The organism is Pedobacter sp. AJM, assembly GCF_002197755.1.
Taxonomy (GTDB): Bacteria; Bacteroidota; Bacteroidia; order Sphingobacteriales; family Sphingobacteriaceae; genus Pedobacter.
This window is the reverse complement of record NZ_NHOT01000003.1, coordinates 865073-922743: the sequence shown is the minus strand read 5'-3', so window position 1 is coordinate 922743 and position 57671 is coordinate 865073. Positions and strand designations below refer to the sequence as shown.

The following is a 57671-nucleotide window of genomic DNA, read 5'->3' as shown; positions in this document are numbered from 1 at the left end:
TTCTGACGGAAGTTACCACCAACATCATTGATTTTTCCGGTAACCACCAGCTGGTTTTTATAAAACATACCATAAGCATTGGCACCTAAGTTGAAGCGGCTGTTTTTGAAACGGTAACCAAGTTCAACATCATTTAAGCGCTCCGGTTTTGGGAAAACACCTGCCGCCGCATCTACATAATCATCACGGTTGGGCTCTTTATTGGCTACGCTGAATGATGCATATAAATTGCTTTCAGTATTGATGAAATACGTGGCACCTAATTTTGGATTGAAGAAATTTAACTGATCATTAATGGCCAGTGTATTTAGTTTATTCTCCGTTCCGGAAATATCATAATAAACCCTGCGGTATTGTAAATCGGCAAATAAGCTTAGCTGTTCAATAGGACTATAATTTACTTTTCCGTAAATATTAAAGTCAGTTTTAAAACCTTCGTTATCATAATAATGCCTGTCTATATTTCCGTTGGATGCATATTGCGCCCAGATAATCTGTCCGAAATGTGCTCCTTTATATTCATTGTATGCACCACCAACTGTAAAGTTTAAGTTTTTTTGTGGTACATAGTTGAAGGCATAGGTAACCCCATAAAAATCATTATCAAGCCAGCGGCGACGGATTAAATCTGTATTGGTTATGGTTGTCTGACCAACGATAACCGGGTTTAAACCATAATCACTTAGCTTATTATCTGTCCTGAATTCCTCATAATATCCTTCTCCCTTTGTATAGTGCAAAGCCCCGTTGAATGAGAATTGATCAGAAAATTGCCTTGCATACAGCAGTTGGTAATGATTTTGCCAGTAATTATCCGTTTGATTATGATAAGTAAAACTGTTATACCGGCGGCCGGAATTTAGTAAGTTCGCAGCATCATCAGCATTCAGACCATTCCTTTCTATATAAGCCTGCATTCCGGCAACATCATTGTTTAATCTTGATTCAGGTATTCCATTCCAGGATTGATAGGTTTTTTCCGATCCCGCAAATACGTTTACCCTTAACAAATCTTTATTGCCATGATAAGCACCTGAAAGAAAGTATGATTTTAAGAGTGAGGCTCCCCTATCAACATAGCCATCAGAACTGATTCTTGACAGGCGGCCATCAAAACTAAAACGATTATTGATTAAACCTGTCCCTACTTTTACCGTGTTTTTCCAGGTATCGAAACTGCCATAGGTATTATTTACCTCGGCGTAAGGCTCCATTTCACTGGCTGTGGTCTGAATATTTAAACTGGCACCAAAAGCACCTGCGCCATTGGTAGAGGTACCTACACCACGCTGAATCTGGATATTATCTACTGAAGAGGCAAAATCGGGCATGTTAACATAAAAAGTTCCCTGGCTTTCACTATCATTAACGGGGATACCATTTACGGTGACATTAATCCGGCTGTTGTCGCTTCCGCGGATGCGAATTCCGGTATAGCCTACACCTGCACCTGCATCCGAATTCACCACCACTCCTGGTGTGTTCTGCAGAATGAAGGGCAAATCCTGTCCGAAATTATTTTCTTCAATCTCGGCTTTGGTTACGTTTTTATAGGTGGTAGCTGATTTTTCATTCGCACGTGTGGCCCGAACAATTACCTCATCTGCCAGGAAATTTTGTTGAAGCAGCGTGAAATTTAATACGTTGTTTCCATTAAGCATGATCGGTTTTTCCTGCGTTTTATAACCCACATAACTGACCAGAATGATATAATTCCCGTTCGATAAATTACTTAAGGTATAATTGCCATCCGCATCGCTTAATACCGCAGTTCGCTGGTTTTTGATTTTGATGGTTGCACCCGGTAGGGTGTTTTGATTGTTATCCGTTACTCGTCCGGTAATGGCATTTTGTGCCGATGCCAGAAAAGGTAACATTGCAACAAGCGCGGTAAAAAGTAAATTCTTCAATGTTTTTTGTTTTAGTTAAACCCATCAGAAATAGGGGTACTCCCGATTTTAGTTAAACTTCCATAACTCCAATCCCTACGCCGGCATTATCCGGATCAGGTGCATCTCAGGTAGAGGGATGGAGGGTTTAAAGGCAGAGGGTTTACCTTCTTCCTTTTCAGCTTTAGCCTTCTACCTAAGAATGGGTATGATCTCAGCCCGTTTTTGTGTTCATAACAAACAAGGCACCCCCAATGATGGCGCAAATGTATAAAAATATGTTAACGATTATTTAATTATTTATAAAATAACCAGGTAAAATTAATCACTTCCGGTATTTTTTGTCAGTTGAAGTTCAAACTGAAAGCAGCACTTTAAATCTAACATTAGCATGGCATAAATTTTTTAGACCCTTTTTAATTTTATGCTTCAACTAATCTCGTGTGATCAATAAGTACGTTTCTCATTTGGGTATATTGCTGTTGGGTGTATTGTCTTTGCTCCCCCTATCCCTTTTATATGTCCTGGCTGATGGTGTTTATTTGCTGCTTTACCATATTATTGGTTATCGCAGAAAAGTTGTCCGAGAGAACCTGCAGAATGCCTTGCCGGAAAGAACACTTGAAGAAATCATCAATATTGAAAAGAAATATTACCGGTATCTGGCTTCATTGATTTTTGAAGTGGTAAAAATGAGCCGCATCTCGCGGTCAGAAATTGAAAAAAGGTTTGTCTTTAAAAATAAGGAACTTGCTCTATCTTATTTAAAGAGGGGAGAAAGTATCCTCATTTGTTCCGCACACTACGGAAACTGGGAATGGGGTACCTTAGGTCTTGGCCTGAATTTCCCCTGTGCGCATTATCCAATTTACAAGCCCCTGAGCAATCCGGTTTTTGACCGATGGTTTAAAGGAGTAAGAAGCCGCTTCGGGAATAAGCTCATCGCTATGCGCCAGACCATGCGGGCTTTGGCTGCTGGCAAAAATAAACCGAGCATGTTTAGTTTTGGGAACGACCAGGCACCATCCAGAGACGAGTCACATTACTGGACCACCTTTTTACACCAACAGGCCTCCATCCAGCTGGGGATTGAAAAGATTGCGAAAAGAACAAACCGGCCTATCTTTTATTTACAGGTAAAGGTTTTAAGACGTGGATATTATGAAGTAGACTGTGTTCCCTTATGCTTAAATCCTGCGGAAACAAATGAATTTGAGATTACTGAAATGCACACCCGTTTTTTAGAAAAAATCATCAGAGAAGAACCCGCTTACTGGTTATGGAGCCACCGCCGGTGGAAGTATAAGCCTGCCGCATAAACAGAAATTTTTTCAGGCAGAACAAAGGAACAGGCACTAATCTTTTATATTTGTTTGCCTAATGGATTATCCATGAAAACTTTTAAACGTACCCTCATTTATGTGTTTGGCTTTCTGCTGCTGTTTTTTGCCTGCCTGTTCATCTGGCAACCGTATCTGCTGAAAGTGCTGTGGTATCGTACCCCTGATGCAAGCACCTATAAAGTTTTTCCTCAGGAAGTGATTCATAAAAGCGATTCAGCCTTTCATTTTATTCGGGCAGAGAGAATGAGAAACGACATCGATACCCTTCAGGTTCGCGACGGCAGCCATCAATCCATTCCCTTTGGTGAATATTTTAAAAAGGGGAAGTTAAATGCTTTTATTGTCATCAGAAATGACAGCATCCTGTATGAAAAATATAGTGAAGGGTATGCTGATACTACCTTAACTACTGTATTTTCTGGTGCCAAAAGTATGGTTTCGGTTCTTGTGGGGCAGGCATTGAAAGATGGTAAGGTTCAGAATTTATCACAAAAGGTAACGGATTATATTCCGGAATTAAAGGCTAATCCGGCTTTTAAAAATATTACCTTGAAAAACCTGCTGGACATGAAATCCGGACTGGAATTTAAAGATGCTTATGGCGGAATAATTAAAGCTTTTTTCTCGGATGAAGCCAAATACTATTATACGAGTGATATGAAAGCGGAGCTGATGAAAGTGAAACTGGTAAATAAACCAGGCACGGTGTGGAAGTATAAAAGTATCGATCCGATTTTGCTGGGCTGGGTAATTGTTCGTGCAACAGGAAAAACACTGGCAAAATATACCGAAGAGAAACTGTGGAAGAAAATGGGGACGGAGCAGGATGCAAGCTGGGGATTGGATCAGAAAAATGGCCTGGTTAATACCGCCAGCAGGTTTCAGGTCTCGGCCATTGACTGGGCAAAGGTGGGCCGTTTATACCTGAACGGCGGAAGATACAAGGAAAATCAGATTGTGCCTCAAGATTGGGTGGAACAATCAATTGATATCGGGAAAGAAGTACCCGCATCTGCAAAAGGCTGGCAAAAATCAGCCCATCATCACTTATGGTGGATTCCGCAAACAGGAGAGAAAGGCGATTTTGCTGCGGAGGGCATGCTGGGACAGCGATTGTATGTAGATGCCAAAACCGGAACCATTATTGTCCAGTTTGCGGAGCATGGTGCCGGTGATTATCCTTACCGGAAAATCAGCAGATACTTAGCCGGTTTGCCATTTCATTATTCGAGAGGGAATTAACCACAGAGCGCACGGTGTTTCACGAAGAGAAAGAGGTAAAATTTACGCTGTTTTCTCTGTGGTAAAAAAAATTAAAATGCTACATTGTCTCTGAATGGAAAACGAAGACGTAAAAATCCTTAAAAAAAAACCAATTTTTCCGGTTACACCAGCTTTACAAAAGTATTTGCGCAAATACCAGCGTGAAGCCAAATTGCCCATTGGCTATCATGATTTAATGCAGTTTAATGAAGCTTTCCCTTTAATGGATAAGTTCGGAAAGGATTCGCTTTGGGAAGGTCCGATTTATGCGCAAGACCTGATTGAAACATTACACAATGGCTTAAAGGAGATTTATGCCAACCTGAAGGCATCAGGAAACCTGCGTATTGTAGAACATAAATACATTGATAAAATTGAATATTGCACTTTTGGAAATACCCATCCCTTCCGGATTAGAATCGTTAACCGCCTGAATGATGTTTACGATTATTTCTACATTAAAAAGGCCGATGCCTCCCGTATTTATGGTTTGGAAATGGAAGAAATTCTATCTCCAAACCAGGTCAATTACCTGGTTGATGGTGATACGCTGGTAGAAGAACATATCGCAGGCATTCCTGGAGATGTGTTTACAAAGGGTCAGTTATATACCCCGGAATTTAATCCAACACGTATTGCCAAAGAATTTGTAAAGTTTAATGAGCGTTGTTTGATTATGCTGCTGGGCGATATGAGGGCTTATAACTTCGTGGTGCAAATCACACCTGATTTTGATGATATTCAGTTTAGAATCCGTGCAATCGATTTTGATCAGCAGTTTTATGAAGGTAACCTGAAGGTATACTTACCGCAGTTTTTTAAAGAGAACCTACCTTATGTAAAAATGAGTATGGAACAGCTTACCGAAAAAACCGTATTGCAATATCAGCAGGAAGAACGGTCTTCTATTGTGCATCGGGTCAGGAGCGAACGACATCGCCTGACAGATCTTCGGGATGTATCTAATAAAGAAGAATTAACCACGCCCGAAAATATTGCCGTTTTGAAACAAGGTATGAGTGATTACTTTAAGGATGCCAATTATCTGAAGTGTACAAACATGACAGATATAATTGAACTGAATATCAAAAATATCATCAGGCAGGTAAAGCTATAAAACTAAAAACGGCTGGTAAAATTACCAACCGCTTTTTGAGTGAATCTAGAAAGAGCGTCTAAAAACGTTTAGGCATGCTGACCTTCATGTACTCCTTCTGCAAATTCCTCTACAATTTTATCGTTAAAAGCTGGTAAATCTTCAGGAGTTCTGCTGGTTACCAGACCCTGGTCTACCACAACCTCTTCGTCACTCCATAACGCGCCTGCATGAATTAAATCTTTAGAAATGTTTTTCACAGAGGTCAATTTTCTACCCTCTACTACTTCTGCATTAATTAATGTTTGCGGGCCATGGCAAATTGCTGCAACTGGCTTCCCATCTGAAAAAAATGATTTCACGAAAGCAATGGCATCTTCATTTACACGTAGCTGGTCAGGATTGATTACTCCTCCAGGCAATAATAATCCATGATAATCTTCAGCATTTGCTTCTGAAATGGTTTTATCTACATCCACTTCTATAGACCAGTGATCCTGATCCCATGCCCTGATTTTTCCACTTTTTGAGGAGATGATGTGAACGGTTGCGCCCTCTTCTTTTAACCTCTTTACTGGCTCGGTTAATTCAACTTCTTCAAATCCGCTTTCTGAAAGTACAGCAATAGTGCGGTTACTTAATTGTCCCATAATCTTTTCTGTTTTAAATAAGTGATGTATTTAAGACAACATTAATGGAATTTTTGTTTTTATAAATTTAAAGTTAGACGCTTTTTTTGTAGTCAGCTACAATGGCCATTACACAAAGTACAAAGGAATTGGATTTAATCTCAGTTATCTGGAAATTATCATTAAAAAACTTAAGAATTAGATATGTTTCAGATGTTAATCATTTGTTCGTCTGTGTTTTATAAAATAAAATGCTAAGTTCCCTGCAATGACAATATGATTTAAAACGTTTGGAATTAATCCATAATATTTCGTGAAAATTTCAAATCTTTCTTTCAGGCTTTCCCGATGCTTTTTCTTGCTCATGCCGCCAACTAAATATTTGGCTACATAACGGTGAACATTCACAATATTATAAGCCTTTTTGGTTGCTTTTATAATCCAGTCGATATCAGCGCTGTATTTGTATTTTAAGTCATAAGGTTCAGTAATGCTTCGTTTAATGTAAATAGCCTGGTGGCTGATATTCATACCAAACTGAAAACTTTTCCAGTTAAAAGTTTCCGGTGCTTCATGACGCCGGCGGCCTAAACTTTCCCAGTTGTCGTTATACATTTCCGTTTCTCCATAGTAGATATCTGCACCGGGTGCAGCGTCAAAAACATCTTCCACCGTTTGCTCATCATAAAGCTCATCGCCGGAATTCATGAATAAAACGTAATCACCGGTAGCGATTGCGAGGCCTTTATTCATGGCATCGTAGATTCCTTTATCTTTTTCTGATATGAGTTTAGCAATATTGATTTTATATTTTTCAATAACTGCTAAAGTGCCGTCAGTTGATTTTCCATCAATTACGATATATTCTATGTTTTTATAGGTTTGATTTAAAACAGAATTAATGGTGCGTTCAATATCCCGAACGTTATTAAATACAATGGTGATGATGGTTAATTTAGGCATACTAATCCATTAATTTTTTTAAGGTTTCCACATCAGGTAAAACACCTTTATATGCCGCAGGTAAAACGGTACTTGTTTTATAGGTTGCAACACCCATGGTTTTACTAAAATCTCTGAAAGAAAACTCTGCTACTTTGTTTTTCTTTTTCTTGCACAGAATAATCCCGATTGATGGCTGTTCATGGGGTTGTTTAATGTACTCATCCAAAGCTGATAAATAAAAATTCATTTTGCCTATATATTCAGGCTTAAACAGTTTTTTATTAACCAGTGCAGCTGCCCTATATTGACGCTGAATAATTGCCGATTTCAAGGCCTTGACATTATTGATATGGCTTTTAGATAGTTCCATAACTTATGATTACTTCGGCTGTAAATCAATTAATGTTTCATACAAATGAATGTGCTCAGCTGCAATTACCTCTTCTGAAAAATGAGTTAAAATGCTCAATCGCGCAGCTTTCTGAATCTCTTCTTTATTCGGGCGATGATACAGCCATTCAATTCCATTGGCTAAATCTTCAGCATTTTCATATTCTGCCAGGTAACCGTTTTGCATGTGCTTCACCATATCCGGGATTCCGCCTGTAGTAAAAGCGATTACAGGTGTGGCGCAAGCCAGGCTTTCCATGACCGTATTGGGTAAATTATCTTCGAGCGAAGGCGTAATAAAAGCATCCGCAGCAGAATAACATTTTGCCAAATGATCGTCATTGCTGATTGTGCCTAAAAAAGTAGTTTTAAAAGGAAATTCCGGCATTTCAGCATGATCTTTATTGCCAAATATCACCAGCTCAAAGTTATCTTTTTCAATTCCGGGGCGCCGGGATAAAATTTCTAAAGCTTCAATTAAATAAGGCGTGCCTTTATGCTTATCATTTTTAGAAGGCATAAAACCACTCATCAGCACAAATTTTTCAGGATCGATTTTTAGAATTTTCTTTGCTTCCGATTTAACATAGGGCTTAAATATCCTGGTTTCAATGGTATTGGGAATTACGGATGCTTTTCTTGTACCAAGTAAACTACTAAACTTAACTGATTTTGCCATCCAATTGCTTGGTGCCACAATATGGAAATTGAGTTTAGTGTAAGCTTTTTGTTTGCGCAACCAGGTTTTATGAGATATATCATCCTTATTGCTGATTTTTAAAACCGGACAATTGCCGCATTGCTGATGAAAGTTTTCGCACCCGTAACGAACATGACAGCCCCCTGTAAAGGCATTGCTGTCATGAAAAGTCCATACAATCGGTTTTTCCAGTTCATCAAGTTCTGTTAAAAACTTAGGTGTTAGAAAACCATGGTTAATCCAGTGTAAATGAATAATATCCGCATTTTTAACTGCCGGATGATTTTTAATTGATCGGCCAAACCACTGCACACTAAATGGTGTTTTTACAGATTTACTTAACCATTTTGCATAATACCTTTCGGATAAAATATTATAAACAGCTTTAGCCTTTTGTATAGGAGATTTAGAAAAAGTATCAATTTGCGGATTTTGGCCAAATTTATAATACACCAGAACTTGTGAGTCAATCCCATTAGCTTTTAAAGCATCGCTCAAACGCAAACAGGCTCTTCCTGCTCCGCCGTTTCCATCGTAGGTATTTAGGTGTAAAACTTTCAAATCAATCAAAAATACATTTTATTGTTTACGAATATAAAATCTGTTGCGTAATTTCAAATTTCTTAAGCCAACAAACAAAAATCATGATCAAAACCGTATTGAAATCACTTGCGGCAATGGCATTTTTGCTGCCCTGCCAAACATTTGCGCAAAATCAAACTTATTTCGCTTCATTTCCTGCTTTAACGCCCGATGCGCAAACAATAGTATTCAGTTACGATGGCGACATCTGGAAAGTTCCGGTAAAGGGTGGTGTAGCCGATCGGATTACAGCCATGCAGGGTGAGGAAATTAACCCCAAAATCTCTCCTGACGGCAAGTGGCTGGCTTTTTCGTCCAATCAGTTTGGTAACCATGATGTTTATGTAATGCCTTTGGCTGGCGGCGATATTAAGCAGCTTACTTTTAATGATGCTGCTGATGAAGTAGACAACTGGAGCTGGGATTCTAAAACCATTTACTTTACTTCAGGAAGGTATAATTCTTTTTCGAGTTATAAGGTAAGCATCAATGGTGGAACAGCAAACAGGTTGTTCGAAAATTATTTTAATACTACCCATCATATTGCCGAAGCTCCGGATGGGGCATTATTTTTTAATGATACCTGGGAGAGTTACCGTTTTCCAAACCGGAAGCATTACAAGGGTGCATATAATCCGGATATTCAATCTTACCATCCGAAAACAAAATCTTATCAGCGATATACGGATTATATCGGTAAAGATTTCTGGACCAGCATTGATCAGAAGGGGAACATCTTTTTTGTGTCTGATGAAGGGAATGACGAATATAACCTGTACACCTTCATCAACGGAAAGAAAACAGGATTAACCAGTTTCGCAACCTCCATTAAGCGGCCATTTGTTTCAGCAAATGGCACTACCGTGGTTTTTGAAAAGGATTACCAGCTATATACCTATGATGTAGCTTCGAAAAAGGTCGAAAAAGTAAATATCAGTACATCAAGAAATCAGGTGCTGAGTAAGGAACAGGAATATGATGTTAAAGGCAATATTTCCAATTTTGATGTTTCAACAGATGGTAAAAAGATTGCTTTTATTTCGCGTGGCGAAGTGTTTGTAAGCGATGTCGACGGAAAATTTATCCGCAAAATTACCAATAGCGGCGAGCGTGCAATGGAATGTAAATGGCTTGCCGATAACAAAACAATCTTGTTTAGTCAAACCTATAATGGTTATCAAAACTGGTTTAGCATGACCGGAGACGGAAAAGGAACAATCAAGCAGCTCACTAAAGATAAAGCAAATAACCGGGATATATGCCTCAATAAATCGAAAACGATGGCAGTGTATCTGAGCGGCAGGAACGAATTGAAATTAATGGACCTGAAAACTTTTGATAGTAGAACTTTGCTTACAGATGAGTTCTGGGCATTTCAAAATTCGGCTCCAAGTTTTTCACCGAATGATGAATATGTATTGTTCACTGTATACAGAAATTTTGAGCAGGACATTCTGGTGCACCACATTAAAAATAATAAAACCATTAACCTTACCAACACTGGTGTAACAGAAACGGCGCCTGCCTGGTCACCTGACGGGAAGTATATCTATTTTACCAGTGCCCGTACCAAACCAAATTATCCGATGGGCATGTTTGATGCGCATATATACCGCATGGCTTTAAACAATTACGACCAGCCTTACCGGTCTGATAAATTTGATGATTTGTTTAATGAAACGAAGCCTGCCGAAGTAAAACCATTGGAAAAAACAATTAAAAATGGAAAAGTTAAATCTGATTCCAGTAAATCTAAGCCAACGCCTAAACCTGCTAATGTAATCAGCATTAATACACAAAATATTTTAGACCGGATTGAACTGGTAGGGCCAGGTTTCGGAGGGCAGTTTGGAACGGATGTTTTTGCAAAAGGAGATAAAAACTATATCTTTTATCGTTCCAACCATGAAGGCGGTGCACCAGGTTTTTACCGCACTACTTTAGCGCCTTTTGAAGCCAATAAAACAGAAAAAATCACAGATGGTGGAGATAATTCAATTATGCAGTCAGGCGATAGTTTTTTTATATTATCACGTGGCGTCATCAATAAATACAATCTGGAATCCAACAAGCTGGATAAAATAGACCAGGCATACAAATTCACCCGCAATTTAAATGCAGAGTTTAACCAGATGTTTTATGAAACCTGGGTGGGTTTGGATGAAAATTTTTATGATGAAAAATTTCATGGTGTAGACTGGGATAAAATGAGAACCCGGTATGCTACATATTTGCCTTATGTAAATAACCGAAGTGATTTACGGATTCTGCTTAATGATATGTTGGGTGAATTAAATTCATCGCATATGGGTTTTAATAGTTCGGGAGCAGAAGAGCGCAAAAACCTGAATTATACCACCAATGAAACAGGAATTATCTTTGATCAGCAAAATCCATTTAAGGTGATGCGTATCGCCGCCAAAAGCAACGCAAACCGCTTTGGTGTGAATATATTACCCGGCGATATTTTAACTGCGGTAAACGGAATTAAAGTTGATGAAAAAATTGATCGTGATTATTATTTCAGTAAACCTTCTTTGGATCAGGAAATGACGCTAACCTTTGATAGAAAAGGCAAGCAGGTTTTTGTCAATCTGCATCCGGAGAGTGCCGGGACTTTAAGGGGAAATCTTTACGATGAATGGATCAGCAATAACCGGAAGAATGTGGATAAATGGGGGAATAACCGGATTGCCTATTCATACATGAAAAATATGAGTGGCGGAGAGTTGGAAAATTTCCTGCTAGATATGGTTGCGGAGGAAGAAAATAAAGAGGCCATTATTCTTGATCTCCGCTACAATACAGGAGGAAACGTGCACGATGAAGTATTAAAATTTCTCGCTCAACGGCCTTACCTGCAATGGAAATACCGTGGTGGAAAACTGGCCCCGCAAAGTAATTTCGGACCTGCAGCCAAACCTATTGTGTTGCTGGTTAATGAGCAGTCATTAAGTGATGCGGAGATGACCGCCGCAGGATTTAAACAATTAAAACTCGGAAAAATTATCGGTACCGAAACCTACCGATGGATTATTTTCACTTCTGCAAAAGGCTTGGTAGATGGTTCTTCTTATCGTTTACCCTCATGGGGCTGTTATACCATGGATGGTAAAAATCTGGAAAGTGAAGGTGTAAAACCTGATATTTTAGTGAGAAATACCTTTGAAGACAGGTTGGCTGATCAGGATCCACAACTGGAACGGGCAGTGGCAGAAATTTTAAAGGATTTGAAATAGATCAATATCGTGCTGCAGGATTGATTTATTGCACACAATAGCCTCATAACAATTGTGCAATAAATCAATTTGGCCATACTACCTTTCAGTTTTACTATTCTTTTCCGTTTCTTTGGAGCGGAATTGAATTATAATATGGCAAATTTATTAACCGACAGGGCTTTTTGGGTAAATTATTGGGAAAGTAAAAAAGGGCTTGCCGTTCAGCTACCTAAAAATTATTTGTTCCATCGCCAGCTTACAGAGATTGTTGAACAAAATCAGGTCAATTCTGCGATTGAACTGGGTGGTTTCCCAGGCTATTATGCTGTATTTTTAAAGAAATATTTAAACCTGGACGTCACACTTTTAGACTATTTTGTTCATCCCCCGGTAGTGAATGAATTACTGAAAAAAAATGAACTGGACGAAAAAGATATTCAGATCATTGAAACAGATTTGTTTAGCTACCAGCCTGCACAACAATATGACCTGGTATTAAGTTGTGGTTTAATTGAACATTTTAATGATACGGCTGATATTATTAACCGCCATATCAATTTTGTAAAGCCTGGTGGGATACTATTTATTACTTTACCAAATTTTAATGCTGTTAACGGCTGGTTTCAAAAGAATTTTGATAGGGAAAACTATGATAAACACAATATCAATAGTATGAATCCGCAATTATTAAAATCCATTTGCGAAAAAGCCGGACTAAAAGATATTGAATCAGGTTATTTCGGTCGTTTTAGCGTTTGGTTAGAAAATGAAAATCAGAAACCTGCTGCTGTAAGGCTGTTTAAAAAAGCAGTGTGGTTAACAGGTAAAGTGCTCACCAAAATCATCCCTTTCGAGAGCAAAAGTTTATCGCCTTATATTGTTGTTCAGGCTAAAAAGCCGCTATAAGGCTTTTTTATAGAAGCCCACTTCGCTTAATGTGATACAAACCGGCGACTTTGTGATATTGATTCTTACTTTATTTGAATGAACGGGTTGCTCAAGTTTAATTAATCGCTTTGCGCCAATACTGGTGCCGGTATAGATTTTTTTCCACGTTTTTTTTTCCAGGATTTCAATGTCATAACCCGCTATTCTCTGGCCTAGCGGAATATATTCCTGTAAACTGATGATATCAAAAGTTTTAGCCGTTTTAAGGTTAACCTCAATCGTAGCCTCATGTATCTGGTCATTGGTTGCCCAATAAGTATTTTTGTTGCCGTCTAATAGCTTTCCTGCAAAGTAATTTTTGCCCCTGCTGTTTGAAGCTTTGATTTGAGCGCCTTTTGCTAAATTATTGGCAAAGGTATTCCTGACCATATCGCCAAAAGTTTTCAAAGCCATTACATCATCATCATGAAGCTGTCCGCGGGGATCAGGAGCCAGGCCTAAATCCAGTCCTGCTCCCCGGCCAACACTTTTCAGGTATAAATCAAAAAGCATTTCGGGCGTTTTTGGTTTTTCTGCAGGATGGTAAAACCAACCCTTGCGTAAAGGTACATCACATTCGGCGGGCATCCAGAATTTCCCGTTTCTGATCCCTTCAGGGCTTTGGGGGTAATTGGCCTGGCCAGGAACGGCTTCACTTTTTCCATCTGGGGCCATAGGTGTAAAAGTTGCCCAGCTGGTTTCTGCGGCATGGCCTTCTTCATTTCCCACCCAGCGAACATCCAAACCTATATCGCTAAAAATATTGGCCATAGGTTGCATTTTCCTGGTGATGCCCCAGGTGTTTTTCCAATCGTAATAAGTGGTGTTGTCAATCGATCGTTTCTCTCTCGCACCTCCATAAAATCCATCTCCGCCATTTGCACCATCATGCCAGCTCATAAAAAGTTCGCCGTAGTTGGAATATAATTCTTTCAGCTGTGACTGATAGAGCGCTAAATATTGATCTGTTCCATAAAGCGCGCTATTTCTATCCCATGGTGAGCAATAAATGCCGAATTTTAAGCCACTTTTACGTACAGCCTGCGCTATTTCCCTAACCAGATCACCTTTGCCGTTTCGGAACGGACTTTTGGTAATGTTGTAAGCTGTTGTTTTGGTTGGCCATAATGCAAAACCATCATGATGCTTCGCGACTAAAACAATACCTTTCAATCCGCCTGCCTTTGCTGCTTTGATAATCTGTGCCGCGTTAAAGTCTGTCGGGTTAAAAATTTTGGGATCAGCATCTCCAAATCCCCATTCCTTATTTTCGAAAGTAGTTGGGGTAAAATGCATGATGCCATAAATTTCTACATCGTGCCAGGCCAGTTGCCTTTTTGATGGTAAGGCTCCGTAAGGTTGCGGTGGAGTTTGAGCCAAAGTATGTAAAGAGAGAAGTAAAAGTATAAAGAAAATAGATCTCATGATTTATCGTTTAACTATTCTAAAATACAAAAAATAGCTTACCGCCGGGGAAAATATTGTGCCAACTTCTCTGTTAAGAAGCGTTTTGCCCTGACTATGATACTTCCTTTACGTGTTGCCAGAAAATTTTTTATCGTTTCATAGGCATCCTGGTTTTCTTCAATTACATCCGGAAACTCAGAAATTGGTTTGGGGTTAATGATCACATTATAAATGTCGTTGATGCCGGAATGTACGCCCGTACCGTCATGGCCGATATTATTAACCAATGATTGTGAGGGGTTTAAGGTTAAGCCATTTCGCAGAAAAATAGAAGCATACCAGCGGATAGCCCAGCTGTTATTTTTGCCTTTCTTGAATTCCTGCATCTGTTTCCAGAAATTCATGGTATGATCAATAGAGAAAGCAGTCTTTTTTTGATGATCGAACTTGCTCATAAGGGTATCAATATCAGGTTCAAAATTTTTCCATGCGCGTTCCCAGGTGGCCCAGCCCCAACTGGTTGCTGCACGAAAGAAAAAAGACTCTGGAAGATGGTTGGTTTTTAAGGGATACATGTATGCCCCGATATGCATCACTTGTTCTTCCTTCCGATAACGATTTAAGGCTTCATTGAAATAAGTAAGGGTATGCGGAGAAGTGACCAGGTCATCTTCAAAAACAATCACCTGACCATACTCGGCGATCAATTTGCTTACACCGGAAATGATGGAGTTGGCGAGGCCAGCGTTTTCTTTTTTTTCAAAAATCTTAACCGATTTAAAACCATCAGTTTTTTTTATCATTGACCGCACTTCTGCTACCTTATCCTCGTCCTGGATGGTTTTCGCGCCATCAGAAAAGATAAATAACCGGCTTTCTGCAGCAAGTTCATTTTGTTGCAAAAACTTTAATGTCCGTTCGGTATGCTGTGGACGATTGTAAACAAAAAGGGCAATTGGGGCAAGATTTTGCATGCGTTGATTTTATCGGTACCTATATTAACACTTCAATGATAACCTTTATCCGATTAAATTTTGAATATCATATTGGTTTGATGCAAAAATATATTAATAAATTGATTCATATGTTTCGTTTACATATGTTTTTTGCCCATCAAAGATAGGTATACAATTGAAGTTTATCATCAGGCCCATTGGGGCGGATAATAGTTTCATTTAAATTAACAGTTGTGCTACTTGAAGTGCCTGAAAAATTTCAGGCTATAAAATAGGTTTCTTTATATTTCTCCCAATGTCTTATAGGGTAGAAAATGCCGATGTTCAGGTTGAATTCTAAAATATATGTAAATTCTGATCTGATTTTTTGGTAAGCACGGTATAAGCATTAGCGAACTGTTCCTGCTTTTTTCTGCCCAGTAAGTTGCCTAATGTTTTTTTGATCTTATATTCCAGTTCAATCTTGAGGTTTTTAGCAAATGTTTTTGGTGCTTTTCTATTAATAAATTCATTGAATTTAACTGTTTCAGGAGCTGTCATAGAGACCTTATCTTCCAGAATTTCCAGCCCCTCACTTTGTAGCAAAAACCTAAGCGATGTTGGTGTGTACATATTGATGTGGCCATAATCCAGAAAGTGTTTCATCCTCATATCTACACCAAAGCGATAGTCTTTCGGTACCTCAACCACAATATATTTAGCCACTCTTTTCAATTCGCGCAAGAGTATTCTTTCATGTTCCACATGTTCTAAAACGTGAGCCAGGATAATCAGATCAAAAGTATCATCTGCATAGGGGATTTTATAACCGTCAAAAGTTTGCGCTTCTTTAAGATGAACAAGTTTCCTGTCCTGAATGATGTCCACGCCACTTTGCGCGATTTCCAGGGCATAAAGTTCTGGGGCAAAGTTCCAGTCGTTCAGGAAATGCAGAATACTTCCATCACCCGCACCAACTTCAAGTACATTTTTTGGCTTGATGCTTTTACAAACCTCCACAATATTCTGTGCCTTATACTTCGCACCTAACATGCGCCAGGCAACATCGCTGTTGGTGTAAAAGTTATCGTATGCTGTTTTGACTTCCTCGCTTAACATATGATGGTGATTAAATACCTAAACAGTTATTGGATTTGTAAAAAACTGAAGTGGCTTTTTCGTAAAAAAGTCCCGGCGAAATTCCACTAAAACTAATTTCTTTAAAACCGTTTTCCTGAAGCAATTCTCGTGCGGGCTGGTAAACTTTACGTTCACTGTCATCGAGGATGATTACACCATCCGTAGATAAAGCGTCAAGGCTATATTTACAGCAATTGACGCGATCACGACCATCCACAATAATGATGTTGAATTTTTTGTCCAGCAACGTCGCTTTTCTGGCATATTCACCATCGCGATGCAACTCGCAAAAAATCATCTCAGCGTTAGCCGGACTGGTGCCTTTAACTTTATCAAACCAACCTTTATCATGTTCTACAGAGGTCACTTCTCCGGCCCTTTCTGCATAAAAAATAGTTGAACTCCCGGAGCCATACTCAAAAATATGCTGGCTTTTCGTTATTCGTCCCTTAATAAAATCGATGAAGGAATAGGTTACCCAGGGTAATGCCCGTCCTTTGCCGTCAACGGCCTGTTTCTGATCAAAAGCCGTAAACCAGCCAATGCTGTTTAGGTAGCCTTTATGTCCGTATGATAGTAATGCTTTCAGCCTGTTCGGCTTCGCCAATAGTACTGCTAATGCTTTTAAAGTGCTCAAGATTTAAATATTTTTTGAAATGCGGTGATCAAAAATAATGATTTTAACATCATTATCCCCTGTTGGCGCGTTTTAGGAATTAATAAAACATAAAAAGTTGAAATAAAACAGGCGATCAGTGTCGCTATTGAGGCTCCTACACCTGCAAATTTAGGGATAAGCCATAAATTTAACAGAATGTTTGCCGTTGCTCCGGCTGCGGTACGGTAAAAAGAGATTTTGGTATACCCTTCTGCAATAAGATATTGAGAGCTTGCCATCCCCAAAAATACAAATATACCTGACCAGATATGAATAGAAAGCATTGGTCCGGCACCATCGTATTTACCGCTATAGGCTATGTGAATAATATCCGCACCAAAAAAGCTGATGAATATTGCTATTGGAATATTGATATAAACTAATAAATCATATAAATTCCCCAGCCGTTTCTGGTAACGTGAAAAATCTGTTTTTCTGGCATTCAGCAGTGCTGGAAATACAGAAGTAACAATTGCACTTGGAATAAAGTACCATGCCTCACTTAGGTTTTGAGCACTACTATAAATCCCTACTGCTTTACTGCCCACACTTTTTAACATCACCACATCTATTTTCATATAAATGGTAACCATTACGGCTGAAAGTATTAATGGAGAAGATTGAATGAGCAATGATTTTGCCCTTTGCTTATTAAATTGCCAGTTTAATATTTTCAACCCGCGTTTCTGATAAGTCATGATTAATCCTATAGCCAAAATCACTGCATCTAAGATATAAGCAGAAACAATGTAAATTAAAGGTAAGCCCATCGTTACAATCAGGATTTTAAAAATTGAAGTCAGGATGAGACTTACATTCTGTACCTGAACTACATACTTGGATTGTACCTGCGATTGAAAATAAGAATCAATTACATTAAACGATTTGAAGAAAGAAGCGAAAGCAAGTAAGGCAATCAGCAAGGTTAAGGGTTCGCCCGGATTTTTAGAAAAATGGTGACTGAATAAATAAATACCAATGGCAACCGGAATTAATACACCATTGGTTATCATGCGTAATCCAAGTGAGGTACCTAAAATTTCATCTCTTCTGGACGGTTCCTGAATAATTTCGCGGATAATAAAGGTGTCTAGCCCTAATCCCCCTATGGCAGCCAGAATAGCAACTAAAGATAAACCGAAACTTAAATCTCCAAATAAAATTGGACCTAAATACCGGGCGATTAATAGATTTACAATCAAACTTAATGCTTTACCAAACATCAACCAACCCGTATTTTTTAAATACTTGTTAAACGCCTCTTCATCAAAACCTTTTATGCTAGGTAATTTCATTAGCGCAAAGATGTAAAAAAAAGCGTTAACTAGGTGAGTGGTGCACCAACGGCGATATCACATCGGTGACCGGGATCGCCATGTTTGGGATTAAGTTTAACATCGCTCTGGCTGGTTTCCATCATTTTACTTTCAGTTGGCTGAACTTCAGAAGTTTTTATTGCCGCCGGAGGCTGAACAACTTTTGAACTTAAAGGCGCACCAACGGCAATGTCACACCTGTGATTGGGCTGACCATGCGGTGGATTCATGCCTTTAGCTACTTTTGTTGGCGCTGACGAGCTTATTGTTGAGGTGGTATTTGTTGTCTTTGCAATTGAAAGCGTTAACTAGGTGAGTGGTGCACCAACGGCGATATCACATCGGTGACCGGGATCGCCATGTTTGGGATTTAATTTCTTTCCGGAAGTATTTACAGCTATAGGCGTCGAAATGGTTACAGGTGATGTATTGTTGATAGATTTTTGAGGCTGTGCCACTGCAGTTTGTTGAAGTGGAGCCCCGACAGCCAGTGTGCAGGTATGGCCGGGTTTGCCATGCGGTGGATTATAGATTAAGTTAGTTTTGGCAGACTGTACAGCAGGTGAAGAAACATTCTTTTGAAGGCCTTCCAGGCCATTAGGCGTTTGAACAATGGTGTGATTACTTTCTTTTTGCTTATTACTGCATGAGCAAAAAATAATAATTACTGATAGGTAAACAAAGTTCTTCATTGTGAGCGTTTTATGGTTAATCAAATATGCTAAAATATCTTAACCTTTAAAACTCTTTTCTATTCGTTCCAGTTGTTTGAGATGATGTTTAAGGTGTATTTCTATAAACCTAAACCATTGTTTTGCATTCAGATAACCTAAACGCGGGTGTTTGGTTTTCAGCTGTAAATCTGCAGTGGCTATTTTAGGGTAGTATTTCTCTAAAGCCGTCTCAAATTCCATAATGAAATCCAGGGCTTCAGTTTTACTGATTTTCCTTACCCTATCTGCCAGTATTTTGGGTGCTTCATATTTCTTCGCCGGTGGCAGTGAACCCAATAACAGAATTAATTTCACCATAAAATGGGTGGCTTGCTTTTTGCCCTTTCCTGTAATGCTATTGTCCATCGCAATTAAAGAAAGTAAGCTGGCATCGAAAATATGCGCATATACTTCGCTGTAACTCCAGCCGCTAATAGGTGGTGTAAGCTGAAAAATATCATCAGTATAGGAAGATAATTTAGATGTATAGGAGGCAATAATGTGATTTAAAGAAACCCTAACTTTTGCTGTATTCATATTTAATGTACTTTAATCGTCCTAAAATAGATGAACCAGGTCCTTTAAGTGCGTAATTTCTTTCTTTACATCTTCAGGTTTTTCCTTTGCCAAGGGATTAAAAAAGATAGCCTCCATACCAAAATTTAAAGCACCATAAATATCTGCTTCTATACTGTCGCCAATCATGATACTTTCTTCTTTTTTTGCTTTTGCCCTTTCTAATGCATATTCGAAAATGCGAGGGTTTGGTTTATTTACCCCAACATCCTCCGAAATAATAACGTTTTCAAAATAAGGATTAAGGTTAGAAAGCTTCATCTTCGTCAGCGTAGTTTCTTTGAACCCGTTTGAGATAATATGTAGCGTATACTTTTCTTTCAGGTAGGTTAAAACATCTGCTGCACCATCAAATAAATTGGTTTTAGTAGGTGAAATACTTACATAATCCTCTTCAAACTGATGCGGAACTACATCCGGACTGATTCCCAGTTGGATAAAAGTTTTACTAAAACGCTCAGCCCTCAGAAAATCTTTAGTGATTTTCCCCAGATGATAATCCGTCCAGAGTTTGTGGTTGTTTTCGGTATAGGTGAGGATGAAATCAGCACAGGAATGAAGGCCTAAACCTTTTAAATCATAAGTCTCGTACAATTCGTTCAGTGTTTCTTCGGCATTGCGGTCAAAATCCCAAATGGTATGGTCAAGGTCGAAGAAGATGTGTTTTTTGTGATGATGCATAATTATTAATAAAGGTAGGACTTATCATCTGGTTTATAAATAATCTGAAACTTTGCTGGTCAGTTCTTCAATTAAATCTTCATCCATATATTGATAGTCATCCGGGATCCTTAAAATGATTATTTCTTTTCCATCTGTTTCTTCGGGAAAACGTTCGCTCATCCTTTGTCGATGCTTTTTTTCCATCATAAAGATCAGATCTGCCCAAATAATCAGTTTTGCATTGATTTTAATTCTGGCTGAAGGTTCAGTTCCGGCAGATTTTATCTGGTGATCAGAATGGTTTTTAAAAATGGTTTCTGCAGTTAAGCTTCTCCATTTATTGCGACTGCAAACAAATAAGATATTCAATAGAATTTATTTAAAGCCGGAAACATTAAAAAATTAAATCTTTTCGCCATAAGCCAGGTCTCCTGCATCGCCCAGCCCCGGCACAATATAAGATTTACTGGTCATTTCTTCATCAATAGCACCGAGCCAGAGTCTGGCTTTCGGGAGGTGGGCACGTACATGCATCACTCCTTCTGCACTGGCAATGGCGGCCACAATATGTAGCTCCGAAATTTTATAGCGGTTGATCAGTTCCTTACAACACATCACCATACTCTGCCCGGTGGCTAACATAGGGTCAGCCATAACGAGTACCCGTCCATCTAAATCCGGAGAGGAAATATAGTCCATCTGGATGACAAAATCACCGCTTTTTTCAACTTTCCTGTAGGCAGATATAAAACAGCATTCTGCCTGGTCGAAGATATTTAACAAGCCCTGTTGCAAAGGTAGTCCAGCCCTTAAAATGGTAGCCAGTACAGGTTGTTGCGCTAAAACGTCGCATTGCGATACGCCTAGTGGGGTGGTCACTTCCCTGCTCACGTAATTCAGCGATTTGCTGATCTCATAAGCAAAAAATTCTCCGACACGCTCCAGGTTTTTCCGGAAACGCATGGAATCTTTCTGGATATTTTCGTCCCTTAGTTCGGCTATAAAGGTGTTGGCTACTGATTTAGTTTTACTGAGGTCAAAAATCATAGAAGGTTGTTTATTTAAGCGTGGGTAATCGCTGTCTAATTTATCAATTTCTCTTTTATAGATACCAACCAGGCGTTTGATTGTTTTTTGGAGTTGATTATTTATGATTTCTGCTGAAATAAAGCAGGAGCCTGATTGCCGGCAAATTCCAATAAATATCTGAAACCCTTGTTCAGTTTCTGATATTTCAGATGATTGGAAAGACTACGTAGCTTCCAGCTGCTTAAAAGTGTTCCTTTAACCAGTTTTACGGATTCGGCAAGGTTTCCGATGATTTCTTTAATCTCATCCGTGTTCAACTGATCAAGGGCCGTATCCGTAATGCAATATGACTTTACGTTTAAGGCGGTTACTTTTTCCAGTTGCAGATCGTACCAGCTAAAGGGTGTGCAGGTACCGGCCCTAAATCCTGGCGTTTCTGCATACCCCATAGAATAATCTGAAATGACGGCACTATTTAAGAGGTTCAGATAACATATCGGAAATTTGAGTACTTCCAGTTGCTGACTACTCAGGTTAATTTGCTCCGGTAGCATTTTTTTGAGCCTGGATACACCTGCCTTAACTTTGCTAACTTTCTGCTGATCATTGCTGCAGGGCCTTAATAAGCCCACTGTGCCTTTGTTCAGGATTTTGGAAAGATCACTTATCCCGATATAATCATCAGGGATATTGGGGAAACTGATAAAGTAAACAGGCGAAATATATTTTGACGCCAAATGCATGTCAATTTCTGGCAATACCTGCTTAATGTTAACATCTAGGCCGGTTAAACGATCAAATCCGGCACTTAGATACGTATTCTCCTTGTTGGAAATGCTATTGATAAAAAATCTGGTTTTGTTAATAAAGCCCCTGGGAATCTTCACTGGAACAGTAAAATTAATAGTGGGCTGTTGTATAAACTGCTTTTCAAAAAATTTAAACTGCGGATACCTGGTCTGGATAATATTTTTTAACATCAGCGACCATTCATCTATCACCGGACGTTCCAGCATTTTCCATTTAAACTGATAACTTTTGTTTGCCCCGAAATCATCTGTGGTTTTCTTTTGATAAAGGTATTCTTCATATCTGCTCAGGATAAAAAAGGAAGCAGCAAATACATCAAAGGGTAAAAGTGAATTTTCTACAGGAAAGGGTACCTGGTATGGACCAAACTGCACTGTCTTCATTTTAAATTCTTCTACTTTATTAGAAAAAAGTAAATGAGAACTACTGAAAAATAATTCGTCAGCAAGTGGTGCCTGGCCATAGCTGATTTTAGCATGGGCACTATCCAGAAAATGCTGACTGTTTCCGGTAAATTCAACCTCGGCCTTGAGGATATCCTTAAATATAAAATTAAAGATATATTTTATCCGGGGCGTCAGCACTGCAGAGAAAACGATTAAATGCATACTTATTTAAACAAATTGAATAATGTGTAATTAAGATTATTAATAGTGTTTCCCACAGTAACAAATCATGTAAACGGGATATTAAAGTTAACGTAATTTAACGTTTATTTAATATTGAATACAAAAAATACCATTAAAAGTTTACCTGAAAAGTCTTATCAGGGTATAATACTCTTGTGCTTTTACGTGTTTTTCCATTGATTATATGGATAATACTCATCTGATCATCAAACTGATCGTATAGGATAGTGTTGTTTACCTCGGCCGTTTTGAAAGATGAGAGATTGTTCACCTCCAGGTAAATATTAGTCGCTTCATGGTCAATTTCAAAACCAATATATTGCAAAGCTGCAAGTTTATTGTTCACCTTGATTTGAAGGTGGCTTAAAAGATATTTCTTCACCACATCATCCATTTTTGTTTTCATGGCAGGAGCGGAAAGATCTGTTTTCTGGTGGTAGAGTTTGGCTAAAACGGATTCAAAATCATCCGTAAAAATGCGGCAGCTAACTTCCAGTGATTTTTCTTTCGGGTTAAAATTCACTTCTGTTGTACTCACATGGAGCGGATGCTTCAACCCCGCCCCCATACTGATGCAAATACAGCATAACATGAACAAGTAGTATTTCAATTTGAGCATGAAAATGATCTTAAATTACAAATGATTAAAGCCAAAGTTACGGTATAATGTGTTTAATCAAATCATCGCTATTGTATTTGATGTGCCAAATCATGTTCGTAACAAATTTGGTATCTAAATTTCTGTATTTAATATGTATTTATGCCGTAAAAAAGATAATTTTATATTTTTAATGATACTGCTCCGATAATTAACCAATTATTCATGCCGTTACAGGATTTTATCTTTTACTTTAAGTTGGGCTGGGCGCATATTATAAGCCTTGATGCACTGGATCATCAGCTTTTTATTTTAGCCCTGGTAGCCATTTACAGTTATACCAATATTAAGCAGGTTTTAATTCTGGTTACGGCCTTTACCATTGGCCATTCTGCAACCCTGCTGTTAAGTGTATTGGATATGATCCGGTTTGAAAGCAAATGGGTAGAGTTTTTAATTCCCTGTACCATTGTGATTACTGCGTTAAGTAATTTATTCCGGAGGAATTTTAAAATGGAAGCGGTAAGGATCAATTATTTTCTGGCATTGGGTTTCGGTCTTGTGCATGGAATGGGTTTTGCCAATTCCATCAGGATGATGCTGGCTAAAGATCAGCAGATTGGCTGGGGTTTATTTGGCTTTAACGTCGGGTTGGAGGCTGGTCAGGTTTTTATGGTATTAATCATACTGGCCGCTACTTTTATCGTTTTTAATTATACCAAAATAAAGAGAATCAGCTGGGTTCTGTTTATATCAGCAGCCGTGTTTAGCCTGGCTTTAAAAATGGCTTTAGAGAGAATTCCCTTTTAACTAAAAAGAATGATTAATAAACTATTCACATTATCTGGCCTGTTGCTTTTTTCAGGAAGCCTGGCTATTGCTCAAAACATTCAGAACAATCCGGGAAGTAATCACGGAAATAAGTTTGAGCAATTGGGTACTATTTTACCCACACCGAATGAGCAGCGTACGGCAAGTGGTGCGCCTGGTGTAAAATACTGGCAACAACGTGCCGATTACAATATTAAATGTGAGTTGGATGAAAAAAACCTGTTGTTAACGGGCGCAGAGACGATTACTTATACGAATAATTCGCCTGATCCCCTCACCTATATCTGGTTGCAGTTGGATGAAAATGAGCATAGCACCAGTAAAAGTGCCAATTATCAGGATGCCACTAAAATGCCGGCTTACGGAACAATACAAACTTTAGACCGGCTGAGTAATCAGGCCGATAACGGCGATGGCATTAACATCACCAAACTGACTGATGCCCTGGGTAAAAATTTAAAATACACGGTCAATAAAACCATGATGCGGGTTGATTTGCCAGTGGCTTTAAAAACCGGACAAAAGTTTATTTTCAACATCAACTGGAATTATAAAATAACAGATAGAATGAGTGTTGGCGGTCGAGGTGGTTATGAATATTTTCCGGCAGATGGCAACTATTTGTTCACCATGACGCAATGGTACCCGCGTTTATGTGTATACAGCGATTTCCAGGGCTGGCAAAACCACCAGTTTACCGGCCGGGGTGAGTTTGCATTAACGTTCGGTGATTTTAAAGTGCAAATGACTGTTCCTGCAGATCACTTAGTAGGAGCTACTGGTGAATGTATCAATTACAGCGCGGTGTTATCTCCTGCGCAATTAAGCAGGTACAATGCCGCTAAAACGGCCACCGCTCCGGTAGAAATTCAAACACTTGCTGAAGCCAAAGCGGCCGAAACCAAAAAATCTACTGCTAAAAAAACCTGGGTGTTTAATGCAAATAATGTCCGTGATTTTGCCTGGACTGCTTCCCGTAAATTCATCTGGGATGCCATGCCGCAAAAAATTCAGGCCAATAATAATACTGTGATGTGTATGAGTTTCTATGGTAAGGAAGCCTACGGTTTATATAGTAAATTTTCAACGCGGGCCGTAGCGCATACCATAAAAACTTATTCTGATTTTACCATTCCATATCCATATCCCGTTGCACAAAGTATTGAAGCTGCAAACGGAATGGAATATCCGATGATTTGTTTTAATTACGGTCGCACAGATGCGGATGGAACCTATAGCGAAAGCACTAAAAATGGTATGCTTGGGGTAATTATCCATGAGGTTGGGCACAACTTCTTTCCAATGATTGTCAATAGTGATGAGCGCCAGTGGACCTGGATGGACGAAGGACTGAACTCTTTTGTGGAATACTTAACAGAAGAACTCTGGGATAACAAATTTCCAAGTAAAAAAGGTCCGGCATATACGATTGTAGATTACATGAAACTGCCTAAGGATGAGCTGGAACCCATTATGACGAATTCAGAGAACATCGCCCGTTTTGGTCCCAATGCTTATTCTAAGCCGGCCACGGGTTTAAATATCCTCCGTGAAACGATTATGGGCAGAGAATTATTTGATTATGCTTTTAAAGAATACGCCAGGAGATGGGCTTTTAAGCATCCTGAACCGGCTGATTTGTTCCGCACGATGGAAGATGCCAGTGGCGAAGACCTGGACTGGTTCTGGAGAGGCTGGTTCTACGGAACCGATCCTTGCGACATCTCACTGGATACGGTAAAATTTGCAAAGGCCGATTTTCCAAATGATGTTCCGGCGGCAAGGTCACGCATGTTGAAGATTGATAAACCTGCTGTAAATGCTTTTGAGGATATTTCCAAAATCAGAAACCGTGAAGAGAAAAAAAATAATTTCTATGTGGATAAAAACCCTGCGGCACAAGATTTTTATTATAAGTATGACAGGGGTTTGGTGAGTATAGATACCACAATTACCAACAAAGTAGAAACCGGAATGCCTTTGGCAACCGTACCGGAAGCCGAGCAGGATCAGTATAAAAACAAGTTTTTATACGAATTGAGTTTTAGTAATAAAGGTGGTTTGGTGATGCCGGTGATTGTAGAGTTTACGTACAAAGACGGTACAAAAGAAATCGATCGGATTCCTGCACAAATCTGGAGGCATAACGAATTGAAAACATCTAAATTTTATGTGAAAAATAAGGAGGTTGAGTCCATCCTCTTAGATCCGTTGCGTGAAACGGCAGATATTGATACCACCAATAATGCCTGGGGTGGAAAAGCAAAAGAAAGCAAATTTAAAACCTTTAAGGCGAAAGCTGGTGGTGCGGTAAGGGGCCAGTCTGTGGGCTTAAACCCAATGAAAGTGGCTGCGGGTAAGTAAATATTAACAGTTATTGCCTCGTAAAAAAAATCCTCGCTGAATAATTTCAGCGAGGATTTTTTGTGTACTGTTTATTTGTGTAGAGAAAGGTCTTTCTAGGATTGCACCTGATATTTACTTCTTCTCTGGTTTACATCATTTGGTTACTTCATCAATGCTCACGATTTCATAAAGAAACATTCCTGACTTTTGCCTGTTTAACTGTTAAGCCCTAAAATCGTACATTTGATTTACACATGAAATTTAAGATCACATCCGAATATCAACCTACAGGAGATCAGCCGGGCGCTATTAAACAGCTGGTTGATGGTGTAAATGCCAACGAACATTATCAAACTTTATTAGGCGTTACCGGTTCCGGAAAAACCTTTACTGTAGCTAATGTCATTGAGCAGACACAGAAGCCAACACTCATTTTAAGTCATAATAAAACCCTGGCTGCACAGCTTTACGGAGAATTTAAAAATTTCTTTCCGGAAAACTCTGTCAATTATTTTGTTTCCTACTATGATTATTACCAGCCTGAAGCTTTTATCGCCTCAAGCAATACTTATATTGAAAAGGATTTAAGTATTAACGAAGAGATTGAAAAACTACGTTTACGTACTACCTCCTCTTTAATGAGTGGTAGGAGAGATATCATCGTTGTTTCTTCCATTTCCTGTATTTATGGTATGGGTAACCCGGAAGATTTTTCCAGAATGGTGTTCCGTTTTGGTGTAGGCTTAAGGATTTCGCGTAATGCATTTTTACATAGCCTGGTCGAAATTTTATATTCCAGAACCACTACTGAATTTAAAAGGGGTACTTTCAGGGTGAAAGGTGATACGGTTGATATTTATCCGGCCTATCTGGATCATGCTTATCGCATTTCCTTTTTTGGCGATGATATTGAGGAGCTTTCAGCCATTGACCCGGTTTCGGGCAAAACGATTGAAAAACTGGAAGATATGGCCATTTATCCGGCAAATCTTTTCGTCACTCCAAAGGATCGTTTCAATCAGTCGATATGGGGCATACAGGAAGAACTGGAAATAAGAAAGAATCAGTTAATTGCTGATCGGCATTTACTGGAAGCAAAGCGTTTAGAGGAACGGACCAACTTCGACATTGAAATGATGAAGGAACTGGGCTATTGTTCAGGGATTGAGAATTACTCCCGTTTCTTCGATGGAAGAACGCCGGGAATGCGTCCGTTCTGCCTGCTTGATTATTTTCCTGATGATTATTTAATGGTAATTGATGAAAGTCATGTAACGGTTCCGCAAATCAGGGCCATGTATGGTGGTGATAGGTCGAGAAAGTTATCATTAGTAGAATACGGCTTTCGTTTACCGGCTGCACTAGATAATCGGCCACTCAACTTTAATGAATTTGAAGCCTTAGCCCCGCAAACGATTTACGTCAGTGCCACGCCGGCAGAATATGAGCTGGAAAAATCAGAAGGTGTGGTGGTAGAACAGGTGATCCGGCCAACAGGTTTATTGGATCCGGTGATTGAAATCAGGCCGGCCATCAACCAGGTGGATGACCTGCTGGATGAAATCGACATTACCATTAAGGATGGCGGACGTATTTTAGTCACTACTTTAACCAAGCGCATGGCTGAAGAACTCACAAAATACCTGGATCGGCTCAATATTAAAACGAGATATATCCACTCTGAAATTAAAACTCTAGAGCGTGTGGAAATTCTGCGTGGATTGCGGTTAGGAGAATTTGATGTATTGGTGGGAATTAACCTGCTTCGTGAAGGACTGGATTTACCGGAGGTTACTTTAGTTGCGATTTTGGATGCTGATAAGGAAGGTTTTCTTCGTTCAGAAAAATCTTTAATTCAAACCATTGGCCGTGCTGCCCGTAATGATCGGGGCAGGGTAATTATGTATGCCGACGGAATAACCGAGAGTATGGAAAAAACGATTTCTGAAACCAATCGTCGCCGGGATATTCAGATTGCCTATAACCTGGAGCATGGCATTACGCCAAAAACCGTAGGAAAATCCCGTGAAGCGATTCTGGAACAAACATCTGTTTTAGATTTCTCGCAAAAGGCCAGTGATAACAAAGCCAGGGCTTATGTGGAAAATGCAGAAATCAGCATTGCTGCCGATCCGATTGTACAATATATGGGTAAAAGCGAATTGCAAAAAGCCATTGATACCACTAAAAAGGACATGCAGAAAGCAGCAAAAGATATGGACTTTTTACAGGCAGCAAAACTTCGTGATGAAATGTTTGCGCTGGAAAAAATGTTTGCTGAGAAATTTGGGAAATAAGTTATATTGTTTGCTTTTCTGCTTTAACAATATAAGTGCTGGTTAAGCCATCATGCCAACCTCTGGAGGTAAAAATAAAGGAAAGCGGTTCAAATGGAACAAGGCGAAGGAAAGTTCGTCCTACCCGCTGACCAAAGCTTGGTTTTCCGGCCGTACTGTTTGTAATTACATTACCCAAAATTGTTTTTCCAATTGAAGTATTAAACAAGCCTTCATTGATCAGGTAATAGAGGGTAATGAATAAGTAAATCAAAACGTAGAGAAAATTTTTCGACTGGAATAACAAGGGTATGGTACTATTTGAACCTTCAAGAAGCTTTATTAAAAATCTTGCGATATAATCAAACGAGGGGCAAACCACTAATGCCACTGCAGATAAATCAAATATTCGGTGTAAAAATCGCTGCCATTTACTTACTTCATCAAAAGTGCTGTTTCCATCACCCAATGGAATGAGTTGAGGTTTAGTTGGAACCAGTTGCTGCAATACATAAACATAAAATGCACTAACCAGGAAGCTTGATATGTATGTGATAAAAAACAGGCTATCAAGCAGTGGTGGCTGATGGAGATCGGTTATAAAAAAACTTTTAATCGTCCATATGGGAAAAAAGATAAAAGAAGAAAACGTGCTGTACAATAAGAAAATTCTTAATAGAACGGTGCGCCTGAACTTACTGGTCACAAATTGAAGTATGGCAATTAAATTAAATATATAAATCAGTGGATTAAAATAGAAGGAAAATGAAAATGACATGTTTGATATGTCATTCCTCTTAATTAAATTATAATATCCATACATATTCCATGCAAACATGCAAAATTCGTATAAGAAAATAATAGAAAGAACCAGTGCGATAATTTTGTTTTTAGACATTGAGGGGTTAATTTTTATCTTTGCAGGATGCAAGATATCTTTTTTCTTGTAATTAATTATCAATACAGTAAATCCAATTAATGATTTATTAAAATGAACGGACAAAACAGAAAAGACATTTACGCAGGCTTAGAAGTAGGAATCATCTTAAAAAAAGATCAACGATCCGGTAATATTACATATGGCATAGTAAAGGATTTACTCACTTCATCCGCATTTCATTCACGCGGCATCAAGGTGAGACTAGATGACGGTCAGGTTGGCCGGGTGGCAGAGATTGTGGCAGAATAAAACTTTATTTAGCCGGTTTGCGTTAATTATTGTAATTGAAATGCAATCAAAGGCCTAAAAAGTAAAAATAAAGCCTTATACGTCTATATTTGTAATAACAGTAAATAAAGAATGGGATTAATAAAGTTCATTTTCATCGCTATATTGGTACTTTGGATCATCAGAATGCTGATCCGGTTGATATTGCCTATGCTCTTTAGTAACCTGGCCAGCAAAATGCAGCAACAAGCCAATGGCCAGGCACATCAGCAACAAAGACGATCGAAGCCTGAAGGATCGATCTCTATAGATTACATGCCGCCAAAGCAGACGGGTAAAACCGATAAACTTGGTGATTTTGTAGATTACGAAGAAGTTAAACAATAACATTAAACCCTGAACCTGCTTCAGGGTTTTTAGTTTAATGCACGTTCAGCCTCCAGGCGGATCATTTTATTTCGCTCCAATAATAATTTCCGCAGGTACTTTTTCAGAAATAGCCAATCGGCCAATCGCCCCCATAAGCCGAAAGGTGAAACAAATTCAAGCCTATCAGTCATTTCTGTTTTACCGCAGGCCGATTGGAAGCGGTGCTGGTGATGGAACTTACTGAAAGGGCCTGTAACCAGCTCATCTGTGAAATGATCAGGGTATTTCATCTCTGTTATTTTAACTTTCATCCGGAATAGGATTCTAAAATGTCTCGCCTTCCAGGTTACCGTTTCATGGAATCCGATTAATCCCGAAGTTCTGCCATCAATTGCCCTTTCATCCGTATGTTGCATCGACTTCAGGTGCAGGTCAATGCTTCGGGAAAGATCAAAGCATTTTTCTATAGGGGCTGCGATCTGTGTTTTAAGAATAATGACAGCCATATTTTATAGCCTTAAACTTAAAATATCGTGTATGGCTTCGTCAATTGTGCCATATTGAAATTCAAATCCATGTTCCAGTAAAATGGCTGGCTTAACCCATCTGCTTTTTAAAATGAGTTCTGTTTCTGTCCCGATAATTGCCGCACCAATAGATAGCAGCCAAGCCGGTGTGGGCAAACCAAATGGAATTCCGTAAGCCTTTCTAATGCTTTGCATCAATACTTCGTTGGTAACGGCATGGGGTGCCGTACAATTTACTATCCCATTGATTTGTTCCTGATTAAATAACCAAGCTATCGCACGGATGGCATCCTGCTCATGTACCCAGTTTACATACTGTTTTCCATCACCCTGTCTTCCGCCTAATCCAAATTTAACCAGGTTTAGTAACCTCGGAAAAGCACCATCAGTTTTGCCAAGTACTATGCCCATTCTTAAAGCTACTCTCCTGGTTTGAGGCAATTCTGTTTCGAAAAAAGAATTTTCCCAGGCTTTGCATACATCAATAGAAAATCCACTGCCGATTTCTCCGGTATATTCATCCTGCGGATGATCTTCAGCATGCCTGTAAATGGTGGAAGATGTCACATTGATCCAGAGTTTAGGAGGCTTTATTAGGTTTTTAATTGTATTTCCCAATAAACGGGTGGGTAGGACTCTTGAATTGATAATCTCCTGCTGGTTTTTTTGTGTGTAACGACAGTTTACGTTTTTTCCGCATAAATTAATCAGTAAGTCGGCTCCCTCCAGTTCTTCAACCCAGCTATCTGTAGTTTTTCCATCCCAAAGTACAGTGGTGATATTTCCATTTTGTGCCTGAGGTTTTCTGGCTAGAATAATTACCTTTTCAGCGATTTCACTGAAGTGTTTGGCGAGTAAACCTCCGAGGTACCCGTTTCCTCCTGCTAAAATAATTTTGTGATCATTCATCATTTCTAAATATAAAAGATTAATCCTAAAATAATCAGGCGATAAATCGCCCAGGTGATGCTCAATAACCAGCCAAGTTTTAACAATTTACTTCTTCTGATGTGTTCCAGAAACATTAGTCCGGCAACAAACAGAAAATAAAGTGTATAGATTACAGGGTGAAGGTCAACGAAATGACTGGCGAGGAGTACAGGGATGAGTAAGATTGATCACGCAAAGGATATCGTCATCATATTTCCGAGGTAGTCCCAAAGTTTAGCTCTCTTATAGAAAAATATTATTATGCCCTGAAAAACCATCTGACCGCCACAAATAAAATATTCCCGGTATTCTCCGCCTATAGGAACATAACCGGTAAGTAAATGCGCATAAGCGGTAAGGATATAAGCGGTAGCTAACCATGTAAACAGCAGGTATGCCATACGGTAAGCTATTTTAAAAGTGGGTTGGATGGTATTGGGCAGTATTGCTGCCGGAATAATCACCTTTCTGTTGTAGGAAATAAAAGCATACAATTTAGTCATCATATAGATGAAAGGTTTAAACGCAAACAGTGGCCTGAATATGGGCAGTGCATTTCCGATAACTTTAAACAAACTTTCTATTCCATAAGTCACTTCACCATTTTCTGTATTCACCATGGCGATTTCATTTGCCGCACGCTGACGGTCTACCAGCGGACAAATTGATTCAGGAATTTGCTGATAAGATGTTCTGCCGTTTTCTGGCAACATGCCGGTTTTAACAAATGCTTTGGTGTAAACCTGACACATGGGACATTCATCGTCAAATAAAATGATATGATTTTGAAGTGTTTTCATTTCTTTTGTATTTAAACTTTCAGTAATAAATGAAAATTATAGTTAAAAAATAAAGCCATATAAGATATAAGGCTTATGCTTTACGCTATAGGGTTTACCATCGGTGGTTTTGATGCTTAAATCTCGTCACTTGGTACTTCCTCCTCCTACTTAAATACTTTCAACACCGATCCCCAGAACCAGCTTTCTTCCGCCTTTAACATGGTCTCCAGCGTTTTATCAACATTACCGGCCAGTTTATTAATATCAGCCACTGATTTCTTAAATGTGATCAGTTCCGGGTCTTTCTCGTTGCCTGTAACAGCAGACAGTTCATTTAATACTTTAAGAACCGGCTCCAGTTCCCTTTTTTTCCTTTCTTTAGCTACCTGTCGGGCAATATTCCAAACATCTTTATCCGCAAAAAAATACTCTTTGCGTTCTCCTGCCTTATGTTGCTTTTCTATTAGTCCCCATCCGATCAGGTCCCTGAGCGTCATGTTGGCGTTTCCCCTGGAAATACTCAGGTTTTCCATAATTTCTTCAGTGGTCAATGCTTCAGGCGAGATCAGCAAAAGCGCGTGCACCTGTGCCATGGTACGGTTAATTCCCCATTCGGAACCCAATTTTCCCCAGGCTTCTATAAATTTTAGTTTTGCTGCTGCTAATTCCATAAACAAAGATAATAATATTATCAAACTTTCAAAAATTATTGAAAGTTTATTTATTTTATATTTCCCGCTTTAATTTTATCAGTTATTTGGTTTATATCCGATTGTCCATTCAATAGCTGATTTAATAAGTCTTGTTGGGCGTGATCAAAGTAAATCACTGATTTTAAAAGTGGTATAGCCAGTTGAGGTGCAAATAATGTTCCGGCTGCAAACCCCGGTTCATTATTTCTGGCTCGATCATGATCAAACTTTACGGTTGTATTCACATATTCCTCATGCTTCTTATCGCCCTTTATATACGGAATAAGCCAGTCTACAGACTTTTTAATGGAAGATCCATTTGGAGACAAATAAGTATAGAAGTTGGTGCCTTCTCCGCGGTTAATCATAATGGCGAGCTTAAGCAAGGGTTCCAGATCATAAAGGTGATAGTGCAGGGCATCCCTTTGCTTAAAATCCAGGCTGCTTCCGTCAGGATATAAATTAATACTAATGTGACTTTTTAACTGATCTATCGTCCAGCTAATGAATTCGTGGTTGTTTAAAGCATATCCAATCTCACCCACTACTTTTAACCGGTGCGCATTCCAGTTATTAATGGCCGTGGCTTTACCAGGTTTCATGCGTTTACTGTTAATTTCTGCACTGGCGGTTTCACTTAACCATTTGTCGATGATTTTTTTATCGCCCCTGGCCATATTGTTTTTGATCAGATCATAGGCTTCAATAGCCTTATCCAGATTGGTGTCATCAATCGGATCGCCACCGGAATGATTGATTTTAGCCCACGCGCTTAAGAATGAAGTACATTGACTCAGGAAAGTCTGATTGCCGGTAAGCCGGTACTGGAGTGCCAATGCATACATTTTAGGCATATCGGCCAGTGCCAGTTTTGACTTCTCCTTTTTTGGATTGCCTTTAAGTAAACCTTCAGTCCTGATGGTATCAATAGGATCAGGTTGTTCGTTTAAATACTGCTTTGCAGATTTCTGAAAGCCGGCATATATTTTCTTTGCCCCAGGCGCATTGGAAATCTGGGTTTTTAGAATGTTGATCTCCTCATTATTTAAACTCGCTATTTGCGCTTTGGTAATCGAATATGTGGCGAATAGCAATACGGTAAACACAAATTTTCTTCTCATAAGGTGGCTTCATTTGCAGTTTTGATTTCACAAAACTAATTTTTTATTCTGCTCACATTTAATTTATTCCTTTTTTATACGGACCAAATTTTTATTTTTGACATTCCTTTAAACATAAACAAACCTTAATGAATAACTGGTTTAACAAAAATGGCATCCATTTAGCCATCATAGCAATTTTTGTAGTCATCACTTTTGCCTACTTCAGTCCTGTTTTACAGGGTAAAGCACCACAGCAAGGTGATGTTTTGCAAGCGAAAGCCATGCAAAAAGAAATTATGGATGTAAAGGCGGCAACAGGTAAAGGGCCGCTATGGACAAACCAGATGTTTGGTGGTATGCCAGCTTATCAAATCTGGGTGCAATATCCATTAAACATTACTACTTATGGTATTGATGTCATTAAAGGTGTATTTCCTGATCCGGTTGGAACAGTCGTGTTATACTTATTGGGCGCTTATCTTCTTTTCTGCGTACTCAAAATCAATCCATGGCTTGCAGCAGCGGGAGCGATAGCTTTTGCTTTTACGTCATACAATTTTATCATTATAGCTGCCGGTCATAGTAATAAAGCATTAGCGATTGGATTCTTCGCTCCTATTTTAGCTGCAATCATTTTAACCTTAAGAGGACGATATTTGGTTGGAGGAAGTTTATTCGCATTGTTTATGGCTTTGGAGATCCGTTCAAACCATATCCAGATGACTTACTATTTATTTATTGCCTTGTTCATTTTGGCTTGTATTGAGTTTTACCATGCCTTTAAAGCGAAGCAATTGGCTACTTTCGGCAAGTCAATAGGTTTTATTGTTGCCGGAATGGTATTGGCCGTTTTAGTTAATGCCGGTACTTTATGGACAACATATGAGTATGGAAAAGAAACCATTCGTGGAAAATCAAACTTAACAACGGATAAGGCAGAGCCGGCAAATGGCCTTGATAAGGAATATGCTTATCAATGGAGCCAGGGTGTAGGAGAAAGCTTCTCCTTCCTGATTCCAAATATTTATGGTGGAGCGAGCAGTATTGATGAGATGATCAAACCTGAAAGCAATACCTATAAAGCAGTAGAGAAAAATCTTCAGGGCGTTGATCCAAAACAAGTAATCGGCTATGTTGCTCAAAATTTGGGCACAAACCAATACTGGGGAAATAAACCGGGTACTTCTGGTCCTTACTATTTTGGTGCCATTATTTGCCTGCTTTTTGTATTTGGCTTATTTATCGTTCAACACCGTTGGAAATGGTGGATTTTAGGCAGTAGTATCTTGTTATTGTTGCTATCATTCGGACAAAATTTCCCACTAGTCTCAGACATTTTCTTCGATTATCTGCCCATGTATAACAAATTCAGAGCAGTTGAATCAATCTTAGCCGTTGTAGGTTTGTTAGTTCCGTTACTGGCTATTTTAGCGATTAAGGAAGCACAGGAAGGTAAATATGATCAAAAGTATTTAGTCAAGCGATTAACATGGTCGGCCGGGATTACGGGCGGTTTATCATTAATCATTGCAATTATTCCAACTGCATTTTTCAGCTTTACCCAGGCAAACCAGCCTCAGGTTTTGGATGCGTTAACACAAGCACTGCAAAATAACAGAGGTGCTGCCATGGAAATTATCAATGGAGTTATTGCTGATCGTGTATCACTTGCCCGTGCTGATGCATGGCGTACATTGTTATTCATCGTGATCGGTTTCGGTTTAACATGGGCTTTCATCACTAAAAAAATGAACATGCAATTGGTTTTTGGCTTATTAGCATTATTTGTTTTAATCGATTTATGGCAAGTTGACCGTCGCTACCTGAATAGCCAGAATTTTGTGAGCAAAACCGATCTGGCAAACCACTATCAGGCGAGGGACGTAGATAATTTTATCTCTGCAGATAAAGATCCGAATTTCAGGGTTTTTGATTTGTCGCTTGGCGATCCGTTCAAAAGTGCCGAAACATCATACTTCCATAAAACGGTTGGTGGTTTCCATTCAGCAAGATTAAAGCGTTTTCAGGAATTGGTTGATCATCAAATGACTAAAAGTATCAATCAGGATGTGCTGGATATGTTGAATACGAAGTATATCATCACACAGGATCCTCAGAACGGATCATATAAAATGCAGCGTAATCCTACCGCTGCGGGCAATGCCTGGTTTGTAGAAAGCGTTCAGTTTGTAAAGAATGCCGATCAAGAAATGAAAGCCATCAGCAGTTTCGATGCGAAGAAAGAGGCTATTGTAGATGAAAGCTTTAAAGCTTTGATCGATAGTAAAATTTTAGGGAACGGGCAGGGAGGTTTTATCAAGCTCACTGATTATCATCCTGATCATCTCACTTATGAATATTCAACAGCTAAAGATGTCGTGGCTGTTTTTTCTGAAATTTATTACAATAAAGGCTGGAAAATGTATATTGATGGTGTAGAAAAACCCTATTTCAGGGCAGATTACGTTTTACGTGCGGCACAGCTGGAAGCAGGTAACCACAAGCTTGAATTCATTTTCCATCCAACTTCATACTATACTGGTGAGAAAATATCCTTGGCAGGATCAATCCTGTTATTGGCTGGCTTATGCTTTGGATTTTACACAGAAGAAAAAAAGAAAAAGAAAGCGGTTAAAGTTTAACATAGGCTCTGATAAAACTATACCCCCGCTTGATTCCAATCTTGCGGGGTTTTTTTATTGGTTTAAGTCTGGATAGCAAGTTGTTCTAACTTATTTCAATTTCCAGCCTGCTACCGCCTTCAGCGCAAAAGGCAAAGCTGTCTTAACTTGTATGGATCAGATCTCTTCCGCTGCTTCAGTTTATGTAGCATAAAAGGTTTAAGCCAGGTTAGCCAACTAATGGTCAAATAACATTGAATCACGCTTGTAATAAAATTTAACAATCACGTAACATTTGGTTGATAGACAGTGTCTTACATTTGTAATGTAAAACCAGATGATATGCTAGAATTATTCTTCGCCGTATGCCTGCTCATAATTGTACTTTATTTCTTTAGCCCTTTCGAGGTAAAGCTTGATGAGGAAGAAGACTGGTAGGGCAGTTTTTTTATATCTGAACTGCTTTTTTAAAGCGGTAATAGCATTTGTCCCCCCAAAATTTAGTTTATGAACAAAAGAAATGTTGATGTAGTCGTAATATCCGATGTGCATTTGGGCACCTATGGCTGCCATGCCAAAGAACTGTTAAAGTACTTAAAGAGTATTAAGCCCAAAACACTTATCTTAAATGGTGATATTATAGATATCTGGCAGTTCAGCAAACGCTACTGGCCGGAATCGCACATGAAAGTCGTTCGTAAATTAATGAAATTCGTTTCTGAAGGCGTGCAGGTTCATTACCTTACCGGAAATCATGATGAAATGCTGCGTAAATTTGACGGTATGGAAATGGGCACATTTCACCTGCAAAACAAACTCATTATGGAGCTGGATGGCAAGAAAGCCTGGTTTTTCCATGGTGATGTTTTTGATGTGACCATGCAGCACTCTAAATGGCTGGCGAAAATGGGCGCAGTTGGTTACGACAGTCTGATCCTGATCAACAGCTTTGTAAATTGGGTACTCACAGCCTTTGGACGAGAGAAAATGAGCTTTTCAAAAAAGATCAAGGCGAGATTTAAGGACGCCGTAAAGTTTATCAATAGCTTTGAACAAACTGCGGCCGAGCTGGCTATTGAAAAGGGTTATGAATATGTGGTTTGCGGTCATATCCATCAGGCTGAAAAGCGTAATATTACAATGGAAAACGGAACGGTAACTTATCTGAATAGTGGAGATTGGGTAGAAAGCCTCACCGCTTTAGAGTATCAGGATCAAAACTGGACGGTTTTTAAGTATGATCATAAAGAGTTTACAAAAGACGAAACAGATGATGGAATCCTCTCAGATTCAGAAGATTTGAAGAGCAAGCTGGATGTAAATATTCTTTTGCAACATATAAAATATGAAATTGCCCAATAATTTTGAGATATTAGGGCTTAAATGAAAATACTTTATGCCATACAGGGAACCGGTAACGGACATATTAGCCGTGCCAGGGAAATTATTCCATTGCTGCAACAATATGGCGAACTTGATATTCTGGTGAGTGGTACACAGGCAGATGTAAAGCTGAGTCAGCCGGTGAAATACCAGCTTCATGGTTTCAGTTTTATCTTTGGCAAAAAAGGTGGTGTAGACCATTTCAAAACCTGGCTGAGTATGAACCTTTTTCGTTTCAGAAAAGACATGAAGCAGCTGCCCTTAAAAGATTATAACCTGATTGTGAATGATTTTGAGCCTGTAAGCGCATGGGCCTGTAAACTTCAGGGAATTGATTGTGTGTCACTAAGCCATCAGGCGGCGTTTAAATCTAAAAAAGTTCCCCGCCCGAAAACATTGGATTGGGGTAAGTTAATTTTAAGCCGGTACGCACCCACAAAATACCACATTGGTTTTCATTTTGATCGGTATGACAGCTTTATTCATACACCGGTGATCCGGTCTGAAATCAGGGCCATGAAAACGGAGAACCTGGGCCATTATACTGTTTACCTGCCTGCTATAGATGATAAACGGCTGGTGAAGCTTTTTATGCAACTGCCAGAGGTAAAATGGGAAGTTTTTTCCAAGCATAGTAAAGTGGCCTATCAGGAAGGAAATGTATGTGTAGAACCGGTGAACAATGAAAAATTCAACAAGAGTCTGGCTACCTGTGAAGGTTTGTTTACCGGGGGCGGATTTGAAGGGCCTTCTGAAGCACTCTATTTAAAGAAAAAATTATTGGTGGCACCCATGCGCTTTCAGTTTGAGCAGCAGTGTAATGCTTATGCATTGAAACAATTTGGTCTGCCTGTAATCTGGGGGAGTTCTGATAACTGGTTGCCCATTATAAAGGATTGGGTGGCAAACCCTCAAAAACATGAATTTGATTTTCCGGATGAAACAGCCCGGATTATTGATGATATGGTAAAAAAATATGCAAGGGTTTAATTCAAATGGGATGTGTGTAAAGTCCTGAGTCTATCAGGTTCTTTTATAGTGAAATGCTGAGGTATTTCAGGTGGTTAAACATTTAGCTACTTAAACACTGCAGTCAATTCCTAATAGATAAATATTTTTTTATTCCAAAGCGAAAAGCTTTGAGCAGTTGTGATTAAGCTATAGTCTTATTTTTTGACCATATAATACACATAAGTTAATGTAAGCCGGAGTGTTATTAAACTGCAAAGCAAAGCTTAAGCTTTCTGCCTGGTCTTTAAGCTTTAGTCTTTTCGCTTTAACCTTTCTTAAATTATTTTCTTTACTTTGCATCTCTTTGAAAAAGGCATGATTAATCAGTTTAGAAAGCTAAATCCCATTAACCTCATCTTATTGCTAGCTTATACGTTTTTTATGCGTATAGCGATATTTTATGAGTTGCCGGGCCAGTTAAATTTTGATTTTCTGGAGCCTTTTGCAAGATTGCTGATTCATGTAGATCTAGATCAGGCACTTTCACCGGCTGCAAATATCTTTTTTGCCACAATGCTTGTTTTTATCCAGGCCTTAATATTTAACCGTGTTACGAATAACCATAACCTGCTTTCAAAGCCCAGTTTTTTGCCTGCTTTAATGTATGTTACAGGTACCAGTTTATTTATGCCATTTATGGTTTTGAGTCCGGCATTAATCACCAATTTTTTGCTGATCTGGCTAATTGATAAATTTCTGAAGCTGAATAAAAGCGCAAATTCAATCACAACCGTTTTTGATATTGGGATGATCATTGGTGTGGGCACCCTGATTTATTTTCCATTTATGGCCATGCTGCTGCTCATTTTTCTGGCACTTTTGCTTTTCAGATCATTTAACTGGCGCGAATGGGTATCCGGTTTGGTGGGCTTTATTACGATCTTTTTTTTCCTGGCCGTATTTTATTACTGGAACAATAACATTGGCTCTTTTTACCAGATCTGGAGGCCATTAGGCAGTAAATTTCCATCCGTGTTTAAAATTAATTATAACGATTACCTGGTGCTTATTCCCGTTACCATTATTATTATTCTGGCATCGTTACAACTTCGTGAAAATTTTTTCAGGAGTTTTATCAGCACCCGGAAGGCCTTCCAGTTATTGTTCTTCATGTTTATTGTTGCCGGGGCGAGTTTTTACCTTAAGCCTCATTTTCGTACCTGGCATTTTTTACTGGCTGTACCTCCAGGCGCAGTACTTTTGGCCTATTATTTTAGTAATGCCAAGGTAAGATGGTTTTATGAAACGCTGTTTGTTTTATTTATCCTTTCTGTACAGTACTTTCTTTTTGTTTAACCTTTTTTAACAAAAAACTAGAACAAAACTTAACAAAGATTAATAGCTTTGTGGCATGAAGTTTCGTATTAAAGCTTTTTTAGGTTTTAATCTGGTTGATAAGGCATGTTTTCAGGTCAGTAGATAAAGCATAATAAAATGACATGCATAGGTTAACTATTGATATCGGGAACTCATCAGCAAAAATAGGCGTTTTTGCCGATCGTGAAATGATTCATCATCTTCGTTTGCTTAAGGTAGGTATTATTGATCTGGCACACCTGATTGATAAGTTTTCACCTCGTAAAGCAATTATCAGTAGTGTAAATCAGGACATCACACCTTTAGAAGAATTTTTAAAAAAACGAACAAGCTATACCCGGTTTTCAACTTTATTAACGAATGGCGTGATCAACCGGTACCAAACACCCAATACCTTAGGTTTAGACAGGTGGGCAGCCATGTTGGGGGCCAATGGTTTATTTCCTGAAACGGCTTGTATGGTAATCGATGCCGGTACCTGCATCACTTATGACCTGCGCACAGGAAGTAACGAATATTTCGGCGGAAGTATAAGTCCGGGGATAAAAATGCGTTTCAAATCCATGCATGAGTATACAGGCCGCTTACCTGTAATTGATTGGGATGCGAATGAAGAGATTCCGCAAGGTGTTGATACCGTTTCTGCAATGAAAAATGGTGTTTTGCAAGGAATTATTAATGAAATTGAAGGTTATATAGCCTTAAATAATATAAAAGAAAGTGCTTTAAAGGTGATTATAACAGGTGGCGACGCTAATTTTTTGTTTAAGCAATTACAAAACAGCATCTTTGCCCCTCAAATTATAAAAGATCCGTACTTGGTATTAAAAGGATTAAATGAAGCTATTGCAGATTAAAATGTACAAAAGAATAAATTATATTGCAGCCATACTCGTTCTCGTTTGTGGTTTAGGTGCCCAGGCGCAGGTTACCACCTCATCACCATATTCAAGATTCGGACTTGGAAATATAAAGGGTTCATTACTCCCTCAGCTTAGGGCCATGGGTGGAATTTCAACTGCGGTAAATAAAGTAACCGGGTTTAATTACATCAACATGCAAAATCCGGCTTCGTATTCCGGCATTACCTTAACCACCATTGATATTGGGATGAGTGCCAGCTTAACAAGCTTATCCAAAAACAATTTAACTGAATCAAGTTTTAACTCTACGTTCAGTCACCTGGCTTTTGCTATTCCGGTAAGCAGAAAATCAGCAATCAGCTTTGGTATCATGCCTTATTCTGATCTCGGATATTCTTACCGAAACAATGTGAAAATAGATACCTTATCTGTTGATCAGCTTTACGAAGGTGAAGGTGGCCTGTCAAAGGCCTATTTTGGCTATGGCCATCGCTTTGGAGACCATTTAAGAATAGGCGGAAATGTTGAGTATATCTTTGGTAACCTACAAACCACCCGGGCTACGGAATACACGGCAACAGGTGCAATTAATGCGAAGCTTCAAAATAAAAATAGTGTTGGCGGCTTAAATTATTCTTACGGTATTCAGTATGATTTCAACCTGGGCAGCAAAACACTGCTTACTTTAGGTTATTCAGGAAGCACATCATCTACCATTAATTCTCAGCAAAATGCCTATGCTATTCAGTACACCAGGGCAGCAGACGGAACTGAAAATCTGGCTACAGATACTTTAAATGTAATTAATGGCGCAAAATCTAATCTGAAACTACCCTTATCACACAATTTCGGAATTTCGATACAGCAAAATGATAAATGGTTAATTGGCGCAGATTTCAGGATGAGTAAATGGGCGGCAACCACTATCAATAATGTTAATTCTGGCTTGCAAGATAGCTGGGGTGCTTCATTGGGGGGGCAGTGGACACCGGATTATACTTCCTATAACAGTTATCTGAAACGTGTTGATTACCGTTTAGGGGTTAGCTATGACAAAACTTACGTTAAAATCGGAAACCAGGACATTAAACAAATGGGTGCATCATTGGGCTTTGGCTTCCCGCTTCCAACGGCCAATGCAGGCTCGGCTTTTTATAAAATCAATTTTACTACAGAAGTAGGCCAGAGAGGGACTATGATGAATAACCTGGTTAAAGAACAATACATTAACTTTCACCTGGGTTTCACGCTTAATGATACCTGGTTCCGCAGATACAGGGTTGATTAATGAGATTGCAAACATTGCTTTATGGTTTGATGCTGGGGTTACCACTTTTTATGGTGGCCTGTGGAGAGGATGACCTGAAAAATGCAAATGCAGTTTCTGCTAAAAAAATAACGTTCACCCGTGACCGTACTTTAGGTGTGGAAATTATTTACAGTGACTCGGCCAGGGTGAAAGCAAGAGGCAAAGCGCCCATCATGGATAAAGTTACGCCCTCAGCCGGTGTGGCCTATGAAGAAATGATCAAAGGGGTGAATATCGATTTTTTTAATCCAAAAGGAACCATTGATGGTAATCTGGTATGTGATTATGCCATCAGAAAAGATGAAATAAAGCAAACCATCTTCAGAAAAAATGTAGTGGTAAAAAATAATAAAGGCGATACCTTTTCTTCTGAAGAATTAATCTGGGATGAAAATAAGAAGATTTTTTATTCTAACCAGAGGGTTTATGTTAAGGGTGCAGACGGCAGTATCGGAGACGGAATTAATTTTAAAGCCCCTCAGGATTTCAGTACATATGAAATGGAAACCGGAAGCGGACAGTTAAATATGCAGGAAGGTATTGCGCCGTAGGTAGCGATAGAATGCATGAATTTTGAATGAAAGAAACCTGTTTTCATTTGGCTTAAATTATGCGCTATTCTATCATTCTACCCCTCCCTCATCCCACTAATTAAAGCGTTCTATTTGCTTAAAGATTAAACACTTGATAAATAAAATTTTGTATTTTCTTTTTTAAGGCAAATTTGTATCTTGCGCCCTCTTAAAAAAAACTAAATAAATTATAATTACAATATGGGATTAATGACATTTTTGCGTAACCGTGCGGGCTATATCCTGGTCTTCGCCATCGGTTTTGCAATTGTTGCATTTTTAGTAGGTGATGCAATTAACGTGGGTAAACCTTTCTGGTCAGCAAATCAGAAGGTAGTGGGTTCTGTCGATGGAAATGATATCAGCATTGATGATTTTCAACCTAAAGTAGATCAAAGCCTGAATCAATTCAAACAACAATACGGCGGAAGCTTAAACCCACAGATGACTGCAATGGCAGTAGATCAGGCCTGGAATGCTGAATTGGGGAAAGTATTATTAACCAAAGAATACGATCGTTTAGGCCTTACCGTTTCTGAAGATGAGTTAGTAGACTTGTTACAGGGTCAAAATCCAAGCCCGCTGATTAAACAATATTTTGCCAATCCGCAGACAGGGCAGTTAGACCGCGCAACCTTAATGAACTTTCTGAAATCAAAAGAACCACAGGCTTTACAGCAGTCTACCCTTTTACAACAGGAAATTACAAATCAGGCTTTGCAGACTAAATATTCAAACCTGATCCGCAATTCTGTTTATGTAACCTCACTGGAAGCAACAGATGAATATACCAACCGGAATAAACTGGCTAACTTTAAATATGTAAGCCTGGATTATTCCAGTATCCCGGATGCCACTGTGAAATTAACGGATGCAGATTATAGTGCTTATTACGATCAAAATAAAGCGCGTTTCAATAATCCACAGGAAAGCCGCTCTTTTGATTATGTTTCTTTTGACATTAAACCTACTTCAGGTGATTCAGCAGCAGTTAAGTCACAAATAGACAAAATCGCAGCCGACTTTAAAACGGCTAAAAACGATTCTCTTTTTGCAGCAATCAATTCAGAAGTAAAAGTTCCGTTTACTTATTTAACAAAAGGTAAATTAGATCCGGCAGTAGATTCAGCAGTTTTTGCGCTTCCGGCAGGAAGTTTTTACGGTCCTGTTTTATCAAATAATTCATATAAACTGGTTAAGGTGGTGGATACCCGTTTCTCTCCTGATTCGGTAAAGGCCAGCCATATCTTAATTGATCCGGCTAAAGTTGGCGGAGAAGATAAAGCCATCAAGTTGGCAGATTCATTAAAAGGCCTGATTCAAAAAGGCGGTAACTTTGCCCAGTTGGCGAAAACCTATAGTGTAGATGGTTCTAAAGATAAAGGCGGCGAGCTGGGTACATTTGCACGTGGCGCTATGGTGCCGGAATTTGAGAATGCTGTATTTGATGGAAAAGCCGGTGATATCAAAGTGGTTAAATCGCAGTTTGGTGTGCATGTTATTAAAATTGAAAAACAAATCGGTTCATCTAAAGTGGCTAAGCTGGCTTATATAGAAAAAGCATTGGCTCCAAGCAGTAAAACTCAGGCGGTAGCATACAAAGCAGCCAGTAGTTTTCTAAACGATGTTAAAGGGAAAGATTTTTCAAAATACGCAAAAGACAAAGGGTTAAAAGTTGCAGTGGCTGATAAGGTTTCGGCCATTCAGGGGTTTGCGCCAGGATTAGATAATCCACGTAAATTAATTCAGGATGCCTATGCCGCCGATCAGGGTGATGTATTACCTGAAATCTACACCATGACCAATGCTTATGTGGTTGCCCACCTGACTGATGTTAAACCAAAAGGTACCTTAACTTTAGCGCAGGTTAAAAAAGAAATTGAACCGATGGTTCGCAATGCCGTGAAGGCCAAAATGCTGACAGATAAATTTAACAGTGCCGGCAAAGCAAGCCTGGCTCAGGTTGCTTCTAAAGTTGGGCGTACAGTTAATCCTGTACAAAACATTGTTTTTGCAAACCCTATTCTTCCGGGCATTGCGCAGGAAAATAAATTAGTGGGAAGTGTATTTGGTGCTCAGCCAGGTAAAGTTTCTGCTCCGGTAGATGGCGAACGCGGTGTTTATGTGTTTTCTGTTGATGGATTTACCAATCCTGCACCCATTGCCAACATGTTTAAGCAAAAGGAAAGCATGCTGTTGAGTTTAGGACAACGTTCTTTACAATCGGCTTTTCAGGCCTTACAGGATAATGCCAAGATAAAAGACAATCGCGTGAAATTCTATTAATCAGAAAATGCGTAATTTTGTAACCGTTCCGAAGCATATTCGGAACGGTTTTTTTATTTAAGGCCATGGACATCCAAGAAAATATCATCAATAAAGTAGCCAACAGTGGATTAATGACGTTAAACCTGGAAGATTTTTATCACCAGGGTGAACGGGTAATCTATGACATCAAAGAAAATCTTTTCCATGGGCTGATGCTAAGGGAAAAAGATTTCAGGGCATTTATAAAAGAACATGACTGGGCGCAATATCAGGATAAAAATATAGCCATTATCTGTTCTGCTGATGCCATTGTGCCTACCTGGGCATATATGCTGCTGGCCAATAAAATGAATCCTTATGCCAATGAGGTGGTTTTTGGGGGCATCGATACCTTAGAAGCTGTACTCATGACTAAGGCATTATCTAAAATCAATCCTGCAGATTATGCGAATGAGCGTGTGGTCATCAAAGGTTGCGGCGATATTGATATTCCGGTATCCGCCTATGTGGAAATTACCAACCTGTTAACACCCGTTGTAAAAAGCATAATGTTTGGCGAACCCTGCTCTACTGTTCCAGTATTTAAAAGAAAAGATTAAATTGGTTTGCTTTTTGTATACCTTTCAGGATTCAGCATTTTAGGTAAGTTCTCTTTGAATCTACATACTATACACAAAAGTAAATGAAACAAATATTTTTAACTTTTCTGGCCGTTAGTTTAACCTTAACAGGTATTGCACAACAATTGCCTTTAAAAAAGGAGCCTGTTTTTCAGGAAGGTGAAGAATTGCAATATAGGCTCCGTTATGGTTTTATTACCGCTGCAGAAGCTACAATAAAAGTGACCAATTCTGATTTGAAGTTTGATAACAAGCCTACATACAGGCTGTCAGTTGATGCGCATACATCCGGTACATTTGATGTGTTTTACAAAATCAGAGACCGGTATGATTCCTATATTGATAAAACAGATTTACTGCCCTACTTCTATCAGGAGAATATCAGGGAGTCGAGTTACAAAAGACAGGATAAGGCGCGGTTTAACCAGGATGGAAAAAAAGTTGTATCCAACCGGGGCACATTCAGCACACCGACCACGCAGACTTTTGATTTAGTATCTGCATATTATTTCGCCAGAAGCCTGGACATCAGTAAAATGAAAATAGGCGATACCTTTAAACTCAATTATTTTCTTCAGGATGAGATCTCTGCGCTGGAAGTAGCATATGTGGGTAAGGAAACCATCAAAAGTAAACTGGGCAATATAAGGTGCCTCAAATTTAGTCCGTCCATTAAACCCGGCCGGATCTTTAAAAAAGACAGCCGACTGTATCTCTGGGTAACAGATGATGGAAACCGGGTGCCGGTAAAGGCCCAGGTAGAAATATTGGTGGGTGCGGTCACCATGGAATTAAAATCAGCTGCAGGTTTAAAATATGCCTTGGCAAAAGAATAATGATGATAGAAGTTGAACAGGTGCTGGTGCACGAAGATGTATTAAAAGAGAATTTTGTTTGTAACCTGAGCAAATGTAAAGGGATTTGTTGTGTAGAGGGCGATTCCGGTGCGCCGCTTGATCAGGAAGAAACAGCAATTTTAACTGAAATTTACCCTAAAATCAAACACCTCTTAAATGAGAAGGGCATTAAAGCGATCGAAGAACAGGGTACTTACGTGGTCGATGAAGATGGTGATCTGACTACCCCATGTGTAGATAAAAATAAAGAATGTGCTTATGTGCTTTTTGAAAATGGCATCACCAAATGCGCCATTGAGAAAGCTTATGAAGAAGGCATCGTGGAGTGGCAGAAACCCATATCCTGCCACCTGTATCCTATCCGCATTACCAAATACCCCGAATTTGATGTATTAAATTATGATCGCTGGCATATCTGTCACGATGCCTGTACCTTTGGAAGAGAACTGAAAGTTCCTGTTTATAGTTTTTTGAAGGGGCCGCTCATCAGAAAATATGGTGAAGAGTGGTATAAGGAACTGGAAAGTTCGGTTGCTGCATTGTGATCAATGTACGTTAAGATGAGTCAGTTACTAAGGCTTAAATGTCCCTCAGGTAGTTGAGTTGTAATTTGCAAAGGTCAGCATCAAATTGTTTATTTGTAATAACTATGTTATTTTAGCCAATTGAAAATACTTAATATACTGTGAAAAAAATTCTAATCACTGGTGGGGCAGGCTTTATAGGCTCTCATGTAGTTCGTCGATTTGTTCAAAATTATCCTGATTACCAAATCGTAAACCTGGATAAGCTTACCTACGCAGGTAACCTGGCCAATTTAACCGATATCGAAAATGAGCCGAATTATCGTTTTGTAAAAGAAGATATTACTGATGCGGTTGCCATGAGCGATTTGTTTGCGAAAGAAAATTTTGATGCAGTAATTCACCTGGCTGCAGAAAGCCATGTAGACCGTTCCATTTCAGACCCGACAGCTTTTGTGATGACCAATGTTATCGGTACCGTTAATTTGCTTAACGCCGCACGCGAACACTGGAAAGGCCAATATGATCAAAAGCGCTTTTATCATGTGAGTACGGATGAGGTTTATGGCGCGCTGGGTGAGGAAGGTATGTTTACAGAAACGACTGCTTATGATCCGCATAGCCCTTATTCGGCATCAAAAGCCAGTTCTGATCACTTTGTCAGGGCTTATCATGATACTTACGGAATGGATTGTGTCATTTCCAATTGCTCTAATAATTATGGTTCGCACCACTTTCCGGAAAAATTAATTCCGCTGGCCATCAACAACATTAAAAATAATAAACCCGTTCCGGTATATGGTAAAGGTGAAAATGTGCGCGACTGGCTTTGGGTAGAAGACCATGCCAGGGCGATTGATGTAATTTTTCACCAGTCTAAAACAGGCGATACCTATAATATTGGTGGCCATAATGAATGGAAAAATATTGATCTCATCCATTTGCTTTGCGAAATTATGGATGAGAAATTAGGCCGTGAAAAGGGTGAATCAGCCAAACTGATTACCTATGTTACTGATCGTGCCGGCCATGATTTACGTTATGCCATCGATTCTACCAAACTGCAGAATCAGTTAGACTGGGTACCTAGTCTGCAATTCGAAGAAGGCTTAGCCAAAACCGTTGACTGGTACCTGCAGAACGAAGAATGGTTAAATAACGTCACCTCAGGAAATTATCAGTCTTATTACGAGAAGCAGTACAGCGAAAAATAATGGAAATTGAACAAACAGGATTAAAAGACTGCATCATTATCAAACCCAGGGTTTTTGAAGATCCAAGGGGATATTTCTTCGAAAGTTTTAACAAACAAACTTTTGAAGAAAAAACAGGTTTATCCGGCGATTTTGTGCAGGATAACCAATCTTATTCTGCTTACGGTGTTATCCGTGGCTTACATGCGCAGACTGGTGCTTTCGCACAAGCCAAACTGGTGCGGGTAACCAAGGGTGAGGTATTGGATGTGGCTGTAGATGCACGTCCGGGTTCACCCACTTATGGGCAGCATGTGGCTGTGCGTTTAAGTGCAGAAAATAAGTTACAATTGTATATTCCAAGGGGTTTTGTTCATGGTTTCTCCGTATTAAGTGAAACGGCCGAATTCCTTTATAAATGTGATAATTTCTTCAATAAAGCCTCAGAAACAGGCGTCATTTATAATGATGCGGATCTAAACATCGACTGGATGATTCCTCAGGATCAGCAGTCTGTTTCAGAAAAGGATCTTTTGTTAAAAACTTTTGCAGAACTGCATCATGGATAAGATTGTTGTAATTGGTGCCGGAGGCCAGCTGGGGCAATGCCTGAAAACTGTAGCTTCCAGACGCGGCATCACAGAAATTGTATTCCCCTCAGAAACTGATGCGAATATCCTGAATCTGGAAGGCCTTCAGAATTTGTTAGCTAAAGCACAACCCGCATTTGTCATCAACTGTGCGGCCTATACAGCCGTGGATAAAGCAGAAGATGAAGTGGAATTAGCGAAAGCGGTAAATGAAACCGGTGCCGCTAACCTGGCCATTGCCTGTGCTGATGCAGGAGCAACGTTGATTCATGTATCCACTGATTTTGTATTTGAAGGCCATGAGGTAAAACTTCTTTTGGAAAGTGATATTGCCAATCCGGTTAATGTATATGGACAGACTAAACTTGATGGGGAAAAGGCGGTAATCGCCTTACTAAAATCTCATTTTATTCTTCGTACAAGCTGGTTATATTCAGAGTATGCCAATAATTTTGTCAAAACCATGCTGAAGCTGGGGGCTGACCGTGATGAATTAAATATCATTGCCGATCAGGTTGGTACACCAACCTATGCCATTGATTTAGCGAATGCTATTTTTGATATTATTGAATCTGGTTCTGATGCGTATGGCATTTATCATTACAGCAATGAGGGCGTAACGTCCTGGTTTGATTTTGCAAAAGCAATTTTTGATATCAGCAATACAGCGGTTAAGGTAAACCCTATTCCGGGGTCTGCCTACCCCACAAAGGCCACCAGGCCGGCATTTTCAGTGATGGATAAAACAAAAATCAAAGAAACGTTTCATCTGGAGATCCCTTATTGGAGACACAGCCTGGTTGAATGTATCAAACAAATTAATAATAGTTAAACTAAAACAGGTATTGGCTGAGTATTCCTCAGATCTAATGTCTCAAATCTTGAATCTGATATGAAAGGTATAATTCTTGCCGGCGGAAGCGGAACCCGCTTACACCCACTTACACTTGCCTGCAGTAAACAAATGATGCCGGTTTATGATAAGCCCATGATCTATTATCCCTTGTCAACTTTAATGCTGGCCGGGATTAAAGAAATTCTCATCATTTCCACACCACATGATCTGCCTAACTTTGAAAAATTATTAGGTGATGGATCTGCCATTGGGTGTAAGCTGAGTTATGCGGTGCAGGCCGAGCCGAATGGTTTAGCGCAGGCTTTTGTCATTGGTGAGGAATTTATCGGTCAGGATAAAGTGGCGCTTGTATTGGGTGATAATATCTTCCATGGTGATGGAATGGCCAAATTACTGCAATCCAGTTCAGACCCGGATGGCGGTGTTGTATTTGCCTATCAGGTTTCTGATCCGGAACGTTATGGGGTAGTGGAATTTGATGCAGACAAAAAAGCGATTTCTATTGAAGAGAAACCGGTTTCTCCCAAATCAGATTATGCCGTTCCGGGTTTATACTTTTACGATAATGAAGTGGTTGAAATTGCTAAAAATATTAAACCTTCACCTCGTGGGGAATATGAAATTACGGATATTAACCGCATTTACCTCGAACGTGGAAAACTGAAAGTTGGTGTTTTAAGTCGTGGTACAGCCTGGTTAGATACCGGAACATTTACCTCTTTAATGCAGGCGGGGCAGTTTGTGCAGATCATCGAAGAACGCCAGGGCTTAAAGATTGGCTGTATTGAAGAAATCGCCTATCGCATGGGCTTTATAGATGCGGAGCAATTGAGAACGATTGCAACGCCATTGGTTAAAAGCGGATATGGTGCTTACCTGTTAAAACAGATTAAATAGCCTACTCGATTTCCTTTTAAATCCCAGATTAAGATAAATTCTTAACCTGGGATTTTTTTATGGGCAGATCAGCTAAGTTCATCGTCATTCCGATCGCCGTAGCGGAATCTTTGAACTGCACAGGTTGTTGAAGTCCAATCATCGCTCGCGCTGTCTTCGCAAACAGGTATGGCGCTTGTACAGGAATCTTTAAAAACAGCAAGCTTAGCCGGTTCAAAAATCCTCCCCATTGTTTTTTCTTCCCTTCATGCGTGCTTTGCCTTGTATCTTTTGGGGTGGTTGAAAGATCAACTTAAAGCATCCTTGATTTATCTTATCTTTGCCCAATCACCAAAATAAAAATGAATAAAAACAAACAGATGGCCATTATCGGCCTTGGGTATGTTGGCCTGCCTTTAGCCATCGAGTTTGCCAAACACTTTCGTGTAATTGGGTTTGATATTAATGAAAGCAGGGTCAGGAGTCTTGGTAATTTAATCGATCTTACCCATGAGGCCAATCTTCCTGATCTTGCGCAGGTATTGGCAACAGCCGAACAAGACCGGGGCCTGATGTTAAGTTCCAGCCGCGCTGATCTTGCCAATGCGCAGATTTATATCGTTACCGTACCTACACCTATTGATCACCTGAAGAGGCCGGATCTTCAGCCGCTATTGAAGGCCAGTGAAATGATTGGTTCTGTTTTAAAAAAAGGTGATATCGTTATTTATGAATCCACCGTATATCCAGGTTGTACAGAAGAAGACTGTGTGCCTGTGTTGGAGCGGGTTTCAGGGCTTCAATACAATCAGGATTTCTTTTGTGGTTATTCGCCTGAGCGGATCAATCCCGGCGATAAGGTGAACACCCTCACCAAAATTAAAAAAGTTACATCAGGTTCTACACCCCAGATTGCAGATGAAGTTGATGCACTTTATGCCACAATCATTACGGCCGGAACACACCTGGCACCCAGCATTAAAGTGGCAGAAGCATCCAAAGCCATTGAAAACGCACAACGTGATGTAAACATTTCCTTTGTAAATGAGCTGGCACTCATTTTCGACCGGATGGAGATTGATACCGCTGATGTACTCGCCGCGGCAGCCACCAAATGGAATTTTTTAAATTACAAGCCCGGTTTAGTCGGGGGGCACTGTATAGGCGTCGACCCTTATTACCTGGCGCACAAATCAGAAGCACTGGGCTATAAGCCGGAAGTGATTTTATCAGGAAGACGGGTGAATGATAATATGGGGATGTTTGTCGCCAATAAGATCATCAAAATGCTGGTGGCCCGAAACAAGCCTATCCAGGGTGCTAAAGTATTGATCCTCGGGTTTACCTTCAAAGAAAATTGCCCGGATACCAGGAATACCAAGGTAATTGATATTTATAAGGAACTACAGTCATTCAGTATCGAGGCCGATATTTATGATCCATGGGCGAGCCCGGCAGAGGTGAAGCTGGAATATGGAATTGACCTGATTGCTGCAGATGATTTTATGCCTTATGATGCGGTGATACTGGCCGTAGCACATGCCGCTTATCAGAAAATTGATTTCCAGTCATGGAAAGACAGCGGAACTATTATTTTTGATACAAAGGCCTTCATTGATCGTGCTGCGGTAGATGCCAGGTTGTAAGGATTTTTAATAAAATCATAAAACATTTCTTTTGATTTTTCGTTTCCAATTTAGTTTATCCCTTTATTATGATTACGAAAATTGAAATCCTTGGCATTGCTGCCGTAGTTTTTTCTAATTTAATCGCATACCTCGCCCTTAAACGTTTAAAAGAAAATGAAAAGCGTAAAGAACGCAATAGGTTTAACAGGCAAAATTCACTTACTTAATCTTTGTTTTTAAGGAAATCTTTAAATCATCTGACAGGAAATCTGATCAATGCTTAACCCCTGTTTTCTAAAATACAGCGTGCTTTATCAATCAAATGAATTATTCAGTATGTTTGCAGTTCGAGAATTAGAATAGTTTATGAAAGTTGCTTTAATTACAGGTGTAACTGGACAGGATGGTGCATACCTTGCAGAATTTTTACTTAAAAAAGGATATTTTGTGCATGGCATCAAAAGGCGTGCTTCGTCTTTTAATACCGACCGCATTGATCACCTGTACCAGGATCAGCATGAAAGCAATGTGCGTTTCAAACTGCATTATGGTGATTTAACTGATTCGACCAATCTGATCAGGATTGTTCAGGAAGTGCAACCCGATGAAATTTACAATCTTGCGGCCATGAGCCATGTGCAGGTGAGTTTTGAAATGCCGGAATATACAGCCAATGCAGATGGTCTCGGCACCTTACGCTTATTGGAGGCGGTCAGGATATTGGGTTTAACCCAAAAAACAAAAATCTATCAGGCTTCCACATCTGAGCTTTATGGATTGGTACAGGCGGTTCCGCAAAGCGAAACCACACCTTTTTATCCGCGTTCGCCCTATGCGGCAGCTAAAATGTATGCCTACTGGATCACGGTAAATTACCGTGAGGCCTACCAGATGTTTGCCTGCAATGGTATATTATTTAACCATGAAAGTCCGCTGCGTGGTGAAACCTTCGTTACCAGGAAAATTACCAGGGCCTCCTGTAAAATTGCCCTGGGTTTACAGCAGTGTTTATATTTAGGTAATCTTTCTGCCCAGAGAGATTGGGGGCATGCCAAAGATTACATCGAAGCCATGTGGTTAATTCTGCAGCAGGATCAGCCGGAAGATTTTGTAATTGCCACCGGGGTAACCACCACAGTTCGCGATTTTGTGCGCATGAGTTTTGCCGAACTGGGTATCGAAATTGAATTTTCCGGTAAGGATGAACACGAAAAAGGCGTGATTATTGATGTTGATCAGGATTGTATTGCACGTTTAGGGTTAAATGCTGAAAACCTTAAACCAGGGCAAACGGTTGTGCGGGTTGATCCAAAGTATTTCAGGCCTACCGAAGTTGATTTATTACTGGGCGATCCCACCAAATCCAAAACAAAACTGGGCTGGACACCTCAATATGACCTGCCTTTATTGGTAAAAGATATGATCTCATCTGATCTGAATTTAATGAAGAAGGATGAATACCTTAAACAAGGTGGTTACAGAACGCTGAATTATTTTGAATAAGAAGAAAAAGAATACTGAATATATGATGAGCCACTTTGGAATATTCCGGATTAAATATCTGATTTAAAATAGTATAGCGTAGTGGGTGTATAGAATTAAGTTCTTTTTATGTTGTGAATTAAAACAAATAAAAATAACTGTCAAGAATTTTAAAGAGTAGGGCGGCTAAATTTAATGATAAGGATAAGAGTCGCTTTTTAAATAATTATTTTAACAACTATTCAGTATTCTGATAAAAATGTTTAACTTTTTTAGTAAAAAAAATAAAATTACGGATATTTCCTGGTTAGGAATAGACATGCATTCGCACATTCTTCCTGGTATTGATGATGGTTCGCCCGATGTGGCCACTTCATTAAGATTTGTGAAGGCATTGGAGGATCTGGGTTTCGATCAATTGATTGCAACCCCCCATATCTTTAAGGAATTGTATCCGAATACCAAACTCAGCATAGATCAGGCCCGGTTTGCCTTGCAGCTGGCCATGGATCAGGCAAAGGTTTCATTAAAATTAGATTCCGGGGCGGAATATATGATCGATCAGGATTTTGACCTGGAAGCAGAAATGTGCCCTATTCAACAAAAGTTTCTGTTAATTGAAATGTCCTATCTGAATGAAAGTCCGAATATCAGTCAACGGGTTTTTGATGTAGAAATTAAAGGATACAGGCCTATTCTGGCGCATCCTGAGCGTTATACGTTCTATTTTAAAGATAGGACAAGACTCAACCGCTTTAAAGACAAAGGCTGCTTGTTGCAATTAAATCTGTTGTCAATTGTGGGTTATTATGGCAAAGAAGTAAAGCAATTTGCAGAATATCTGTTAAAAGAAAACATGTATGACCTTGCCGGAACAGACCTGCACCACGATAAACACCTCAATACCCTTACGGAAGCTGTTCAAAGCGGAAAGCTATATGATTTACTGGGTCATTATCCATTTAAAAATAAAGAGCTTTTCGGACAGGATATGACACAAACCATTTAAATGCGCTAAGCCTGACCCGCTATACCATGCGCAAGCGTAAAACATGTGTTCATGTTTGATATGCTTTCCTGTGCAATGAAATAATTTTGTATTTTTGGTGCAATATAGCATATCAATAAAATGAAAATTTGTGCATGCTCGTGATGGCATCAACACGATCCGCACTTTTTTCATAAAAAACCTACACATGAAGTTTAAAAATTTACTTAAGGCCCTGTTACTTTTCTTTGCCTTTTTTCTCTCCACATCCTTATCTGCGCAAACCAATTATGCTGATGTAAAGGTGGATGAACTGAGCGATGCCAAAATCAGGGAGCTGATGCAGCGGGCAGAATCTATCGGCTATAATGATGCCCAGCTGGAGCAGCTAGCACTGGCCCAGGGTATGCCACAAACTGAAATTGAGAAACTGCGTGTCAGGGTAGAGAAAATCAGAAAGCAGGATGGAACCGGTACAACCAATACCAGTACCAATACCGGTCAGGCGGCAAATAAGCCTTTTGTAGATGTAGAACGTTCAAGGGTCAATAGTGCACAAAGTAAAATAGATTCGCTCAAAAAGATCAATAACTCTCTCTCAGGACAGGCTCTGGCCAATGCCAATGCCTTAAATAACCTGAAAATATTTGGCGAGGAACTTTTCGGATCAGGTACACAAACCTTTGAGCCCAACCTGAGAATGGCTACGCCTAAGAGTTATGTGGTAGGTCCTGATGATGAGTTATTGATCGATATTACCGGTGATAACGAAGTCAGTTACAAATCAAAAGTGAGTCCGGATGGTACCATCAGGGTTCAATACGTGGGGCTTATTTCTGTAGCAGGGCTGAACATTGAGCAGGCCACTTCTAAAATCAGGTCTTCGCTTGCCGGTACCTATCCGGCCATTAAATCTGGCCGAACTTCCGTATCGATCACGCTGGGTAACATTAAAAGTATCACCATCATGGTGGTGGGTGAAGCAACCAGGCCGGGCGCCTATACGGTATCTTCCCTGTCTTCCTTATTCAATATCTTAAGTATTGCGGGTGGCCCGAATAAAAACGGTACTTACCGGAACATTCAGGTGATCCGGAACAATAAAGTCATTTATACGGTTGATATTTACGATTTCCTGCTTAACGGGCTTCAAAAAGGCAATATCCGCCTGCAGGATCAGGATGTCATCAATGTACCGGTATACCAAACCCGTATCACATTATCCGGTGAAGTGAAACGTCCGGCTTATTTCGAAATTAAAGCTACTGAAACACTGGCCGATGCCCTGCGTTTTGCAGGCGGCTTTTCTAATGATGCCTATTCCGCACAGATAAAAGTATTGCAGAATACGAACAGGGAACGTAAAATTACAGACATTCCGGAATCTGATTTTCAAACCTATCAACCTCAAAATGGCGATAAGTTTCTGGTCGAGAAAATTCTGGACCGCTTTGCCAACCGGGTGGAAATTGATGGGGCTGTTTTTCGTCCGGGACAATATGAACTTGATGATCAGCTGACGCTGAAAGGCCTGATTCAAAAAGCAGATGGGGTTAAAGAGGATGCCTTTTTAAACAGGGGTTATATTTCGAGGTTAAATGCCGATAACAGTTTGGCACTGGTTTCTTTTGATCTGGGCAAAATTTTAGCCGGTACTGAACCGGATATCAGGTTGCAGCGGGAAGACCGGGTCAGCATTAAATCAATATTTCAGTTACGGGAAGAATTCAGGGTGACCATTCAGGGAGAAGTGAGACAGCCGGGCACTTTTATGTATGCAGAAGGAATGAACCTGGAATCTTTAATCCAGATGGCGGGTGGCTTCAGGGAAAGCGCCACACCAAACAGAATTGAAATCTCCAGAAGAATTAAAAACAGCGATGCCACCTCGGTCTCGGCACAAACGGCAGAGGTATTTACAGTTAATGTAGATCCGGATTTAAAATTACAGGACCAGGATTTTTCCTTAAAGCCATTTGATATTGTGTCCATCAGAAGTTCGGAAAGTTACCATACGCAACGCCAGATTAAAATTGAAGGTGAAGTGTTATATCCGGGGATATACACCATCACCAAAAAAGACGAAAGGATTTCTGATATAATTAAAAGGGCTGGAGGATTAAGTCCGCTGGCTTATGTAGAAGGTGCATCTTTAAGGCGGACTGGTAAAGGCGATTTACGGATGGACAGCCTGGAAACCAGAAGAGAAGAACGCGAGAAATTGTTAAAC

At 39.5% G+C, this 57671-nt stretch carries 54 protein-coding genes and 1 riboswitch (2 of these 55 running past the window's edge); of the genes, 30 read left to right on the top strand and 24 right to left on the bottom strand.

All coding sequences use genetic code 11. The features are described 5' to 3' along the window. A protein-coding gene (locus tag CBW18_RS09740; RefSeq protein WP_371566631.1) for a TonB-dependent receptor crosses the window boundary here: on the bottom strand, positions 1 to 1910 show its 5' portion. Its footprint begins 532 nt before the window's first position; only the first 1910 of its 2442 coding nucleotides appear in the window; its start codon is at positions 1908 to 1910; its stop codon lies beyond the left edge, outside the window. Positions 1911 to 1964: 54 nt separating this feature from the next. Then, positions 1965 to 2039, bottom strand: a riboswitch (TPP riboswitch). Between the two features lie 293 nt (positions 2040 to 2332). Between CBW18_RS09740 and CBW18_RS09735 the strand changes: the two genes are divergently transcribed. From CBW18_RS09735 to CBW18_RS09725, 3 genes are all read left to right on the top strand, one after another. Then, entirely contained in the window at positions 2333 to 3208 is an 876-nt protein-coding gene (locus CBW18_RS09735) for a lysophospholipid acyltransferase family protein (RefSeq protein WP_088301088.1), read from the top strand. A 72-nt stretch (positions 3209 to 3280) separates the two neighbouring features. Further along, complete coding sequence (locus CBW18_RS09730; protein WP_088301087.1) at positions 3281 to 4474, top strand: serine hydrolase; 1194 nt, start codon at positions 3281 to 3283, stop codon at positions 4472 to 4474. 94 nt (positions 4475 to 4568) lie between these two features. Further along, the gene (locus CBW18_RS09725; RefSeq protein WP_088301086.1) at positions 4569 to 5612 is read left to right on the top strand and encodes a hypothetical protein; all 1044 of its coding nucleotides are present in this window, start codon (positions 4569 to 4571) and stop codon (positions 5610 to 5612) included. A 68-nt stretch (positions 5613 to 5680) separates the two neighbouring features. Here CBW18_RS09725 and CBW18_RS09720 read toward each other — a convergent pair whose 3' ends face one another. From CBW18_RS09720 to CBW18_RS09705, 4 genes are all read right to left on the bottom strand, one after another. Then, positions 5681 to 6241 carry a type 1 glutamine amidotransferase domain-containing protein gene (locus CBW18_RS09720; RefSeq protein WP_088301085.1) on the bottom strand — a complete coding sequence of 187 codons (561 nt, stop codon included), beginning with the start codon at positions 6239 to 6241 and terminating at the stop codon, positions 5681 to 5683. Positions 6242 to 6436: 195 nt separating this feature from the next. Continuing rightward, a complete protein-coding gene (locus CBW18_RS09715) occupies positions 6437 to 7183 on the bottom strand; it encodes a glycosyltransferase family 2 protein (protein WP_088301084.1) in 747 nt (248 codons plus the stop codon). 1 nt (position 7184) lies between these two features. Next, complete coding sequence (locus CBW18_RS09710; RefSeq protein WP_088301083.1) at positions 7185 to 7535, bottom strand: PDDEXK nuclease domain-containing protein; 351 nt, start codon at positions 7533 to 7535, stop codon at positions 7185 to 7187. A 9-nt stretch (positions 7536 to 7544) separates the two neighbouring features. Next, on the bottom strand, positions 7545 to 8816 hold the full coding sequence (locus CBW18_RS09705) for a glycosyltransferase family 4 protein (protein ID WP_253249000.1): 1272 nt from the start codon (positions 8814 to 8816) through the stop codon (positions 7545 to 7547). Between the two features lie 83 nt (positions 8817 to 8899). Here CBW18_RS09705 and CBW18_RS09700 point away from each other — a divergent pair, with 83 nt between their 5' ends. Next, on the top strand, positions 8900 to 12076 hold the full coding sequence (locus CBW18_RS09700) for a S41 family peptidase (protein WP_088301081.1): 3177 nt from the start codon (positions 8900 to 8902) through the stop codon (positions 12074 to 12076). A 135-nt stretch (positions 12077 to 12211) separates the two neighbouring features. Continuing rightward, positions 12212 to 12964, top strand: a complete 753-nt coding sequence (locus tag CBW18_RS09695; RefSeq protein ID WP_088301080.1) for a bifunctional 2-polyprenyl-6-hydroxyphenol methylase/3-demethylubiquinol 3-O-methyltransferase UbiG — start codon at positions 12212 to 12214, stop codon at positions 12962 to 12964. On the opposite strand, the gene CBW18_RS09690 is transcribed toward CBW18_RS09695, so the two are convergent. From CBW18_RS09690 to CBW18_RS09630, 13 genes are all read right to left on the bottom strand, one after another. Continuing rightward, the gene (locus CBW18_RS09690; protein ID WP_088301079.1) at positions 12959 to 14410 is read right to left on the bottom strand and encodes an alpha-L-fucosidase; all 1452 of its coding nucleotides are present in this window, start codon (positions 14408 to 14410) and stop codon (positions 12959 to 12961) included. The two genes, CBW18_RS09695 and CBW18_RS09690, sit on opposite strands and share 6 nt — an antisense overlap. A 38-nt stretch (positions 14411 to 14448) precedes the next feature. Next, entirely contained in the window at positions 14449 to 15366 is a 918-nt protein-coding gene (locus CBW18_RS09685; RefSeq protein ID WP_088301078.1) for a glycosyltransferase, read from the bottom strand. A 318-nt stretch (positions 15367 to 15684) separates the two neighbouring features. After that, on the bottom strand, positions 15685 to 16446 hold the full coding sequence (locus tag CBW18_RS09680) for a class I SAM-dependent methyltransferase (protein WP_088301077.1): 762 nt from the start codon (positions 16444 to 16446) through the stop codon (positions 15685 to 15687). Between the two features lie 10 nt (positions 16447 to 16456). Beyond that, a complete protein-coding gene (locus CBW18_RS09675; protein WP_088301076.1) occupies positions 16457 to 17104 on the bottom strand; it encodes an FkbM family methyltransferase in 648 nt (215 codons plus the stop codon). Then, on the bottom strand, positions 17101 to 18420 hold the full coding sequence (locus CBW18_RS09670) for a flippase (RefSeq protein ID WP_088301075.1): 1320 nt from the start codon (positions 18418 to 18420) through the stop codon (positions 17101 to 17103). Before CBW18_RS09670 ends, CBW18_RS09675 begins: the two co-directional genes overlap by 4 nt. Positions 18421 to 18449: 29 nt before the next feature. Next, positions 18450 to 18671, bottom strand: a complete 222-nt coding sequence (locus tag CBW18_RS09665; protein WP_088301074.1) for a hypothetical protein — start codon at positions 18669 to 18671, stop codon at positions 18450 to 18452. Between the two features lie 78 nt (positions 18672 to 18749). After that, positions 18750 to 19133 (bottom strand): hypothetical protein, encoded by a 384-nt coding sequence (locus CBW18_RS09660; protein ID WP_088301073.1) that lies wholly within the window; start codon positions 19131 to 19133, stop codon positions 18750 to 18752. 39 nt (positions 19134 to 19172) lie between these two features. After that, positions 19173 to 19691: a DinB family protein gene (locus tag CBW18_RS09655; protein WP_088301072.1), complete on the bottom strand. Its 519-nt coding sequence runs from the start codon at positions 19689 to 19691 to the stop codon at positions 19173 to 19175. 21 nt (positions 19692 to 19712) lie between these two features. After that, positions 19713 to 20411 carry a YjjG family noncanonical pyrimidine nucleotidase gene (locus CBW18_RS09650; RefSeq protein WP_088301071.1) on the bottom strand — a complete coding sequence of 233 codons (699 nt, stop codon included), beginning with the start codon at positions 20409 to 20411 and terminating at the stop codon, positions 19713 to 19715. Positions 20412 to 20444: 33 nt separating this feature from the next. Then, entirely contained in the window at positions 20445 to 20762 is a 318-nt protein-coding gene (locus CBW18_RS09645) for a low molecular weight protein tyrosine phosphatase family protein (protein ID WP_088301070.1), read from the bottom strand. A 33-nt stretch (positions 20763 to 20795) separates the two neighbouring features. Next, a complete protein-coding gene (gene upp / locus CBW18_RS09640) occupies positions 20796 to 21440 on the bottom strand; it encodes a uracil phosphoribosyltransferase (protein ID WP_088301069.1) in 645 nt (214 codons plus the stop codon). Between the two features lie 101 nt (positions 21441 to 21541). After that, the gene (locus tag CBW18_RS09635) at positions 21542 to 22840 is read right to left on the bottom strand and encodes a hypothetical protein (protein WP_088301068.1); all 1299 of its coding nucleotides are present in this window, start codon (positions 22838 to 22840) and stop codon (positions 21542 to 21544) included. A gap of 133 nt (positions 22841 to 22973) precedes the next feature. After that, a complete protein-coding gene (locus tag CBW18_RS09630; RefSeq protein WP_140418654.1) occupies positions 22974 to 23480 on the bottom strand; it encodes a DUF6702 family protein in 507 nt (168 codons plus the stop codon). A gap of 204 nt (positions 23481 to 23684) precedes the next feature. On the opposite strand from CBW18_RS09630, the gene CBW18_RS09625 reads away from it, so the two are divergent. The 3 genes from CBW18_RS09625 to uvrB all read left to right on the top strand — a co-directional run bounded on the left by CBW18_RS09625 (position 23685) and on the right by uvrB (position 28933). Further along, a complete protein-coding gene (locus CBW18_RS09625; RefSeq protein ID WP_088301066.1) occupies positions 23685 to 24269 on the top strand; it encodes a HupE/UreJ family protein in 585 nt (194 codons plus the stop codon). A gap of 9 nt (positions 24270 to 24278) precedes the next feature. After that, entirely contained in the window at positions 24279 to 26654 is a 2376-nt protein-coding gene (locus CBW18_RS09620) for a M1 family metallopeptidase (RefSeq protein WP_088301065.1), read from the top strand. 236 nt (positions 26655 to 26890) lie between these two features. After that, positions 26891 to 28933: an excinuclease ABC subunit UvrB gene (gene uvrB, locus CBW18_RS09615; protein ID WP_088301064.1), complete on the top strand. Its 2043-nt coding sequence runs from the start codon at positions 26891 to 26893 to the stop codon at positions 28931 to 28933. Between the two features lies 1 nt (position 28934). Here the strand turns inward: uvrB and CBW18_RS09610 are convergent, their stop codons facing one another. Continuing rightward, on the bottom strand, positions 28935 to 29690 hold the full coding sequence (locus tag CBW18_RS09610; RefSeq protein WP_172406483.1) for an RDD family protein: 756 nt from the start codon (positions 29688 to 29690) through the stop codon (positions 28935 to 28937). A gap of 213 nt (positions 29691 to 29903) precedes the next feature. Here CBW18_RS09610 and CBW18_RS09605 point away from each other — a divergent pair, with 213 nt between their 5' ends. Next, the gene (locus CBW18_RS09605; protein WP_029281115.1) at positions 29904 to 30101 is read left to right on the top strand and encodes a YwbE family protein; all 198 of its coding nucleotides are present in this window, start codon (positions 29904 to 29906) and stop codon (positions 30099 to 30101) included. A 111-nt stretch (positions 30102 to 30212) separates the two neighbouring features. Next, positions 30213 to 30467, top strand: coding sequence for a DUF4834 family protein (locus CBW18_RS09600; protein ID WP_088301062.1), 255 nt, complete (start codon positions 30213 to 30215; stop codon positions 30465 to 30467). 29 nt (positions 30468 to 30496) lie between these two features. On the opposite strand, the gene CBW18_RS09595 is transcribed toward CBW18_RS09600, so the two are convergent. The 5 genes from CBW18_RS09595 to CBW18_RS09575 all read right to left on the bottom strand — a co-directional run bounded on the left by CBW18_RS09595 (position 30497) and on the right by CBW18_RS09575 (position 34501). Continuing rightward, positions 30497 to 30955, bottom strand: a complete 459-nt coding sequence (locus CBW18_RS09595) for an SRPBCC family protein (protein ID WP_088301061.1) — start codon at positions 30953 to 30955, stop codon at positions 30497 to 30499. 3 nt (positions 30956 to 30958) lie between these two features. After that, entirely contained in the window at positions 30959 to 31888 is a 930-nt protein-coding gene (locus CBW18_RS09590) for a TIGR01777 family oxidoreductase (RefSeq protein ID WP_253248999.1), read from the bottom strand. Positions 31889 to 32094: 206 nt separating this feature from the next. Further along, positions 32095 to 32706: a DUF393 domain-containing protein gene (locus tag CBW18_RS09585; protein WP_253248998.1), complete on the bottom strand. Its 612-nt coding sequence runs from the start codon at positions 32704 to 32706 to the stop codon at positions 32095 to 32097. A 146-nt stretch (positions 32707 to 32852) separates the two neighbouring features. After that, on the bottom strand, positions 32853 to 33359 hold the full coding sequence (locus tag CBW18_RS09580; protein ID WP_088301060.1) for a GbsR/MarR family transcriptional regulator: 507 nt from the start codon (positions 33357 to 33359) through the stop codon (positions 32853 to 32855). Between the two features lie 50 nt (positions 33360 to 33409). Continuing rightward, positions 33410 to 34501 carry an alginate lyase family protein gene (locus tag CBW18_RS09575; protein WP_088301059.1) on the bottom strand — a complete coding sequence of 364 codons (1092 nt, stop codon included), beginning with the start codon at positions 34499 to 34501 and terminating at the stop codon, positions 33410 to 33412. Positions 34502 to 34629: 128 nt separating this feature from the next. Here CBW18_RS09575 and CBW18_RS09570 point away from each other — a divergent pair, with 128 nt between their 5' ends. The 20 genes from CBW18_RS09570 to CBW18_RS09480 all read left to right on the top strand — a co-directional run. Further along, complete coding sequence (locus tag CBW18_RS09570) at positions 34630 to 37125, top strand: YfhO family protein (RefSeq protein ID WP_088301058.1); 2496 nt, start codon at positions 34630 to 34632, stop codon at positions 37123 to 37125. A gap of 486 nt (positions 37126 to 37611) precedes the next feature. Continuing rightward, entirely contained in the window at positions 37612 to 38466 is an 855-nt protein-coding gene (locus tag CBW18_RS09565) for a UDP-2,3-diacylglucosamine diphosphatase (RefSeq protein WP_088301057.1), read from the top strand. A 21-nt stretch (positions 38467 to 38487) separates the two neighbouring features. Further along, positions 38488 to 39477, top strand: coding sequence for a glycosyltransferase family protein (locus CBW18_RS09560; protein WP_088301056.1), 990 nt, complete (start codon positions 38488 to 38490; stop codon positions 39475 to 39477). Positions 39478 to 39879: 402 nt separating this feature from the next. Beyond that, positions 39880 to 40794: a DUF6427 family protein gene (locus tag CBW18_RS09555; RefSeq protein ID WP_253248997.1), complete on the top strand. Its 915-nt coding sequence runs from the start codon at positions 39880 to 39882 to the stop codon at positions 40792 to 40794. A gap of 143 nt (positions 40795 to 40937) precedes the next feature. Continuing rightward, positions 40938 to 41672, top strand: coding sequence for a type III pantothenate kinase (locus tag CBW18_RS09550; RefSeq protein ID WP_088301054.1), 735 nt, complete (start codon positions 40938 to 40940; stop codon positions 41670 to 41672). Between the two features lies 1 nt (position 41673). Continuing rightward, positions 41674 to 42966 (top strand): hypothetical protein, encoded by a 1293-nt coding sequence (locus tag CBW18_RS09545; protein ID WP_253248996.1) that lies wholly within the window; start codon positions 41674 to 41676, stop codon positions 42964 to 42966. Further along, positions 42966 to 43538 carry a hypothetical protein gene (locus CBW18_RS09540; protein ID WP_088301052.1) on the top strand — a complete coding sequence of 191 codons (573 nt, stop codon included), beginning with the start codon at positions 42966 to 42968 and terminating at the stop codon, positions 43536 to 43538. Before CBW18_RS09545 ends, CBW18_RS09540 begins: the two co-directional genes overlap by 1 nt. A gap of 222 nt (positions 43539 to 43760) precedes the next feature. Beyond that, on the top strand, positions 43761 to 45845 hold the full coding sequence (locus CBW18_RS09535; protein ID WP_088301051.1) for a SurA N-terminal domain-containing protein: 2085 nt from the start codon (positions 43761 to 43763) through the stop codon (positions 45843 to 45845). 65 nt (positions 45846 to 45910) lie between these two features. Beyond that, positions 45911 to 46426, top strand: a complete 516-nt coding sequence (locus CBW18_RS09530) for a DUF2480 family protein (protein ID WP_088301050.1) — start codon at positions 45911 to 45913, stop codon at positions 46424 to 46426. Positions 46427 to 46509: 83 nt separating this feature from the next. Beyond that, positions 46510 to 47283, top strand: coding sequence for a DUF3108 domain-containing protein (locus tag CBW18_RS09525; RefSeq protein WP_088301049.1), 774 nt, complete (start codon positions 46510 to 46512; stop codon positions 47281 to 47283). Between the two features lie 2 nt (positions 47284 to 47285). Next, positions 47286 to 47849, top strand: a complete 564-nt coding sequence (locus tag CBW18_RS09520) for a DUF3109 family protein (RefSeq protein WP_088301362.1) — start codon at positions 47286 to 47288, stop codon at positions 47847 to 47849. A 140-nt stretch (positions 47850 to 47989) separates the two neighbouring features. Next, positions 47990 to 49042: a dTDP-glucose 4,6-dehydratase gene (rfbB, locus tag CBW18_RS09515; protein ID WP_088301048.1), complete on the top strand. Its 1053-nt coding sequence runs from the start codon at positions 47990 to 47992 to the stop codon at positions 49040 to 49042. Further along, positions 49042 to 49590: a dTDP-4-dehydrorhamnose 3,5-epimerase gene (gene rfbC, locus CBW18_RS09510; RefSeq protein WP_088301047.1), complete on the top strand. Its 549-nt coding sequence runs from the start codon at positions 49042 to 49044 to the stop codon at positions 49588 to 49590. Before rfbB ends, rfbC begins: the two co-directional genes overlap by 1 nt. Continuing rightward, positions 49583 to 50443 carry a dTDP-4-dehydrorhamnose reductase gene (gene rfbD / locus CBW18_RS09505; protein WP_088301046.1) on the top strand — a complete coding sequence of 287 codons (861 nt, stop codon included), beginning with the start codon at positions 49583 to 49585 and terminating at the stop codon, positions 50441 to 50443. Before rfbC ends, rfbD begins: the two co-directional genes overlap by 8 nt. A gap of 60 nt (positions 50444 to 50503) precedes the next feature. After that, positions 50504 to 51364 carry a glucose-1-phosphate thymidylyltransferase RfbA gene (gene rfbA, locus CBW18_RS09500; protein ID WP_088301045.1) on the top strand — a complete coding sequence of 287 codons (861 nt, stop codon included), beginning with the start codon at positions 50504 to 50506 and terminating at the stop codon, positions 51362 to 51364. 341 nt (positions 51365 to 51705) lie between these two features. Continuing rightward, on the top strand, positions 51706 to 52989 hold the full coding sequence (locus CBW18_RS09495) for a nucleotide sugar dehydrogenase (protein ID WP_088301044.1): 1284 nt from the start codon (positions 51706 to 51708) through the stop codon (positions 52987 to 52989). A 68-nt stretch (positions 52990 to 53057) separates the two neighbouring features. Then, positions 53058 to 53198: a hypothetical protein gene (locus tag CBW18_RS21360; protein WP_172406482.1), complete on the top strand. Its 141-nt coding sequence runs from the start codon at positions 53058 to 53060 to the stop codon at positions 53196 to 53198. A gap of 139 nt (positions 53199 to 53337) precedes the next feature. Beyond that, positions 53338 to 54474: a GDP-mannose 4,6-dehydratase gene (gene gmd, locus CBW18_RS09490; protein ID WP_088301043.1), complete on the top strand. Its 1137-nt coding sequence runs from the start codon at positions 53338 to 53340 to the stop codon at positions 54472 to 54474. Between the two features lie 238 nt (positions 54475 to 54712). Then, positions 54713 to 55462: a tyrosine-protein phosphatase gene (locus CBW18_RS09485; RefSeq protein ID WP_088301042.1), complete on the top strand. Its 750-nt coding sequence runs from the start codon at positions 54713 to 54715 to the stop codon at positions 55460 to 55462. 187 nt (positions 55463 to 55649) lie between these two features. Continuing rightward, positions 55650 to 57671, top strand: the 5' portion of a protein-coding gene (locus CBW18_RS09480) for an SLBB domain-containing protein (RefSeq protein WP_088301041.1). Its footprint extends 498 nt past the window's final position; only the first 2022 of its 2520 coding nucleotides appear in the window; it begins with the start codon at positions 55650 to 55652; the stop codon falls past the right edge of the window.

Bases quoted from the DNA above. Each gene is read 5' to 3' on its own strand.
- uvrB (WP_088301064.1), top strand. From the start codon at position 26,891: ATGAAATTTAAGATCACATCCGAATATCAACCTACAGGAGATCAGCCG.
- CBW18_RS09555 (WP_253248997.1), top strand. From the start codon at position 39,880: ATGCGTATAGCGATATTTTATGAGTTGCCGGGCCAGTTAAATTTTGAT.
- CBW18_RS09665 (WP_088301074.1), bottom strand. From the start codon at position 18,671: ATGAATCCACCGCATGGTCAGCCCAATCACAGGTGTGACATTGCCGTT.
- CBW18_RS09585 (WP_253248998.1), bottom strand. From the start codon at position 32,706: ATGAAAACACTTCAAAATCATATCATTTTATTTGACGATGAATGTCCC.
- CBW18_RS09535 (WP_088301051.1), top strand. From the start codon at position 43,761: ATGGGATTAATGACATTTTTGCGTAACCGTGCGGGCTATATCCTGGTC.
- CBW18_RS09560 (WP_088301056.1), top strand. From the start codon at position 38,488: ATGAAAATACTTTATGCCATACAGGGAACCGGTAACGGACATATTAGC.
- CBW18_RS09520 (WP_088301362.1), top strand. From the start codon at position 47,286: ATGATAGAAGTTGAACAGGTGCTGGTGCACGAAGATGTATTAAAAGAG.
- CBW18_RS09630 (WP_140418654.1), bottom strand. From the start codon at position 23,480: ATGCTCAAATTGAAATACTACTTGTTCATGTTATGCTGTATTTGCATC.
- CBW18_RS09730 (WP_088301087.1), top strand. From the start codon at position 3,281: ATGAAAACTTTTAAACGTACCCTCATTTATGTGTTTGGCTTTCTGCTG.
- CBW18_RS09680 (WP_088301077.1), bottom strand. From the start codon at position 16,446: ATGTTAAGCGAGGAAGTCAAAACAGCATACGATAACTTTTACACCAAC.
- CBW18_RS09710 (WP_088301083.1), bottom strand. From the start codon at position 7,535: ATGGAACTATCTAAAAGCCATATCAATAATGTCAAGGCCTTGAAATCG.
- rfbA (WP_088301045.1), top strand. From the start codon at position 50,504: ATGAAAGGTATAATTCTTGCCGGCGGAAGCGGAACCCGCTTACACCCA.
- CBW18_RS09660 (WP_088301073.1), bottom strand. From the start codon at position 19,133: ATGAAGAACTTTGTTTACCTATCAGTAATTATTATTTTTTGCTCATGC.
- CBW18_RS09690 (WP_088301079.1), bottom strand. From the start codon at position 14,410: ATGAGATCTATTTTCTTTATACTTTTACTTCTCTCTTTACATACTTTG.
- CBW18_RS09720 (WP_088301085.1), bottom strand. From the start codon at position 6,241: ATGGGACAATTAAGTAACCGCACTATTGCTGTACTTTCAGAAAGCGGA.
- CBW18_RS09605 (WP_029281115.1), top strand. From the start codon at position 29,904: ATGAACGGACAAAACAGAAAAGACATTTACGCAGGCTTAGAAGTAGGA.
- CBW18_RS09595 (WP_088301061.1), bottom strand. From the start codon at position 30,955: ATGGCTGTCATTATTCTTAAAACACAGATCGCAGCCCCTATAGAAAAA.
- CBW18_RS09685 (WP_088301078.1), bottom strand. From the start codon at position 15,366: ATGCAAAATCTTGCCCCAATTGCCCTTTTTGTTTACAATCGTCCACAG.
- CBW18_RS09565 (WP_088301057.1), top strand. From the start codon at position 37,612: ATGAACAAAAGAAATGTTGATGTAGTCGTAATATCCGATGTGCATTTG.
- CBW18_RS09590 (WP_253248999.1), bottom strand. From the start codon at position 31,888: ATGATGAATGATCACAAAATTATTTTAGCAGGAGGAAACGGGTACCTC.
- rfbC (WP_088301047.1), top strand. From the start codon at position 49,042: ATGGAAATTGAACAAACAGGATTAAAAGACTGCATCATTATCAAACCC.
- CBW18_RS09550 (WP_088301054.1), top strand. From the start codon at position 40,938: ATGCATAGGTTAACTATTGATATCGGGAACTCATCAGCAAAAATAGGC.
- CBW18_RS21360 (WP_172406482.1), top strand. From the start codon at position 53,058: ATGATTACGAAAATTGAAATCCTTGGCATTGCTGCCGTAGTTTTTTCT.
- CBW18_RS09625 (WP_088301066.1), top strand. From the start codon at position 23,685: ATGCCGTTACAGGATTTTATCTTTTACTTTAAGTTGGGCTGGGCGCAT.
- CBW18_RS09545 (WP_253248996.1), top strand. From the start codon at position 41,674: ATGTACAAAAGAATAAATTATATTGCAGCCATACTCGTTCTCGTTTGT.
- CBW18_RS09580 (WP_088301060.1), bottom strand. From the start codon at position 33,359: ATGGAATTAGCAGCAGCAAAACTAAAATTTATAGAAGCCTGGGGAAAA.
- upp (WP_088301069.1), bottom strand. From the start codon at position 21,440: ATGATTTTTGACCTCAGTAAAACTAAATCAGTAGCCAACACCTTTATA.
- CBW18_RS09485 (WP_088301042.1), top strand. From the start codon at position 54,713: ATGTTTAACTTTTTTAGTAAAAAAAATAAAATTACGGATATTTCCTGG.
- CBW18_RS09700 (WP_088301081.1), top strand. From the start codon at position 8,900: ATGATCAAAACCGTATTGAAATCACTTGCGGCAATGGCATTTTTGCTG.
- CBW18_RS09715 (WP_088301084.1), bottom strand. From the start codon at position 7,183: ATGCCTAAATTAACCATCATCACCATTGTATTTAATAACGTTCGGGAT.
- CBW18_RS09725 (WP_088301086.1), top strand. From the start codon at position 4,569: ATGGAAAACGAAGACGTAAAAATCCTTAAAAAAAAACCAATTTTTCCG.
- CBW18_RS09540 (WP_088301052.1), top strand. From the start codon at position 42,966: ATGAGATTGCAAACATTGCTTTATGGTTTGATGCTGGGGTTACCACTT.
- rfbD (WP_088301046.1), top strand. From the start codon at position 49,583: ATGGATAAGATTGTTGTAATTGGTGCCGGAGGCCAGCTGGGGCAATGC.
- CBW18_RS09600 (WP_088301062.1), top strand. From the start codon at position 30,213: ATGGGATTAATAAAGTTCATTTTCATCGCTATATTGGTACTTTGGATC.
- CBW18_RS09575 (WP_088301059.1), bottom strand. From the start codon at position 34,501: ATGAGAAGAAAATTTGTGTTTACCGTATTGCTATTCGCCACATATTCG.
- CBW18_RS09635 (WP_088301068.1), bottom strand. From the start codon at position 22,840: ATGCATTTAATCGTTTTCTCTGCAGTGCTGACGCCCCGGATAAAATAT.
- CBW18_RS09525 (WP_088301049.1), top strand. From the start codon at position 46,510: ATGAAACAAATATTTTTAACTTTTCTGGCCGTTAGTTTAACCTTAACA.
- CBW18_RS09570 (WP_088301058.1), top strand. From the start codon at position 34,630: ATGAATAACTGGTTTAACAAAAATGGCATCCATTTAGCCATCATAGCA.
- CBW18_RS09495 (WP_088301044.1), top strand. From the start codon at position 51,706: ATGAATAAAAACAAACAGATGGCCATTATCGGCCTTGGGTATGTTGGC.
- CBW18_RS09695 (WP_088301080.1), top strand. From the start codon at position 12,212: ATGGCAAATTTATTAACCGACAGGGCTTTTTGGGTAAATTATTGGGAA.
- CBW18_RS09650 (WP_088301071.1), bottom strand. From the start codon at position 20,411: ATGCATCATCACAAAAAACACATCTTCTTCGACCTTGACCATACCATT.
- CBW18_RS09610 (WP_172406483.1), bottom strand. From the start codon at position 29,690: ATGTCATTTTCATTTTCCTTCTATTTTAATCCACTGATTTATATATTT.
- gmd (WP_088301043.1), top strand. From the start codon at position 53,338: ATGAAAGTTGCTTTAATTACAGGTGTAACTGGACAGGATGGTGCATAC.
- CBW18_RS09655 (WP_088301072.1), bottom strand. From the start codon at position 19,691: ATGAATACAGCAAAAGTTAGGGTTTCTTTAAATCACATTATTGCCTCC.
- CBW18_RS09620 (WP_088301065.1), top strand. From the start codon at position 24,279: ATGATTAATAAACTATTCACATTATCTGGCCTGTTGCTTTTTTCAGGA.
- CBW18_RS09670 (WP_088301075.1), bottom strand. From the start codon at position 18,420: ATGAAATTACCTAGCATAAAAGGTTTTGATGAAGAGGCGTTTAACAAG.
- CBW18_RS09530 (WP_088301050.1), top strand. From the start codon at position 45,911: ATGGACATCCAAGAAAATATCATCAATAAAGTAGCCAACAGTGGATTA.